Consider the following 57,671-nt stretch of genomic DNA (forward strand, 5'->3'; position numbering starts at 1 on the left):
CATCAGCTCATTTTTCGGAACGCTGGATGGCTATGCCAAGGATGGTATGGGGGATCATTCATCGCTAGGCACGATCATCCTGCTCGCCTTTGTTGTCGGGATTATTAGCGGCATTATCAGCTTTTATATTAGCAGCTTTCTTATGCTATGGATTGGGACGATGCTCGGGGGGACTGCCGATAGCCAAGAAATTCGTGCTGTTAATGGGTTGGCTGGATACGGACCGCAGGCCATTGTAGGGTTACTATGGATTCCATCTCTTTTTATTTTTGGCAAACAAGTATTTACAACGACAGCTACTGGTTTCTTAGTAGCAGGATGGGCTGCTCTTATCGCGATTGTTGGCTTTGTAATCGTAATATGGAGCTTTGTTATATTGGTCGTTGGTATTTCAGAAGCACATCAGTTTTCTAAAAAAAGAGCGTTGGCAACGATACTCCTGCCTGTTATTCTCATTTTCTTCATAGCTATACTTCCTGCTACAATGCTAGGTTAGTCAATGATTTACTTACTTCTCAGCATCATAATAACGGTTCCGACATGTATTTAAAAATAAAGTCATCATTAATCATCATCACAATCCATCTATGAAATGTATATCCTTTCCACTTGTGCGCAAACTACGCGTACAGGAGGTGAGGGCGATGTGTCGTCAATTATCACTCAGTACGGACTATTCGGAGCTAGAGTCAACGTTCAAGCTTGATGAATCGAGAATTGCTTATCGTCCGCGCTATAACATAAGACCAACTCAGCTTATTCCCATCATTATGGAGCAGGAAGGACGAAGAGTGCTGGATGCTTATCGTTGGGGACTGGTGCCCTTCTGGGCGCCAGACGCGATCAATGCGAATTTAACAGCGGTTGCGGAAAATTCATCATACTTTAGAATGGTGGAGCGCCGACGCTGCCTTATTCCTTGTAACGGATTGTACTATTGGCGTAAGCACGAGAAGCGAATGCATCCGGTTCGAGTCGTTTTGCAGACAGGGGGAATTTTCGGTATCGCAGGGCTTTATGAATGTTGGCGCAGTCCACAAGGCGAAGATCATTACAATTGTACAATCGTGATGTCTCGCGCAAATCGGACGGTATCAGAATTTGATTCCCGGATGCCAGCTATACTGGATCGTGATGAGATGGAAGCTTGGCTTCAACCGAGTTCCTTGGAACTAGATTACTTGAATCGATTGTTAAAGCCAATTGATGATGAACGGTTGCATCTTTACCCAGTATCACCGCTTATTCAATATGAGCACCATGATGATAGTCGTTGCATAGAAGAGATGGATTTAAAGCGTGCATGGATAAAAGCTTAGATTTAATGCATGGAGAGGTTTATCTATCTAAATGTAGAACAGAACATATGCAGAGTATACCGAATAACAAACGAACAAAGAAAAGCAGGCCCTTCCTCTATGGGAGAGCCTGCTTTCTATTTTCAACATCTGAAATGAAGATTAACGTCTTGCTCTTATTTTCATTCCGAACCATAACAGTAACGTACAGAAAAGGGCAATAGTTATGCTAATAAGTACGATCCGAATAATCGGCTGATTCGATGATGTGTCATCGGAAGTGCCAATCATTCTGGTGCCCATTGCACTTGAGCCGCCGTCACGATCCGAATGCTCATTTTGAATCTGGTATTGTTTCAAAGCCTTAATTATAGGTGCAGACTGTATAGCTTCATCATTAGGGACTCCAAACGATTGAAGGTCTTGATTAGGCGAGGCAATGGCAACGAGCTCTTGTTGGGTTTCGCCCAGCTTGACGATATATTTGTCGGACTTATCGGTAACGAGAATATAGGGATTGTTGCCTACAGCAGGGAGTTGCTGTAACGCTGACTTTACATAGCTGGAATCACCGCCAAAGGATTCGAGCTGATAGCCAGAAGAAGTCTTGCTTACTCGCAAAAAGGACATGGCCTGTTGATCGCTGTATACGATAAATTCCCATTGTTCAGTAGGACGAATGACATCTTGAAATGTGTTGGATGTAGAAAGGCTAAGTTGTTGGGGGTCAATTAGATACACGGGGAATCCTTCACCGATAGTTATATTCTGTACCTCTCGCGCAGTTGAATAACCGTATCCATGCGGGTCTTTGCTAACGGCTTCAATAAACAATGGACGGGCCTCATTTTCTATATAGCTTTGTACCTCTGCTGGAATCGACTGTGATTTAAATGCGTCCACCGTGTGAATGAAGGGCGTGCCTATGAATAGGGACACAAATGTGATGAACGTCAGTGTCATTGCGGATGTAATTGTTCTTCTCATCATTTTCCTCCACCTCCTATTTAAACTTGTAAAGATCTTTTAAGCCCCACCGCCAAGTCTGATTATAGGAACTTCCTCCTTTGAATTCGGTATAGCGCATCGATGTTTTTCGGCCGACAAGAGGATCCATATAGTTGATCATGTCATTACCCCCGACCGAATCGTAACCATAAATAACGACGACATGTCCACCTCCAGTGCTCCATTGCCAAGACACATAGACAGGCCGGCTGTTATTGTCAATTTGCGTTTTTATATCGGAATAGGTAAGAGCTCCATCATACAGCCAGCTCGATATTCCAAATTGGACAAGTCCGTTTTGTGTTTCTTGTGCGCTAGCGGAAACGTCCGAGCATGTAGAAGTACCTTTGACTGCTTTGGCGATATCGCATTGTGAAATATGTTTACCGTAGTATTTGAGAATACTGGCACTGGCTCCTGCCCAACACCATAAGCTCTGTTCTTGCTTGACTGCAGGATAGGAAGGGATATTTGTAGCTTGTACTTGAGCAACCATCGTAATGGTAAATACGGCGCAGAATGCAGAAATGAGAATTATCATTTTCTTCCATTTACTTGCAACCATAGAGCTCCCCCTTAATTTGGATTTAATAGGATATTTAAGTGATACATTACTATTAACGAGCATAAGGAAACAGATGTTTCACGTTCTTCTAAAAAAATCCAAACATTTTACATGAACTTATGAAATTAACCTCAATTTCTCACTGTTTTCTAATCTTACTCTCACGGCCTTCTTTGTTTCGATCTTTAAAGTAAGGATTAAGAGAACGACAAAGGGAATTATTGGGGAGGAAAATAAAATGAAGATTGTTATGATACCGTCTGGTTTTAAAGAATGTTTAGATGCTGAGGAAGTTGCAATTGCAATGCAGGAAGGTGTTTGTCGATTTAATCCGTTAGCAGATATCGCAGTGATTCCAATGATCGATGGTGGCGAAGGGTTCGCAAAGACGATTATTAACATAAAAAAAGGCACGTTGATTCATAAAAAAGTAATCGGTCCAGTAGGAAAGATTGTTAACAGTCATTTTGGTGTATATACCGATGAATGTGGTAAAAAGACCGCTGTTATTGAAATGGCTGCGGTAGCGGGTTTGAAGCTTGTGCCGCGCAATCAACGCAATCCGTTGTGGACGACGACTTATGGGGTTGGGCAGTTGATTTCAGCTGCAATGGACTTGGAAGTGGACAATATTTTGATCGGATGCGGAGACTCAGGAACTTCAGATGGCGGTGCTGGAATGGCTCAAGCGTTAGGCCTTCGCTTCCTTGATAAGAACGGAGCAGAGATGGTCGTACGTGGAGGCGGAGACTTGAGGCGGGTGGCAGATATGGATTTGTCTCAATTGGATGGACGTTTGCGTAAAGTCAATATTGATGTGGCGTGCAATTGGCACAATGTACTGTGCGGCGAGAAAGGTGTGGCACGAGTATTTGGTCCGCAAAAAGGTGCAACGGAGGAAGAGGTGGAACAGTTATCATCTGCCTTTGATACGTATGCAGAACTGATTCAAGAACATCTTGATCTTGATGTACGTCAATCTCCAGGCAGCGGTGCTTCAGGTGGACTTGGTGCTGGGCTAGTTGCTTTTACAGGTGCGAGATTGCATCCGCGCTATGATGTCATTATGAAATATATTCAAATTGAAGAGACGATTGAGCAAGCAGATGTTGTGTTGACAGCGGAAGGATGCTTGGACTTCCAAACGCCAAATGGCAAGATACCATCGGAGGTTGCTCGTATTGCGAAGAAGCATGGAATTCCAGTTATTGCGATAACAGGTACAATCGGCAAAGATGCGCATGTGAACTATGATAGTGGAATTGATGCATTTATGAGTATTATTCAGAAGCCAATTTCACTGGAAAAGGCAATGAATAAAGCATCCGTTTGGATTGCAGATAGTGTGGAGGCTTCCATGCGCTATATTCGGATAGGTTATCAGATTGCGCAGCGTGAGCAGCATCAAGGAGGAATTATGTAGGATGGATCCTGAATTAACCAGACAAACTTCATCCCCGCAAGGATGGAGAGCTCGTATTGCGAAACTATCGAACAGCAGAATTTTTAGTACCATTGCTATAGCAGCATCCATTCTACTAATTGCGTTTGTAGATGGACTACCCTATGAAGCGAAAGTAACGGCCTTCTTCTTTCTCCTAGCTATGGGGTTATGGATTGGCAGTTCGCTCCCAGCAGGTTACGTTGCATTAGGTGCTGTTATTGCGATTGTCCTCTTCCGCGGGGCCGAAGCATCCTTGTTATATGAGTCGTTTGCAGAAGAGGTAGTTTGGCTTATGGTTGGGGCGTTTATCATTGGTGAGGCCGTTCGTGAATCGGGGCTTGCTTCTCGCTTTACACGTGCTGTTGTTCGCCGGGCACGCCATTCAGGACATGTCATGACATTGCTTACGTTAGCGCTTCAAGTGGTATCCTTCTTCATTCCATCCACTTCGGGACGAGCGGCGTTGTCGATGCCAATTGTGAAGGAGATTAGTGCTTTGCTGCATAGCAAGCGCGAGAAGCAAACACTTGCTATGCTTGTGCCAATTATGATCTTGATGAGTACATCGGCTACTTTGATCGGTGCAGGTGCTCATGTGATCGGTATCGGTATATTAGAGAAGACGAGTGGTCAGACGATTTCCTATGTGCAGTGGTTTATTTGGGGGGTTCCATTTGTATTGGTCATATGTGCAATCTCCTTACTTGTATTGCAAAAGCTATACGGTTCTAAAGAGCTGTTGCAACCTTTAGCTGAGCCTGCTCGTTCGATAGAGGCGGACCATGCAGTTGCCAGTAATGCCAGCAGCTTAACTGTGATGGAGAAGAAGACATTATGGATGACGGGCGGGCTGATTGTTGCTTGGATGACGGAAAGCTTGCATGGCTATGATTTAGCGTTCATTACGATGATTGGTGCGCTGTTGTTTATGACACCGCAGTGGGGTGTTCTTTCATGGAAGCAAGGGATAAAGTCTGTATCGTGGAGTTTGATTGTATTCGTTGCAGCTGCAACAGCACTAGGAAAAGGCCTTGTTGAGACCGGAGTTGTTTCTTGGATACAACAGCGTTTGTTTCGATTTCTTGATGTGCTGCAGCATGTGCCTGACTTTGTCATTTTATTAACGGTGCTAATCATTACGGTTACTTCGCATTTATATATTACCTCTCATACGACTCGAGCAGTTGTTATGATCCCTGGCCTCATTGTATTCGGGCAATCGCTCGGTTTAAACGAGACGGCGATTGTATTTCTTAGCTTGGTCGCTATGAATTATTGTGTTACATTCCCAGTTAGCTCAAAGGCGCTGCTCCTCTTTTACGAGGACGAAGAGGTTGCTTATGATGCGAAAGATTTGCTGAAACTAAGTATGATTATGCTGCCTATTTATGTTCTGGTTATGATCGTATTTTACTATACGTACTGGAACTGGACGGGGTTAAGTTTATAGAGCGTACACGGTTTGTTGAAGCTTAGGCTGGAACATTGATTGGATGAAGGAGCTTGGCTGCTATTTCGGGTGTGATATAATAGACCGATAGGAACGAATGATCGGATATTACCTGGAAGGGAGCTCTGCATATGCCTCCGAGACCATATCCCGAATGGTCGTGGTCGCCATCACGGCACAATCTTTTTCAAGAATGTAGACGCAAATACTATTATCACTATTATGCTGCACATAACGGATGGTTAGCAGAGTCTTCAGTGCTGGCTCGTAATGCCTATCGTCTTAAGCAGATGACTAATTTATATTTAGTGTTCGGTGATGCTGTTCATAAGATGGCTGAAGAAACGATCAAGCAGTATCATCATTACGGCAAGGCAATCGAGGCGAATGAGCTTGTGAGACGTATACGCAAGTTACTTAATCAGGCATACTTGGATTCTAGAGACGTCGAGACATGGAGGATGCAGCCGAAGTCGAGATTAATGCTAGAAGAAGTCTACTATTTTGGCAGCTTGCCAGACCGTCAGGTTGAACAAATTCGCAGTCGGCTGCCCATATTGGTTGATCGGCTGCTTACGAGCGATAGTATGCAAATGTTTATGCACGGGGACGGTTGTCATCTTGTCGAGATGGAGAAGCTGAATACGATTCAGCTTCGGGGTACAAAAGTATATGTGAAGCTGGACTTTATGTTCCGCAAACAGGATCGCTATATGATTGTGGACTGGAAGACGGGGCAAGAGGATGAGCGCAACGATACCCAGCTAAGACTTTATGGCTGGTACGTTCATGAGAACTATGGCATTCCTTATGAACGCATCGACATTCGCACAGAATATTTACTGAGCGGCCGTTGTCAGATTGATCAAGTGGACGAGCCAGAGATGGAGGCGCTTGTTGCTTATACGGAATCTAGCATGGCCAAGATGCAAAGCTATTTGCTAAATCCGGAATTGAACGAACCGAAGCCGCTTGAAACATTTGAAGTAACTGATGATGAACGCCGCTGCCGCCGCTGCGCATTCCGTGAAATTTGTGAAGGGGCCAAGCCGCAGTCGTATGAAGATTGATGATATAGCCGAGGGAGCTGAAGCGGTTGGATTTGCATATAGATCCTAATGGTGAGAGTGGTCGATCGGACCGTGAGTTGAAGCGGGGAGAGGAACCGTCTCGAGCGCGTTTGCCATTATCATGGTTTCGTCAAGGCGCATTACCGCTCGCTCCACAACTGCTTGGACGTACACTTGTCCGCGTGACAGATGAAGGTGTCATCCGGGCGCGTATTGTGGAAACGGAAAGTTATGTTGCTCCACACGATAAGGGTTGTCACGCTTATAACAACCGCCGTACGAAAAGAACGGAGACGATGTTTCAGAGGGCTGGACATGCGTATGTGTACCTTATTTATGGCATGTACCATTGTTTAAATGTCGTTGCTGCTGAGGAAGGACAGGCAGAGGCGGTGCTTATTCGTGCTGTTGCGCCATTAACGGAGCACGATGAGTCGATTATGAAGAGATACCGTTCACATCGCTCCAACAAAGTCGTTACCTTGAGCAATGGACCTGGCAAGCTATGCCGAGCCATGCATATCGATAAGAGCTTTGATGGTTATGATATGATTGCAGGGGAAGCGATGTGGCTCGAAGCTGGTAGGGCTGTATTGCCAGAGCATATTGTATGTGCGACGAGAATCAATATTCCTTATGCGGAGGAATATGCCAATGTCTTATGGCGATTTTATGTAGAAGATGATCCGTATGTTTCCGTGAAAGACAAGCAGGCTGTGCCTTTATCTGTTCATGAGCGGATGATTGAGACGTTTGGCTTAGAGGATTTCAGTTGGAATTAAGTTCAGCTAGTGTTGATATGCTAAGAAAATAGACAGCTTATATGAACATTAGGGGCTGACTGATGTAGGCGTAAAGCTTACAATATACATAGGAATACATTTGAATACCAGTAAGTCATTTGCTAGAATGGCTACAACATATATCAAAAATGATCGGATATCGGACAATAAAGGAGGGTTTCAGATGGCAGCCAATCAAAAAATAAAAGATGCAGCACAAACGGACACTCAATCAAATAATGAAGTATGTGAGATCGTATGCTATGATGCTGAAAAGATTAGTGCCTTGAAGCATACTGTCGATGATAAAGAAGCACAAGGAATGGCGCAGTTATTCAAAGCGCTGTCTGATCCGACGCGGATGAAAATGGCGATGTACTTGGATAAAGGAGATGAGCTGTGTGTATGCGATATGGCGATTTTGACCGGGCATACGATTGCCACTACGTCGCACCATCTCCGCTTGATGCGCTCCCTCGGGATTGCGAAGTCACGCAAAGAAGGAAAAAATGTATTTTACTCTCTGCATGACCATCACATAAGACTGCTCGTACGCATGACATTGGAGCATATGCGCGAAGAGCATTGCCATGCTGAGTAATGTAATAAGCGGCCTCCATGCTGTTTGTTACTAACCATATGAATCGTCCATTTGTATACAACGGGCTGCCTTTCTGTAGATGATCTTATAACCGTCTACTTGATAAGGCAGCCTTTTTGTTCTACTGCTATTCCTTGGGCAATGCAAGATCCCCTGGTTTGATGTGGCCTGATTTGCGCAGCAGCAAGTATATCGGATACGATATAGCTGCGGGCAAGAGGATATAGGTGATAAGCATGGCTGGAATAATGTAAGCCGGGTTATATATTTGAAGCAGCATAATCGGTGCGATGAATGAGCTAAGTCCCATACCAGCGATCTGGCTTGGCGCCTCAATATGGAAGAGGAGCGCGGATACAGGGCCCATTACTGCACTGGCAACAACAGATGGAATAATAATTTTTAGGTTCTTTGTAATGTTAGGCAGCTGAACTTTTGGTGTGCAGATCGCTTGCGCTAATATGCCCCCGATATCATTTTCCTTCGCGGAAATAAGAGCGAATGCGATAAAGGGTGCTGCACATCCAGCTAAAGCAGCGCCTCCAGCTACCCCCTCTAGATTAAGTGCAATAGCGAGTGCAGCAGAGGAGGCTGGTGACAGGAGAAGCAGGCCCCATACGACTGCCAATACAATTGAGCAAATGAGGAGATTAATTTCCGCTGCTGCCTTAATGAAACCGCCTACCGTATTTAAAATAGGTGTAATTACAGCGCTCAGCCATAGTCCTAGCAATCCTGCTAGAACAATGGAAGCTAGTGGGACAAGCATCATATCAACAGGCGTTCGTCCAGTTAGTCTTTTGCCAATATACACGGCTGCAGTAGCTGCCAAGAGCGCGCCAATAGGTTCACCGGTTGCGATCGTTACTCCTACCGGAGTGATTTGAATAGCCCCTGCACCGACCGCTGCGGCAATCATGGCGGAGAATACGACCAATCCCGTCGAGCCTAGCATGAAGGCAATTCCTGCTCCGATTGCTGGCGACATGAGCATTTTAGCCACGAAACCAATCTTCACAAGAGCTGACCAGCCAGCAAGCTTGCCTACATTTTCAACAAGCAATCCAATTCCTAGCGTGACAAATATGCCTTGTGCAATTCCGTTAGAGGCTTTAAAAACGCGAGTCATTACATATTCACGTCGTTGGCTCATCGTTACGACTCCAATCCGATGGAACTCATGTATTGTTTTAAAAGGTTAACGGAATGGTCGAATTTCTGCTGCTCCTCAGTTGAAAGATGCAGTTGAACGACTTCGCGAATACCTGCTCGGCCAATAACGGCTGGAACGCCTGCTGTTACTCCTGTATAGCCGTACTCTCCATCAAGTACAGTGGATACGGGGATAATTTTCTGGTCATCATTGAAAATGGATCGGATGATATAGACGGCTGCATTAGCAATTCCATAATAGGTTGTGCCTTTGCGGTTGTAGATTTCCCAGCCCGCCTTCTTTGTTTTCTCGACCAAATCATCGAGATCGAGGTTTGAGAAGCGAGCGGGATTGTCCGCGATAACATGCTGCAATGGCTTGCCGCCGATCGTTGCATGTGACCATGCAGCGAACTGTGAATCGCCATGCTCGCCCAGTGTGTATACGTGAATACTGCGCGGATCTGTCTGTATCGTTTCGGACAGCAGCGTCTTCAAGCGAGAGGAATCAATCGTTGTTCCCGTTCCAATTACTCTGCTTCTTGGTAGTCCGCTTAATGTCCAAGTGTAGTGTGTAATGATGTCAACAGGGTTAGAAGCGATAACAAATAAACCTTGAAAGCCAGATTTCATTACTTCCGGGACAATGGATTCTGTTATCTTTGCGCTGGCACCAAGTGTGTCGAGCCGTGTTTGGCCAGCCTTGGGTGGGCCTCCGGCTGTAATCACGACAACATCTGCATCGGCACATAGTTCGTATCCGCCAGCTTGTACGTAAGTACGCCATGGAGTAAAATCTGTGCAATGCGTTAAATCCATTGCTTCGCCAACAGCCCGTTCGCGATTAATATCAATTAATGCGATCTCATCACAAACACCTTGATTGACCAAGCAATAGGCAATGCTGGAGCCGACAAGTCCTGTTCCGATAATCGCTACTTTGCGTTTGTCACTTGCCAAGAGATAATCCCCTTTCTCCTTATTCGAGGTGAATCATGGCTAGGTGGTTGCATACGGCTTTACACATGCAGTACCGTTGCCTTCGGGACTAGTATGTGCCAGTTCTCCACGAATAAGGAATGAGAATAAATGGGGATAATCGCTTGAAACAGAAAAAAGAAAAAGTAAAAGAAAGAGTGCAATCTCTACTTGCTTAATGTTTTTACCCTATAACGGCTTGATGGCTTCTATGCGTATACGTACATAATCAAGGATCCATCGCTCTTTTAGCGGATCAAATAGCTTAGGATGACAGATGCGTTCGATTTGTTCTTTATACGCCAAGTGTTTGTCAGGACTTATGTTTTGAAAATAGACATTTGCAAATGTATCTAACCAGACGGAGAACGCTGATGTATCCTTTTGCAATGGTGTGGGGCGTTCGAATAGAACAGCACGGCGAACATGGAATCCTTGTTGCTCTAATTGGCTGCTGTACATTCCGATGGAGGGGAAGTACCAAGGATTGTTTACTTTCGTGCCTTGCCTGCCTGCTTGCAGTACCGTATGAATAGCGGTTTGTACCGTTGCAATATTACCGATACCGCCGAATTCAGCCACGAATCGTCCTCCTGGACGGAGGACATTCCATACGGAAGCAATCACATCAGCAGGACGTGTCATCCAATGAAGAGCTGCATTAGAGAAGACGGCATCGACAGGGGGTTCTGAGGTGAAATGATGACCATCTACGATGTTAAAACGTAACTGAGGATACTTCGTTAGAGCTTGAGCAATCATCTCAGGTGAATAATCGATGCCTGAGACGACAGCTCCTGCTTGTGCGATGTGGTTAGTTAGGTCGCCTGTTCCACATCCTATATCGATAATTCGCTCTTCGGACTGGGGCTGCAACCATTCGATCACGTCTTGCCCGTGCATGGATACGTAGTCATGCCAATTATCGTACTGCGAAGCGTTCCAATTTACGATGGTCATGCCAGATTCACTACCTTTCCTAATTAGGGTGTGATCAGCATAGCGTAAGATTATTTATTAATCCAATATATAACAACGATTAATTTCATAGGTAGTAACTATAAGTGCCGCTGCTGGCTGATCTTAAATGAATGGGTTTGTTGTCCGCGCTTGGAGGACAACAAAGATGACAAAATATATTCAAAATTAAGTGGCAATCTCGACAGTATTGCAGAGGAAAATAAAGAAAGAAATAGAATTATGTTAGAATATCGATTAAATTAAAACAAGGAAGTTAATGCCTATGTGGCGAATAGTAACAATCAAATTGAGAGGTGACCAAACATGTCAAAACAATCACGCAAAAAAGGAAACAAAAAAATTAGCAAGATAGCTCTTATTGCCTTTCCTATCGTTTTAGTCCTGCTAATCGTATTAGTTGGTTATTTGGACAAGACAGGTAAAGAACAAGCACAACAAGAAAAGGAAACAAAAGTTGTTCAGTTCGATTTGTCGAATCAGCCGGTTATCGGTTCTAAAGATGCAAAGGTAACGCTTGTAGAGTTTGGTGATTATAAGTGCGGCTCTTGTGTGAACTGGAAGCAGCATGTGTATCCTGAATTGAAGAAAGACTTTATTGATACGGGTAAAGTGAAGCTTTCCTACAGCAACATGACGTTCCAGCCAGGTAATACTCGTTTGGCGGCACTAGCAGGGGAAGCTGTATTTGCACAAAACAATGATTCTTTCTGGAAGTTCCATGAAGCTCTTTACAATGATCAAGTAAAGAACTTACCAGAAGCGTTTACTGTAGAATACTTGCTGGATATTGCTAAGAAAGCTGCACCAGAATTGGATCTGAAGAAGCTTGAGGATGATATTCGTAATGAGACCTATGCAGAACAATTAGCGCATGATGATCGTGTAAGCAAAGAGGCACAGGTTAACTCAACACCTACAGTGTTTATCAATGGTAAGCTGCACATGACAGAGCAACCGTTGAACTATGAAGAGCTTAAGGCAGCTATTGAAAAAGCATTAGCAGCTTCCTAATATAGCAGTGAAGTTCATGTAGCTGCTCGTAAGGGGAATTGAATAAACCCATAAAGGAGGCGTCGTAATGTCTTTTTTCCGCCGCTATGGTCTGTATATGGCTTGGATAGTAGCGCTTGTTGCTACCGCTGGCAGTCTGTATATGAGTGAGATATTACTATGGGAACCTTGTAAATTGTGCTGGCTCCAGCGTATTTTCATGTACCCGCTTGTTCTGCTGCTCGGTATTGCGGCATACCGCAACGATCATTCCATTGTCGTTTACGCGCTGCCATTTCCGATTATTGGCGGGAGCATTTCCATCTATCATTACTTGCTGCAAAAAGTGGAGAGCTTTGCGGCAACAATGGGACCGTGCAAAGTTGGAATTCCTTGTAATTTTGATTATTTGGAAGGCTGGCTGACGATACCGATGCTTGCTTTGATTGCTTTTGTTTTAATCATCTTATTGCTTGTAGTTGGCAGAAAACCTGAGTAATGGCAAGGGATTCAGCTGTACGAGGATATATAATCGCTAATCTTTTGGGGGAGATATAGAGATGAAACTCGGTTTAAGAGCTAAGATGGTATTAGGAATATTGATTGTATCTTGTATTACATATGGGACGAGCGGTTTCTTTATATTTGTGATCAAGCCTTATATTGCGCCAAATATGAATGACCTGCTCTATACCTCTATCATATTCCTGCTAGGCATATTTTGGACATGCCTACTCGGCTGGCTGGCTGCGCAAGTGATTGTGAAGCCACTCATGCAATTGACGAAGGCGGCTTATAAAGCTTCTAGGGGGGAGCTTAATGTTAGTTTGCCGACCTATACCCATCAAGATGAGATTCAAGTGCTTGTAGATGCATTCGGCAAGATGACGGATAATCTCAATAACATTGTCCATGAAATAAAGAACAGTGCGAACGTTACGACTACGAGCACCGTTTCGCTTAGTCAAGCCATGGCTCATGCTGCTGGTCAAATTGAGCATATCGCAGTGACAACTGAGCATATGCATGAAGGTGCGGAGCGACAAGCAGTATGGGCGACGAAGACTTCAGAGACGATTCAGGAGATTCATGAATCAGCTGTTGCAGTTCAGAAGCGCGCTGCTGATACCCAGCAGATGACCCAGCAAATGTTGAGCACATTGTCTCAAAGTGAGCATATGCTTTCTTCTATCATTGACGGAATGCTTCAGGCTGCAGCATCAGGGAAGCAATCGATTCAAACGGTGAAGCGATTGAATGAACAAGCTGAGCAAATCGGCACAATATCCTATACCGTTCGAGAGATTGCAGATCAAACGCATTTGCTCGCGCTAAACGCATCCATCGAAGCCGCACGTGCGGGGGAACATGGTGCTGGCTTTGCGGTTATCGCATCGGAAGTACGCAAGTTGGCAGAGCAGTCGGCAGATGCGGTGAATGATATCAACGAGCGTATCGTTCAGATGCAAGCTCAAATGAAAGAAGCAGTAAACTTGATTACGTCCCAAGTGGAGACCGTAAACAAAGAAGCTGACAAGAAAGACGAGGCAGCATTAGCATTAACAAACATCGCGACGGTGACGAAGCAAGCTTCAGCGGCTGTGCATGAAATTGCAGAGGCCGTGCATGAACAGACGGCTCGCTTCTCCAACACGTTGGAACAAACCGAGCAGATGACAAGCATTTCAATGGAGATGGCTGCGGGTTCAAGGCAGGTGGCTAGCGCTACACAGGAGCAAAATGCATTCATGGAAGAGATGGCTGCATCGGCTGACCTGCTGCGTGATCAAGCGGATCGTCTTCAGGATCAAATTGCTGTCTTCAAAGATTAAAGTGGATTAACGTTGTTGAAGCTAAGTTATTGAAATTGAAACATGAGCAAGCAGATGTTATCGTGCATCATTCATAAGTGATCATTATAAACACTGAATATAAGCAACGAAAGGAAGGAGCCACAATGCGGCTCCCAACTTTATGAAGGCCCCTTTTATAAAAGGGGCCTTTTTCTACGTAGTCATGAAGCGAATTTTAATTTGGTAAATCGGAAATAGGAAGTTTGGCAATTGGACAAAAGTGCAGCTATTTCAAGAAGAAATCCGCATTTGGAGACATTTTAGGACAAACATGCAGTTGTTTTTCCCGATTATGCGCGAAATTAGGCAAAGATGAAAAAATAACTGCACTTTTGCAGATAATGCCTTAATAAGCGTGTCTGTACATGAAAATAAATGCATTTTTGTCTCGGATTCCACCAGACATCGAAGTGAATTCCGATATCCTTTAAGCAAAGTTAGGTTCTAGTACAGTTGTTTCCCCGGCTTCTTCTGCTGCTTCTACTGCGTCCTCCTCTGGTAGCGCAGGGGCAACAGAAACAGCAAAAACAGCAAGGGGCTCACTCGTATCAAGTTGTAGATCATTTTTCTTATTGTCAGTAGAAGCAGCAATGACTGCCGTAGGTTGATCAGGTGGTGCAGATTGAACAGAGTGAACAGGGTGAACAAATGGAACAGATTGAGCGGCAAGAGTAGAATTGAACTCGCTAAGTTCTGCAGAATAAATGGACTCTGCTTGCTGACTTGGCAGCCCCACATATCGCGTCACGAAGTTGATGACGGCATTCCGATACAATTCTCGCTCACGACAGTGAGATACGCCGTGGGTTGCTTTATCCACGAGTAACAATTCTTTTGGTTCTGGTTTCACTGCATATAAATCTTCACTCATTTTAGTGGGGACAAAAATATCGGCTGCCCCGTGTATGAATAAGATTGGCAGTTTCGATTGTGCTATGGCACGAATAGGACTAACATCATTCATCTCAAAGGCTGCCTTACGTTTCAGTAAGCGATCAATTAATGGCATTAACGGCCAAGCAGGTGCGCGATTGAGCTTCACTACTTGATGGCGTATAAGCTGGGTTAAATCTGAGTATGGACAATCGGCCACAATAAATCGAACTTGCGGACGATGGATGGTAACGTATTCAAGAGCAGTGCCGCCTCCAAGTGATTGCCCGTGGAGGCCGATAATGCTGTCATCTCCATTGCGTCTTACCACCCAATCTACCCAAGCCTGTACATCGTATTTTTCCATATAGCCGAATGTTGCGTATTTTCCTTCGCTATTGCCATGACTGCGCTGATCAATCAATAAAGCGTTAAATCCGACCTGAGCAAACATATCGATAAATTGAGAAGACCATGGTAATGCGCCTGTATAGCCATGTACGAAAATCATCGTTCGTTTGGAATGGGGATAGAGCTCAATATAAGTGCCGTATAATTGCAGCCCATCATGACTTTGGATGCGCACTTCTTCTTTTTGAAGGTCGTTGAACTGCTGGCGTGAAAATATTTGGTATTCTTCCAGTAAATCTAGGCAATTGTCATACGAAGAGCGCTTCATACGCGTCATTTGATGTACAGCAATTCGGGGCATGCAACAAAGCGACAGCAGTACAAATGCACCAAATCCCGATAGCAGTAGTAACCACAACATGGCATCGCCTCTTTTGGTTGAGACCGAGGTCATTCAGGTTGTTGCCTTTCTTTTTGACCCCTTGTCCTTATTGTTTGTTCCTTGTTTGTTCCATATAGGTTGTTCTGAAAAGCTTCAAATTACACGTTTATAAGACAAGGAACTGGTGCAAAAAAATAGGGGTAGGTGTCGCAATTGGTCAAAAAGGTTTATAATGTAACACAGGTTAAGTCCCTGCGGTCGGTAGGGGCTTTATACTGATTATTATTCGACACCGTTTAGCGTGTAGCGAAGGGATTGGAACTGGAATGTGTGGTATTGCTGGGTTATTACAATTAAACGGCCAACTGCCGTCTGAACATATGATCCGCGATATGATGGCTGTTATTCATCATCGCGGCCCAGATGACGGGAAACTATGGGTCGGCGATCGCGTCGGACTTGGATTCCGTCGTCTATCCATTATTGATGTGGCTGAAGGAGCTCAGCCATTGAGCAATGAAGATGACTCGATATGGCTCATTTTTAATGGAGAAATCTACAACTACATGGAATTGCGCGAAGATTTAATTGCTCGCGGACACCAATTCAAAACACATACAGATACAGAAGTTATTGTTCATTTGTACGAAGAGTACGGAGAAGATTGTGTGCACCATCTGCGCGGTATGTTCGGCATCGCGATTTGGGATCGTAACAAGCAGCAGCTCTTCATTGCGCGTGATCATTTTGGTATTAAGCCTGTTTATTATTATCGCAATGAAGATGTTTTTGCTTTCGGTTCGGAAATTAAGAGCATTTTGACGGTGCCAGGCGTACCTCGCAAGCTGAACATGAATAGTTTCTACAATTACTTAACGTTCCAATATGTACCGGACCCGGATACGATGTATGAAGGCATTCATAAGCTGCCTCCAGCACATTCGATTACGATCCCATTCCAAGGCGAGCCAAAGCTTCGCAAATATTGGGATCCGATGTTCGATCCAGTGGACCGCCCATTGGCTCAAGTATTGGATGAGATTCGCCATGTAATGAAAGACTCTGTTGAGCATCATCTTCATAGTGAAGTTCAGCGCGGTTGTTTCTTGTCCAGTGGTATCGATTCCACGATTACTTCAACAATGATGCGTTCAGTGGAGCCAATCAAGACGTTCAGCGTTGGTTTCGAAGGGCCGAACAATGAAACGATTATTTCCCGTGATACAGCGCGTCAAATTGATACGGAGCATTTTGAGCGCATGATTACACAGGAAATGTACTTTGATGCTGTACCTCGTGCGATCTGGCACTTGGACGAGCCTGTTGCAGATCCTTCTGCCATCGCATTGTATGAAGTAGCGCGCTTGGCAAAAGAGCATGTAACGGTTGTGCTTTCAGGTGAAGGTGCAGATGAGCTGTTCGGTGGATACCGTATTTATCGCGAGCCGCATTCCTTGCGTTACTTAGATTGGATGCCAGACGGCATGAAGGGCTCTGTGAACGCAATGCTGCGCAAGCTGCCGAACTTCTACGGCAAGAACTACTTGATGCGCGGTACGACGCCATTGGAGCAGCGCTTCCTTGGAAATGCAAATATTTTCTCGGATGATGCGAAACCGGAACTTCTGCGTGTAACGGCTGAGCAGTTGGCTTCCTTTACGAAGCCGTTTGATAAAGCGGGCGAATATTATGCGCGTACAAAGCATCTCGATCCTGTATCTCGTATGCAGTATATCGATATGAATCTATGGATGCCAGGTGATATTTTGGCGAAGGCGGACAAGCTGACGATGGCTCACTCGCTTGAGCTGCGCGTTCCATTCTTGGACCGCAAAGTATTTGATGTGGCACGTACGATTCCGATGAAATATCGTATTGCAGAAGGAACGACAAAGTATGCACTGCGTCAAGCGATGAATGGAATCGTTCCAGATTCTATTCTGAATCGCCCTAAGCTTGGTTTCCCTGTACCAATGCGTGATTGGTTACGCACAGACCGTGCGGGCATCATGTGGGAGCAGATTTCTGCGAGCGGCATCGATCCAATCGTAAACTTGACTCAAGTGGAAGATATGTTCCGCCGCCATCAAGCTGGCCAAGGCGACTACTCTCGTAAAATATGGACGTTGTATGTGTTTGCCTTGTGGCATAACACGTACATCAAAAATAGCAATATCGCATTCTCAGCGAATCATAGCTAAGATTAGCGTGGATAAACGCTGTTTTTTTGAGAAATAATGAGCTGCTAATGCGCTGCTGCTACTTGCAGCAGTGCAACGAATAAAAGGTACCCTCTGTCTTCCTTGTTGCGAAGTCGAAAGGGTACCTTTTCCTTTTGTATATCGTTATCGTTTATATACATACCAAGTAATTGCGATTCATGTAAATGAATTGTAAATGAATGAAGTACAAGCACAAAGCACGAAGTACGAAGTACAGCAGTTTGTAGCTTACACTCACTCGTCTAGTTTCATATTACAATTCTGCACTTTTGCTTTTGTTACCGTGAGGCTCAATTCGTCCATTTCCAATAAGCAGCGTCAAGAGAATCCCCAATGCAGCAATGCCAAAAGCCCATATATAAACAGAGGAGAACGAGGTTGCCCATGCGCTTTTCACTGTCGTCAACAGAGCTGAATGCAATTCAGTGCCACCTGATATCGTGTCCGGCGATGTGATAAGTGCATATAAATCATCAGAATGTGTACCCGTTTGTTCTAGGGCTGTTTGTAATGGAGGCTCAGAGTTGTTGATAGCATCCGTCATATTACGTTTAATAGCTTCGTTCATAATGACATTAAACAGCGCGGTTCCGATAGCTCCACCAATCGAACGGAAGAAGGTTGAAGTGGAAGTTACAGTGCCTAGCTGGTCTTTTGAAAATGAATTTTGAACGATGACCGTAATCGCTGGCATGACCAATCCAATCCCAAGCCCGAGCACAATCATAGCGATGCTTGCTTGCGAAATCGTTGTTGTAACACCCATCATACTCATGAAGTAGAAGCCGAGAACACATGTCGTCATGCCTATCGAGAGCAGTGTGCGATAACGAATTTTCAATAATAGTCGAGTTCCGATAATGCTAGTTATAATCATCGCAATCATCAGCGGTGTCATCGTTGATCCTGCTTCCACTGGGGATACGCCGACAATACCTTGCATGAATAGTGGGACGAACATAATAGCGCCGAACAAGCTAAGTCCAATCAGAAAGGATAATGCTGTGCATATTTGAAACACGCGATTTTTGAACAAAGATAAACTAATAATGGGCTGTACAGCACGCTTTTCAATACATATAAATCCAAGCAAGAAGATGAGCGAGGCGCCGAATAACAGCAGCGTCATCCATGAATTCCAAGGGTACTGCTCACGATCAAGTGACAGACCTAGTAAGAAGAGAACGAGACAGGGGACGAATGTAACGATGCCAAGCCAATCAATGGGCTGCCGCTCAACAAGTGGTCGGTTCTTATCGACGGTTGCCATTCCAATAAAGATAAATATCGTAGAGAGGATACCAAACGGAATGTTCATCCAAAATATCCAGTGCCAACTCGCATAGTCTACGATAATTCCCCCGAGCAGTGGGCCAAGTATTGAGCTAAGCGCATATACAGCACCTACTGCGCCTTGCCACTTAGCTCTATCGGCCGGCGAGAAAATATCGCCGATCATAATTTGAGTCAACGGCATAATCATGCCGCCCCCAATTCCTTGCAGACCGCGATAAGCAATGAGCTGCTCCATCGTCTCCGCGTTGGCGCAAAGAACAGAACTTATAAGGAAGATGAGCCATCCAATCGCATAGATGCTTCGTCGTCCCACAATATCAGATAGTTTTCCTGCGATAGGAATAACAGCCGTAGATCCGATCATATAAGCAGTTGTTATCCATGACATGATCGACAAGCCGTTTAAGTCGCTCATGATGGAGGGAAGTGCCGTACCGACGATCGTCTGTTCCAGTGCGCCAAAGAACATGCCAAGCAGGAGGCCTGCCAATACAAATCCCCGGTTAGGATTGGGATGTGCAGCGTTTGAAAGAATGCTGTTCATTTTTTCGATTCACCTCATTCATCTTCGACGTGTGCTTCAAGTTGGCTGAATGAATTTGACTGACAAGTCACGCCTTAATATTAGGGATAATATACATAATAATGACCGTATAGTCAAAAGGTTTTTCATCATACATATTTAAGGAGTGGATGGTTGTGTGGTATGTTGTAAACGGACGATAGAGATTCATGTTTATATCGTTTCGACTACCTAGTCAATGTCCATGTACGATTGTTATTCGTAAGGAGGCGAGCTGATGGAAGCGAAGAAGCAAAGCATCATGGAAGAAGCGTTGGCGCTGTTCGCCGAAAAAGGGTATCATCAGACGTCCATTCAAGAAATAGCTGACCGAACAGGTATTGCGAAAGGCTCGGTATACTCCTTCTTCCGATCAAAGGAAGAGCTTATGATGACGATATTTGAGCATTACCATCAACAAATTTATGGAGCCTTGCAGCACATCTTGCAAGAGCCATTACCCTCCAGAGAGAAACTGGAGCGACTTATTATGCAGTCTTTGGATCAATTTAGTCGGTTCAAGCTGTTTGTTTCCTTCCAACGTAAAGAGGTTCATCTTCAACAAAAGAAGGAACTGCGGGAGCTTATTTTGTCTTACCGCGCGAAGAAGCTTTATGCGCTTCGCCAGGTAATTGCAGAAGTATATGGATTAGAAGCGCAGCCATATTGGCTTGATCTCGCCACAACGTTAAACGGTGTTATTGCTGAGTTCATAAACTATGTTGCTTTCGATGATAAACTGCTGGATTACCGTAAGGTGGCTGCTTATATCATTCAAGTGATGGATGGTGCGGCTGAAAGAATCATGCGTGATACACCTGTACCTGTACTGAACGAAGCGATGATGGACGATATTATGCGTGTCGGTCGGACAGGCTTCTCGAAGCACCAAGAACAGATGTGGGAGGCGGCTGCTGCATTGAAGCAGGCGATCGAACAATCTTCTACAACAGCCGAGATCATTCATGATGAAGTGAGGCAGGCATTTTCTTTCTTAGAGAGTGAAATGCTGCAAGGACGTGGGACGAGTATACAGGCTCGGAGCGTGACGATGTTCCTGCAAGCGCAGCAGCAGACTACTATTAAAGAGGCTGCTGGGCGGTTATTGGAGTTATTGTTGGCTGAGCGCGATCGGTCGAGCGGAGGGTGAACGATACAATGAGCGGTAGACAAGCAGTGCCGTCTATAAGGGGGAAGCCGGGATGGCTTAGACGCTTGGATCCCCTGACGAAGGGGATCTGGCTTCTCTGCACCGGCCTGGCGGTGATGCTGACGTTGTCGCTCACCGCGCAGCTGCTCTGGTTCCTGTCTGTGCTGCTGATAGCAGGAACCGGAGCAGGTTGGCGCCTGAAGCAATGGCGCCTTTTCGCCCTGTGGGCGATAGGCTTCGGCCTTCCGCTGCTGTTGTTCCAGTGGCTCATGCTCCCCGCAGGGGGAGAGGAGCCACTGTGGCAGCCATTCGGCAGCGGCGGGCCTACGCTAACAGCGTCTGCGCTGGAACTGTCAGCAGCGCTGACGCTGCGATCGATGACGTTATTTGCGTCATCGATCGTGTATGCGACGACGACTGAGCCAAGGGATGTCGTCGTCGCCTTAACACAGCAGCTGCGCATGCCGGATAAGCTGGCATACGCAGCTGCTGTGGCACTCCGCTTCGTGCCGCTGCTCTTGGCCGAAGCGGAGCAAATACGCCGCGTTGAGCGGCTGCGCCGGCTGACGCCTGTGCGCGGAGTAGGTGGGCGCTTGCAGAGCGCCCGCCAGATGGCCCTAGCCATCGTGCGCTCCGCGCTTCGCCATGTGCAGGATGTCTCGACCGCGATGGAGGCGAAGCGCTTCGGCTCGGCTCAGGCACGTACCCACTGGCGACGCATTGCGATCTCCCCAGTGGGCTGCTTACTCGCGGCGGCTTCGATAGGTGCCGCCGCCGCAACGTTAGGATGGTACTAATCATAGATACAGAAAGAAGGGCATCTTATGAAATCTTCATGGAAGCAGGCATTTAGTAATCTTACCGTAAGAGAGTGGATGCTGATGGCTTTATTAGCCGCAGCGAATGGAGTAGTGACCTCCCTCTTGTCTCATGTAAACAAACTTCTACACGGCTGGGGCGGACCGATACTAACATCGACCATTGTTGGCGTCTATATGGTATATGGACTGTTGGCGATGTATATCATTCGTAAGCCTGGTGCTGCGGCAGGTACGTATGCAATTGGAGCTTTGCTCCAGATTATGGTCGGCACATCTTATGGCATCTGGTCTTCGATCGCAGCGGCTGCTTGCTATGCAATAATTGTTGAGCCATTGTTCTTTATTTATCGCTATAAGCGCTTTGGTTGGCTTGCTATGCTATTTGCAGGTACTGCAATGGTGCCGCTTTGGTTCGTTGTGGCAGCATTTATGTTTGGTTATATCGAATACTCAACTACGGTACTCATTGTATCTCTATTTGTTCGTTGTGTGAGCGGTATGCTATTGTGTGGAGCTTTGACGAAATGGTTGGGAGACCGCTTAGCGCCAACACGCTATGTGCGTCCTTATGCGCTTGGTCAGCAGTACAATAATGCTGCTTAATAATCAATGAGCATGAGCAGGGCAGCAAAAGGAGTCCATTTACGATGAATAAGCCGTTGTTGCGACTATCACAAGTCAGCTTCAGCTACCCGGATGCACCCTGTTTATTGAAAGAGTTAGATCTGACCATCGAACAGGGGAGTTTCACGGTCATATTGGGAGAGAGCGGCAGCGGGAAATCCACATTAAGCCGCATTATGGCTCAAGTGATGCCAGAACATGAGGGAAAATTGGATGGCAACGTATATGTGAGCCATGAAACCGATGGATGTAGAGAGGGAGACGATAAGAGGCGAAATCATAGGGCCTCTTCGCTCGAAGCACTCCCTTCCTCTCCCTCTCTCCTTGTTGGACATATGGGTGGCGAGCTATCTTCCTTTGTCATTGGAGTCGTAGAAGATGAATTGGCGTTCGGTCCAGCTAACCTTGGCGTTGACACTTTAGAGATTGAACAGCGTATGGAAAGAGAACTCAAGCGCATTAACATGCTAGATTACCGCTTGTCTGCTGTGGAGCAGCTGTCTGGAGGACAGCAGCAGCAGATTGCTGCAAGCAGCGTTTGGACGATGGAACCGGAGCTGCTTGTCATGGACGATGCATGGAGTCATCTAGATAGAGACGCGAAGCTGATATTTGCGGATGCACTCTTGCAGTGGCTGGAGGAGTCTTCTCTTCATACGCTTGTCATGATCCTGCCAAGAGTGGAGCAGAGGGATCGAGCTCATCCCCTATGGTTGCGAGCCAACTGGCTCCAATTGAAGCAAGGGCAATTGCATCCAACGAAACCGTTTGATCTTGCAAGTTCAATCTCCAAGCTCCATGTATGCGAAGAAGAACGTAATGATAAGAAGAACAGAAATATCGATGAACAGCTGCAAGTGCCGGCTATTAAGCTTGAAGATGCAGGAACAAGCTATCCGGACTTGTCCTTTGGTATTCAGGCAGATGGTGAGTTAATGCCGAGGGAAGCTGTGCTGCTGCAAGGAGAGAACGGATCAGGTAAGACAACGCTGCTGCACCTGATTACACAGTCACTACCTTTACAGCATGGTGCAGCCAGCGTAGCAGGATATTCCTTGTCGAAGCTGAAGCCGCATGAATTGGCTCGGCTTATCGGTTATGTGCCGCAGTCCAGCTACGCTATGTTTTTATACGATACTGTGCAGCATGAGCTTGAGTTCGCGTACGATAGCGCTATCGCAATTGGAAGAGAGCCTTATAAGTTTCTGGGTTCAGCAAAGCCAATAAACGAAAATGAGGGTAAGATGGAGAAGGTTGATCCTATGATGCAGTGCAATCAAGGCAGCCAAGAACGATTGCGCACCAGATGGGTTCAACAGCAGCTTGAGCTGCTTGGCTTGACGCAGCGAGCAGGGGAGAATCCACAAGAACTTCCTGCTGCAGATAGACGTATGTTGAATGTGATTATGGCAACCGTTCATCGTCCTTATTTGCTTGTTTTGGATGAACCGACTGCAGGATTGGATGAATGCTCTGCCTCTGCACTTATTCATTATTGTGAGGCGCTGCGACGGCAAGGCACAGCACTTATCGTGGCAACTCATGACGAGTTGTGGGATCGTTTTGCACAGGGGCGATCGAACTGGCATATATGGAGGATGGACAATGGGAATCTCCATAGTAGTAAACATGAGAATGTAGCAAGTGATAAGAAAAAATGCTGATCTAGATTGGGATATAAACGGATCCAACAACAACCGACACGATGAGGGTGTCGGTTTTTTATTTATAATAGGTAGGAAAAGTCATTTTTGTGTCGAATTTATTTATGTAATGCCTTCATGGTGAGGGATGTTATTCCAATTTAATGCCTTTCTCCGTGACTTGTACATCTATTCGTAGTGTCGTGCAGATAGCGGCAGAACTAACTCATGTATGTCTGTTCAATATGTAAAGGAGTAATTTTGCTATGCCGCGTTCTTTGCTACCTTTTAGCTCGTGGCGTGCGGGGCTCATTTGTGCGGTTCTCATCGCATTCGCGGCCCTTTTCACGCAGTATGGCATTCAATATGCATATGGCGCAGAGTTTATGATTTGCAGCGCCTTTTTACTTATTATCCTCGTATTGTTCGGTTCCCAATGGGCGGCTGGCTCCGCATTAATTGTTAGTCTTGGTTTATATTTTTTGGGTTTTGGATCAGTAACCCTATTGTTAATTGGCTTAGAGCTTATCTTGGTTGGATATTTATATGAGCGTAAGAGGGAATTGCTCTTATTATGGAGTGGATTGTATTGGCTTTGTATAGGAGCCCCCTTTGCCGCCTTATTCTTTTATTTGTCAACGGATATACTCAGTGCGGAAGTACTGCTTCAATATTTCATGTTTGCTATGAACGGTCTGCTTAATGCTTTTCTCGCAGACATCATCGTTACCTATGTTCCATGGTCACGCGTCATTCCTAAGACCCGCAAGAAGTCGGTTTATTTGAGCCAACTTTTAACTCATCTTTGCATCGCAGCTATATTTATTCCGTTTATGATTAACATGGTACTAGACAGCAAACAAATGCGCAGCGAGATTGAAACCGATTCTTTCTATTTTTTAGATACGCAGACGCGTCTCATTTCGGATTGGTTATATGAGATGAATCTCAGCAAGCGCCAAAGTTTAGCCTTAAGTCACATGATTCAAGTGGGCAAGGTTGAACGAATGATAGAGGACTATTCCCATAACAGCCTATTAAAAGTTTCTCTCTATGACAGCAATAATGTACTCATTGCATCTACGGATGAACATTGGTTCCAGATGACGGATATGAGTAAAAATGAAGGGAAAATTGAGAAAGACGCTCTTTCCATTAATGGCTTTAACCTGAATCATAATGATGCACAACATTATTTCAGATGGCTTCCGTCTACACATGACTATGATTATGAGACTCGACGATGGAGCGATGGCTATTACGTAATGGAGAGACAGTTGAAGGAGCATCCTGTAAATAAAGTTGTGGTGTTGCTGCCCATCTCGCACTATTTAGAAGAAACGATTGAGCTTTATTTGCAAAAATATATAACGTTATTCATTCTTTGTTCGCTTGCAGCAGGTATGTCCATAATAGCCAATCGCTATATCGTTCGTTCGCTTAGCAATCTTACCGCGATCACAACGGGAATGCCCAATAAGCTTCTAACTCATAAAATTCCGTGGCCAGATAGCAATATCGGAGAAATCCGATCACTTGTGCATAACTTCCGAATGATGTCCGACCGCCTTGCGGAAATGATTCGTGAGATGAATCGGATGAACGAGAAGCTGGTAGATCAGACTACGATGCTGGAAACTTCCGAGGAGAAACTTCAACATCTGGCCTATTATGACACACTGACACAGCTGCCGAATCGACATTATTTTACGGTCAATCTTGAGAAAGCGCTAAAGGCTGCTGAGCAGAAATCTTCTTCGCTCGCACTGATGTTTATCGATCTGGATCGATTTAAGCACATTAATGATTCGCTAGGTCATAACATTGGTGACTCGTTGCTGGTGCGGGTTGGGCAACGACTAACTTGTTGTCTGAGCAATATTGCAGGCGCACATATTTGTGCACGTCTTGGAGGAGATGAATTTGTCGTCATTATGGAGGACAGTTGCCGCCAAGATGCTACAGTTGCGGCGCACCAGATCTTAACTCAGTTCCGGGAAAGTTTTTTTGTATCTTCCTATGAGCTGTACATATCGGCATCGATTGGCATCGCTATGTATCCTGATGATGGTACGGAGTTTACTTCGTTGTTGAAGCATGCTGACACGGCTATGTACGCTGCTAAAGACCGGGGAGGGCAGACGTACATGTTCTATGATCAGCTTCATCCAGAGCAGTTGCCGGAAAGGCATATGCTGGAGAGTGATCTGCGCAAAGCACTGGATCGTGACCAATTGCATCTTAACTACCAGCCGATTGTAGATGTTGAGGGAGTTGTTACTGCTGCTGAAGTGCTTCTGCGTTGGAATCATCCTGAACGCGGATTTGTATCTCCGTCCAAATTTATTCCCTTGGCAGAAGAATCAGGACTCATTATTCCTATTGGTGAATGGGTACTGCGTACTGCCTGTCTGCAACATCTAGAATGGACGAGCAAGCAAGTTCTTCCACACTTTAAGTTGTCCGTTAATGTTTCACTGCGTCAATTTCTTAACCATGATTTTCTGGCAAGTGTTGACCGCATTTTAGAACAAACAGGCTTTGATCCTGAAAGCTTGATTCTTGAGATTACTGAAGGTTATGTTCACAAGCATGTAGAACAAGCTATATTCGTACTAAAGCAGCTAGACAAGCGCGGAATTCAAATAGCTGTGGATGACTTTGGGACAGGGTATTCTTCCTTAAGTCGTTTGAAAACACTGCCAATCCACATATTAAAAATTGATCGTTCCTTCGTTCGACATTTGCAAAGCGATGGCACAAATGTATCGATCGTGCAAGCCGTCATCCAGATGGGACAAAGCATGAACCTTAAAGTCATGGCAGAAGGAGTGGAGACAGTGGAGGAGCTTATGCAGCTAAAGGCGCTTGGCTGTACGCAAATTCAAGGATACCTTATAACACCGCCGCTTCCAGCAAAGGAGTTCGTCGCACAATTTCATCAATTTGCGATGGTGGAACATACATTGGGAGCTGCTCGACCTGGAGGTTGATCGGACATGGAACAAGTTCGATTATCATATAGATATTTGCTTAATGCGTTAATCCTATGTTTCTTTGTATCGCTACTATTTGGCTGTACTCGTACAGAACAGGTATCAACTTGGCCGAAAGAGCATAAAGCACAGGGAAATGAACCAATCCCACAAGAGATTACAATATGGGCATATAGTGAAAACTATAATAAGCTGGTTGAAAGATTCGAGAAGGATAATCAAGGGGTAAAGGTCCATATTAAGCGTGTTGATTATCATGACCATGTGAATTTGTATAGAGAAGCATTAGTCAACGGCACCGCCCCTGATATTATGGAAGTCGATCATTTGGTTCTTGGTGAATTCAGTGTAATTGATGGCCTGGTGGACTTGAAAGGTGAGGGGTTCTTAGAGGATAGGTTAAAAAATACAATGTCGATTCCGCTAATGAAAGCGGCAAATTCGCTAGATAATAAGCGGCTATTTGCACTTCCGATCTCAACTTCACCTTTGTTGACATACTATCGCAAAGACATTATGGAGAAGTACGGTTATCCATCTGAACCAGAAGAGCTTGCGAAGTATATGGAGAGCGAGGAACGTTTGCTTGCTATGGCAACAAGGCTGAGGCAAGAAGGAATCTATATCATGCAGGACGACTTGAGCCCTTTGGATTGGGCGGAGTCGGCAGTTTCTTTGTTCGACAATAAATATATGTTTAACCGTAATAACGTTCGTATCGCACGCGCTTTTGAGTTGTCACAGCAATTAAAAGAAATGGAACTAGCGCTTAACGTTCCTTTACGTACGAAGGCAGGACAAGAAGCGATTCGCTCAGGTCAACAAGCAATGGTGTTCCTTGGGACGTGGGGCGAGAGACGTCTGGAAAAGATAGCGCCGGATACGAAGGGATTGTGGCGGGCAACTAGATTGCCCTTGTGTACGTATGGATTTTCAGACGGCACGTATTTCATGATGCCTAAGATGTCGAATAATAAGAAGCTAGCTTGGGAATTTATGAAATATGCTTATGAAAATATGGACCAGGATGGATTGGTGGCTGCACATCTTCCATCTCGACTTCAGCTGTTGGAACGGAATAGCACGAGCGCATTTCTAGGGGGACAGCATGCTAATGAGCTATACGTGAAGTTGACCAATCATATCGTGGAGTATCGACCAAGTCCGTTTGATGTAGATATGGAAGAGAAGTATCGATCAAAGAGGCAGCAAGCGCTAGATAATAATGAAAAACCTTATGAGACTCTTTCATCTATTGAATATGCGATCAATGCAGAGGTAAGGCAGTCGCGCAAGATTTTATTGGATATGATGAGCGTGAGACGATAAATACTTTTATGAAAAAGAGCCATGCTTCGTAAAGGAAGCAGGCTCTTTAGTTCTATTCATTTTTAGCATAGTGGATGAGCGCAAGCCGTTCTGCTTGTAAGCCTAACTTTTTGAGAAGAGTAATTGCTTGGTCTTTTTCCTTCATCGACAATCCACTCAATGCTCTGCGAAGCATATGGGCTTGACGGGGAACAATAAGCTTCATACTTTTCCATCCACTTTCACTTAATTCTGCATAAATAACACGACGATCTTTTGTACAAGGATGACGTTTCACATATCCGTTGCGTTCAAGCTTATCAATGACATACGTGATGTTTCCACTTTGGAGCAGCAGCTTAGCACCAATTTGCTGAATAGGCTGGGGTCCTTTATGGTAAAGCATTTCCAGTACAGCAAAATCAGTCGGGTTGAAGCCTTCCTGTTTACAGCCTGCAGCAGTGTGATCGGAGATGCTCTTGAATGCTTTGGAGAAAACGCGAAATAGATGCAGTGACGCTTCTGTCTCTCTGTCCATGCGCTCATGCATAGGAATCCCACCTTACTTATAGATGTACCTATTCATCTTAATGGGTGAATAGGATAAAGGACATGTCATTTATCACATAATGGAAAATGTTGAGTGTATAAGGTTGCTTGCATGTATTGTGATACAAGCTAAGTATTCAATCGAAACAGCCTAGAGGAGGTACTGAAGATGGAAGAACAGATGATTGCCTGTTTGGTGAACGAAAATAAAGATTTGTATTGGGGAAGCTGGCCAAAGCCGAAGTGTGGCTCTGGCGAATTGCTTATACGTGTCGAAGCTACCGCATTGAACCGGGCAGATCTGCTGCAAAAACGTGGTTTATATTCCCCACCCAAAGGCGCTTCCCCAATCATCGGCTTAGAGATGGCGGGTGTGATAGAAGAAGTGGGCGCAGATGCGAATGGTTGGGAAGTAGGCGATCGAGTATGTGCACTGCTGCCAGGGGGCGGTTATGCCCAATATGCTGCGATTCCCGCGGAGTTGGCTGTGCGGATCTCCGACAAGCTTACATTTGTTGAAGCGGCAGCTATCCCTGAAGTGTTTTTAACAGCGTACCTCAATATGTTCGAGCTAGGTAGATTGAAGGCAGGCGAGCATGTTTTAATTCATGCCGCGGCAAGCGGTGTAGGGACTGCAGCTGTCCAACTGGCGAAAGCAGCTGGAGCATTTGTAATTGCAACAGTTGGTACAGATGAAAAAGTGGACGCGATTGAACGCCTAAATGCAGACGTCGTCATTAACTACCGGAACCAATCGTTTGAAGATGCTGTCATGGAATATACAAATGGAAATGGCGTCGATATGATCATGGACCCCGTAGGTGCTTCTTATTGGAAGTCTAATATGGAAGTATTGGCAATGGATGGGCGTCTCATATTATTTGGCGTATTGGGTGGTTCGAAGGTGGAGAAGGTAGACTTGCTGCCGGCTATGATGCGTCGCATTCATATTATTACGAGCACGTTAAGGGGTCTGCCCCTTGAACGTAAGGCGGCACTTACTGCGTCATTTGTTGACTGGGCCATGCCGTTAATTGAGAAAGGTGAAATCGAGCCTGTCATCGATTCCGTGTGGGAAGCTGAAGAAATAAATGAAGCGCATGCGCGTATGGAACGTAATGAAAATATAGGGAAGATGGTGGTTCTTGTTCCCTAATTTAACTGTGGGAGGAAGAACGCAATGACAGTGCTTCAAGTTGACTTAATAGAGGCAGGGTATGAAGCGGGTGATAGCAAAATATCCGAGATCAGATTTGATGTTCAGCCTGGTGAGTTAGTTGGACTTATCGGCCCCAACGGTGCTGGGAAAAGTACGACGATCAAATCAATTTTGGGCATTATGCAGCATGTAAAGGGAAACATTCAGATTGGGGATGGCAGTGGTTCTTATGCATATGTCCCAGAGCAGCCTGAATATTACGATACGATGACGCTGTGGGAGCATTTGGAGCTGGCAGGTGCATCTCATGAATTAAGTGATGTGGAACTAAGAGAGCGGGCCATGCCGCTTATTGAGGAGTTTGGCATGAGTGATGTTATCCATCACTTGCCAGGCAGCTTCTCAAAGGGGATGAGGCAGAAAATGATGCTTATTATTGCTTTTTTGCTTCGACCGCCTCTTTATATCGTAGATGAACCATTCGTAGGCTTGGATCCCAGAGCAACGCGAATATGGCTGGATAAGTTGAAAAGCGAACGAGAGCGTGGAGCGGGTGTGTTGATGAGTACGCATGTATTAGATACCGCAGAGCGCATTTGTGATCGATTCGTCCTTATTCAACAGGGAGCTGTCGTTGCACATGGGACATTAGAAGACATTCGTCATCGTGCGGGAATGCCTAATGGCAGCTTGATGGATTGTTTTGAGGTGCTGACATGAAGACAGCTAGAGGGCTGGCTATACGAAGATGGAAGACCTATTCGCGATACCAATGGGACTCAATCAAGCTGGTTATTCCTGATTGGATAGTCGCGCTGTATATCGTAGTACCTGCTCTAATATTTGGTGTTGCTGCCTATTGGTCTTGGTGGAATGAACCGCTTTCTGCGTCAGCGCTTCAACTGCCTTTATTCGTATGGTTGATTCCACTGCTGAGCCTGGTGTTTATGGGGGAGCTTCGTGTATGGGTAGAAGCGGCGGATAAGCTCTTTTTGTTTCAGCGGCAAGATTGGATACGTACACTTGTGCGTTTCGGCATGATGGAATTCGTCCTTAGAAAGCTGACGATTATTATTTTTTCTATGGTTGTTCTCTTGCCTTGGCTCGTACGAGGATATGCTATGCCCCTCTCGATGATTGTGATGACAGCATTATGCACGTTGTCCCTGTCTTGGCTTCAGGCTTTGGCGGAACACTGGCTGCGGGCGCATCTGCACGGATGGAAATATGTTTTAGGAAAAGTGATGCAAATTATCGTAATAACTTTGATGTTTGGATTACTTATTTGGTTTGTACAGATGGATGCATCGGGGTTGTTTGCTCTTGCGGGCATGCTGGTCGTACTTCTGTTGTCTATGCCTCTCGTGCGCTGGCGCTTGAGAGAAAGAGCTAGCTTTGAGAAGGATGCAGCAGCAGAATCCAAGCAGAAGGGAAGTCTGGCGCAGGTTGTATTGTCCCAAGCTGTGGAGAAGACTGGACGTAGAAACCGCAAGCGTCCATGGTTGTTCCGAAAATCTGGCTATTGGAAGCGGCTGAAGCACAATAGTGATGACAAGTTGGGTCCATTAGCAGTAAAGACGTTATGGCGAAACAAAGCCTCGCTGTTCTTTTTCATACAGCTTGTAGGTGTTGGTGCTACAGCTATCGTGGTGACAGGATTGAATGAACCCGTTATGCTTTTTGGAGTCATTCCGTTTCTTGTTGTTCTCGTTAGTATTTGGCTGCATATGTACTGGAAAAACCTTGTTACAGGCGAGTACTGGCATTTATTTCAGTTCCGTAAAGAAGTGCTGCGGAAGGCGGCTGAACATTTTGTTACAGTAAATGCTGCACTAGGCGGTCTAATGTGGGGGATAACGACAGGTGTTGTCATAGGTTCGGGCAACCTGTTGATCGTATGTATAGCCGCTGTTCTAGGTATTGTTGTTTTGCCATTAGTTGGACGTGCTTTCTTATCGTTGCGTGGCTGGAGCTTTGAACGTCCTGGAGCTAAGGCTTCCGTATAATCTTGTTACTGCTGGGAATAGTAAGGGACGAAACTAGCAGACAGGAGGCATCTACGATGCATCAGGCTGTAATACGATTTCGATTTGGAACTAGCGGTGAAACGCAATTAGCACAAGATACATTGTCAGAGCTGGGATATGATGCGGTGATAGAGCCTAGCGGTGATTGCCTTCATATTCACATCGAGCGACAAGACTTAACTTCAGCGTTAGAAATTGCTGAAGCGCATGGTGGACAGTTAATTGAGGAAGCCCCTCTTACCGAGACGGCTGTTATGAACAGTGCTTACGGAATCGATTGTATTCCGATTCCTGCGCATATCGTGAATGAGGACTGGGTGGATCGTGAAAGTTATAGCACGATTGATCCGACGGGTGATGATTTATCGCATCGCGATGAAGAGGCAGCGGGTTGGAACGATGAGCATACGAATCAATTCCAAGGCGGCATTCACTTGTAGCATGTAACGTTAATCGAGTCCTACCAGTAATTAAACGTGATTAAACTTCTCCTCGCAGCAGCTCATAGTAAATGTAGTATCCACATTAGTTTGCTTGCTTCTAGCGAGGAGAAGCTGTTTATTTGATTTATTGCTGATGCAGTTGTCCAGCATGCATTCCTGCCGTATATCCGGTAGCGAATGCGGCTGTAATATTATAGCCACCTGTATAGCCGTGTATATCTAGGATTTCTCCACAGAAGAACAGCCCCGACTTCATACGCGATTGCATCGATTTAGGATCAATTTCCTTTAAATTAACCCCACCGCCAGTGACGAATGCTTCTTCGATTGATTTGGTACCACTTATTTTAATCGGGAATGCTTTGATTAGCTGACAGAGCTTTAGCCAAGGTTGCTTGGGTATATTGTCATAGGTAACAGACTCATCCAATCCAGCCATTTTACATAAGACAGGCAGCATACGCTCTGGGATAGCTTGCTTCAAAATATTTTTTATTGCTTTCTTAGGCTCTAAACGACACAGTTTCATCAGATAACTAGCAAGCTGCTCTTCTGACTCATTTGGCTTCAGATCAATTGTGAGCAGCAAGGTAGATAAACCTGTGCGTTTCAGCTCCTTAACGACATACTGACTACAGCGCAGTACGGCTGGGCCTGATAAGCCAAAGTGCGTAAATATCATATCTCCTTCATGCTGAACGAGCTTTTTATTGCGATCATTCCATACAGTCAATTCAATATCACGAAGGGATAGTCCTTGCAGAGAGCCTTCTCGAATAAAGGAAGCATTCGAGGTGAGCGGGACTTCCGTTGGAAACAGCTCTGTTATCGTATGACCTGCTGCTTCTGCCCATGCATATCCATCCCCAGTAGAACCTGTTTGAGGAACAGACTTTCCTCCACTTGCTATAATAACGGACTTTGTATGAATATATGTGCCGTCACGCAACTGAACACCGCTTACACCTGTCTCGTCATAGCGAACATGGTCCACAGGAGACATCGTCCGAATTGTAACACCAAGCTTGCGTACTTCGCCTATTAAGGCGTCGACAACTGTTTTAGCTTTGTCCGAGACAGGGAACATTCTTCCGTTGTCCTCTTCCTTAAGCTTGATGCCGAGATTTTCGAAAAATGCGATAATAAGCTCCGGATTAAAATGATTCCATGCGCTGTATAGGAATCGCCCATTACCAGGCACATAGCGAATAAATTCCTCGCGCGATTTATTATTTGTAACGTTGCAGCGACCTCCGCCACTAATGGCGAGTTTACGACCTAGCTTGTCTCCTTTATCAACAAGTACGACTTGAGCACCTTGTTGTGCTGCTGCGATAGAAGCCATTAGTCCAGAAGGTCCTCCACCGATTACTACTACATCTGCTTGCATAGCCATCTCCTTATGCGTAAACGATCCTTTTTCCCTATTGTACCCTTCCTTTTGTTGATTGAACAAGGTAGTGGTTGGTATAGGCATTTGTTGAAGGTTGGTGCAGATTGCAGTATTTTGTTAAAAAATATCTAAAAATTTCAACATTATCGTTGTATAACGACAGCATTTTATGTTTTAATCAGGGAAAAAATCAACGATAACTATTGGAGTTGATAACGATAACCATGTTCGCTGCATTCAAAGACACATTGTACATCGCATTCAAAGACACATTGCTACAGGTGTTGATCGCTTATTTTCCGGCTTTCACCTACCACATTTGCTTAATGCGGCCAGAGCGTATAGGAAGAGCGCATGTATATCTCTTTCTGTTTTCAGCGTTGTCGTTACTTTTTTGTATGTTGTTCTCATTTATGTATTTCCCCGAGACGAATCTTCCTTTCGATTTTCGCCTTATCCCGTTCATGATTGGTTTCCTATATGGAGGTTATCGGGTAGGAATCATGTTAACGGCGATGTATATCGTTGTTATGGTCATGATGCACGCTTGGCATGATCATTACACTTGGTGGTCTGACTCTCTGTTATATGTTGCTCCTCTTTTATTCTTACTCTTGAATTACTTCCAACAATCAAGTGCTCCTAGGCGAATACTCCTGCTCATGGGTGTCGCATCACTAGGGATGCTGCTTCATTTCATTATGTACTCACTAAGTTTATGGAATCATCATATTCAGATGCAGACACATATTTTATTGTTTATGGGCATGTATGCAACCGTATTTTTGTGTGCATCGTGCGCCATTATTTACATGATGGAATATGTCCGTGAGAAGGCATTTCTTCAGCAGGGTTATCAAATGGTATGGCGTCAATATCGCCAAGAGGCGCAGAAGATGCATCAACTGATTGATGAGACTCCATTAGCTGTACTTGCTGTAGATGCTCATGCGAGAATTACGGCCGTTAACCAAATGATGCTGCGCATGCTGCAGCAGTACAATCCACGGCTGACCAATGTGGATATTATCGGACGCTGCTACTATTCATTTTCTGAAGAATATGAACTGCTGTCCAAAGATGATTTCATGCTTGCTCGTGTCTTAAGCGGTGAGCCGCCGCAATCCGAGGTGATCCAGCATTTTAATCGTAAATACCTCGTACGGACTGCCTCGATGCGTAATCAGGAAACTGGCGAAATTGTGGGTGCTGTCGGAATGGCTCATGATATTACAGAGCTGTCTCAGCTGAGAGCCGAGATGGGGAATATGGAGCGCCTGAGTCTTGTAGGGCAAATGGCAGCTAGTATTACACATGAGATCCGCAATCCGATGGCTGTTGTACGAGGCTTTATTCAATTGATGCAGCGTAAGAGCCCAGAGCATTTAAATGATTATTATGCGATCGTAATGGAAGAACTGGATCGTGCAAATATGATTATTAACGACTTTTTATCACTAGCGCAGAATCGAATCGTGGAAAAGGAATTCATGCATTTGCATGATATTATCTCCAACATCAGCCCCTTACTATGGGCAGATGCCAATATGCGAGGGCAAGAGATTCATTTGCAACTTGCGGATGATGTACCCAAACTATTAATTAATTCGAAGGAAATGAAGCAACTACTGTTGAACTTGGCCCGTAATGGAATGGAATCGATGGAGCAAAAAGGCTTGTTAACGATAGAGACGAGAGTGAATGAAGGTGCTGTAGAGCTACTCGTTCATGACAACGGACCAGGTATTTCTGTTGCGGTTCAAGAGCGAATGTTCGAACCTTTCTATACAACGAAGGCGAAGGGGACAGGCTTGGGACTGCCTTTATGCTTGAGTATCGTAGAACGGCATGGAGGTGTTATACGTATTGAGTCGGAGGTTGGCTGTGGAACGACATTTATCGTATCTTTCCAAGTTGAAGCGAATGCAGCGTATGAGAAATCGATCAGTGTTGTGCCTTCGCCAAGCATAAATGATTGTTCTGGTGAAACCTCTCGCATTAGTTAATTTCCTTTTTGCGGTTATGAGTGATGCAAAGTTGCAAAGTTTAAAATTATCACCTGTTTATCGGATGAGTAGATGTTCTTATGTTATGATATGTAAAAGAATTGAGAAGTGAATCTATTGCTGGAGGTCGGTTGTGGGAGCGATACAACTAGGTTCATTAACGTTACAAATTGATTTATTTATTTTGCTGACTGCCTTGGGATTAGCAGGCGCAGTTATGCTTTTACGCCTAAGACTAGAGGGTATGAAGCTCCGTAGCTATGGGGACTGGATGTTAACGATATTGCTCGTTGTGATTCTAAATGAAAAGTTCGGGTATTTATGGGACGCGCCTTCGATACTATGGCAGCAGCCTAAGGCAATGCTCTTTTTGCAAGGTACTTCGTGGAATGGGAATGTGCTAATGATTATTGGACTGGCAGCTTGGACTGTGCATTATGCTCGTAAACAGCAAATCAGGCTTCAAGTTCTTGCTGATCTTATTGCACATGGTGCCTTGTTTGCTGTAGCCGTATATGGGTTTATTTATGCTTATGCAGGCATGATACCTGATGGATATACACCACTTCCTGTGCCTTCTACATTAGCGGCGGCACTTCCACCAGTTGAATCGATATGGTGTGTTCTGCTATTAGCTGGCTTGTGGCTGCGCAGGAGTCCTTTAGGTACAGGAGCAGATGCGCGCTTGACGCTGCTTGTAAGTGGTGTGTTAGGTATGCTGATTAGCTTTACATCCGTACCAGCGGAGACGATGTTGGGGTTGACTACAAAGCAGTGGGTGCTTCTTGGCTTACTCATGCTAGGCTATTGGATGATGAAAATAGAGGAACAGCGTGCTGAGGAGGATAAGTCTGTTGCAGAAGGCACATAATACGTGTGACTATGCAGGAGAAAGGAGGCTTATCCCATGTCTGAAGATTCAAAAGCCCAGCAACAGCAGGATAAGGAAAATCAGGCGCGGAAGTCACGTGCCGGAGGAAATGTTGGTATTGATAAAAAGTTGAACGGACCAAATCGTCCTTCTACTTAGAAAACTTAGAATTGAAGTTAGCTTCCATGAACATCGGAGTCGCATAGGCGATAGTGGCGTTTTTAACATTAGAATGATGCTTGATCATGCATGGCTAGATTAGGTGTATGAAGAGTATTTGTGGATTGTTCGGATTTTGTTGCATTTCGCAATGATGCTTCGTTACAATAGAGTCGATACAGAACGGGAGTGCGTTCTATCGGAATCTATTATTTATGTAGGAGTGAATGTGAGATGTCAATGTCATTTGAGCAATATATGCGTGATATGGTAACACCAATGCGTACGGAGCTTACTTCGATGGGTATCGAAGAGCTTACAACAGCAGAGCAAGTAGAAGAAAAGCTTCCAGACGCGAAGGGAACGGCGCTTGTCGTTATCAACTCTGTATGCGGCTGTGCAGCAGGTCAATGCCGTCCAGGTGTGCGTAAAGCATTGGAGCATGAGGTTACACCTGACCACTTGTTCACTGTATTTGCAGGGCAAGATAAAGAAGCGACAGCAAAGGCACGTGAGTACTTTGCACCGTATCCTCCATCTTCACCATCGATTGCGTTGATGAAGGATGGGGAATTGGTTCATTTTATTGAGCGTCTTAGTATTGAGAACCGTTCTGCTGAAGATATTGCTGCAGAACTGACAGCAGCATTCGATAAGCACTGTCGTTAAGGCACCAACATACCCCGCGCACTCGATGCGCGGGGATTTTTGCACAAGGAAGGAGATAGGACAGATGAGTTTACAGGAAGAGATCGTCAAGCGATTCGGGGTACAGCAGCACATTGATGAAGCAGCAGAAGTTCGCAAGCGCGTAGATTTTCTTAAGCAATATGTGAAGCAGTCAGGTACATCTGGTCTGTTGATTGCGATTAGCGGTGGGATTGATAGTGCGGTTGCAGTAGGACTTTGTAAGCAGGCGACGGATGAGTTGAAGGCAGAAACAGGTCAGCCGTATATGACGCTAGGCGTGTTCCAGCCTTATGGCCAACAGGAAGATATTGAAGACAGCTATGCGGTAGCCAAAGCATTTAGCTTGGAGCATACGGTGGAGACGAATATCGAAGAGGCGGTTAATGAAATTGCCTTGGAATCCGAGCATGCGTTGAAGCAAATCGGACAGTATCGTCATCTTAGCATTCCTGGCAAAGGCAACGTGAAGGCACGCGTACGCATGGTAACGCAGTATGCATTGGCATTTGACTTGAACTTACTCGTCGTTGGTACCGATCATGCATCTGAGGCACTGACAGGTTTTTATACAAAATGGGGTGACGGCGCGGTCGATATTACACCGCTTTCCTCATTGAATAAGCGTCAAGTTCGCCAGCTGGCACGTCATTTGGGTGTTCCAGAGAGCGTATTGGACAAGGCTCCAACAGCAGGGCTGTGGGCTGGTCAAACGGATGAAAAGGAACTAGGGATTTCCTACGAGCATAACAGCGACTATTTGGAAGGCAAAGAAGTTCCTGCCGATGTTCAAGAGAAAATTGAACGTCAGTATAATAAAACTGAACATAAGCGTGCTATGATTCCGGGTATTTAATTACATATCGCTTGGATAATAGGTACAGAAGGTAGTATGTAATCAGGGGATCTACTGACTACTGATTTGTTCAAATTGCCTACAGCGTAAGTTAGAAAACAAAAACATCCCATTCCACTTATAGAGTGAGACGGGATGTTTTTTTTATTGTGGAGTACTGGCGAAATGATGTTACGAAGCATCAGACTTGGGCTGAGCAGTCGCCAAGGAAGCCGAATGAGTTCGAGCGCTCTTCGCTATAGACACGATGAAAGTCCACAAAGGCAAGCTCCAAAGGAATATTGCATACGGAATATACTGATGAACGGGGACATTTACGATGGTCGCGCATAACACCGCGAGCATATTCCAAGGAATCATAGCAGCAAATACGAGTGCAGTATCGGATATGACCCGAGACAGATGTTCTTGCTGAAAGCGCTGTGACCATATCGGCAGCACGTTGCGTCCCGACATCATAATCGGAAGTGTCTGTGTACAAGAGACCGCACTTAATCCAAGCCCGAATAAGCCTATGCGTACAGTTGCTTGCGGCATGGAAGAGTTATGACCAATTAATGCACTCATATACGGTTCTAGCGATCGGGTTTGCTCAAGTATACCGTTGAATGATCCAGCTAACGCAATTAACAGCACGAGCTCGACCATATTTAATAGCCCTTTCGTATGCAATGCAGGTAGCGCTATGTTCGTGTAACCGTGCAGCATACTTTGCAGCCAAGCTAAGGGGCTGACATCTTGCAGCAAGGAACCGACTAAGATTGCAACTGCGATGGAGAGCATAAATGCGTGTCGCGTCTTCATACGGAATAAGATAGCAGCAATGAGCACGACAGCTGGCATAACGAGCCAGGGGCTGAATACAAAATGTTCTCGATAGATGTCCAGTTGTAAAGCGGATTGAGGTACCTGCCAATTTCCTATGTAGTCGATAATGATAAAGAAAATGGTTGCTGAACCTAATGCCAATCCTGTCGTAGGCATCAAATATCGATACTGCGCACGTACGGTCGTCCCCGTCGAATCCGCAACGAGCCGATGTGCACTGGAAAATGGAGAGGTACGATCCCCGACAAAAGCACCTGATACAAGGGCGCCAGCCATAATGGGTAATGGTACACCGGTTAGAGAAGCTACCCCCATCATTGGAATTCCGACTGCACTTAATGTTCCTGTAGAGGTACCAAGCATCATGGAAAATAGTGCAGCAAACCAGAACGTGAGCGTCGTCATATAACTAGGATGAATCCATTGAATACCTTGCTCAATCAAATAGGGAATCGTACCGCTCATTGTCCATGTTGGAATAATCAAGCCAACCATGACCAAAATCCAGATGACTTCTTGTGTACGGGAAGCCCCATCTTTAATGGCATTAATCATGGTTCGACGGTCCGTTCCTTGGCGGATCGAGAATATCGTCAACGCAAGGAAGCCAATTGCAAAGCCTAAAATAAGAGGCAAGCCAATGAGATAGGAAGTCGTTAATCCTGAAATCGTCGTAAAGACGACGATGCATAGCTGTTGTTTGGATAACATGATGTCATAAACCTCTCGCGATATGATTAGTATATTCTCTCCTTACTTATGACGGAGCTGCAATTGTTTCTTTAACCATGCTGCGCTATGCTCAATGGCTTCATTTAGCTGGCGAGTTGTGCCCTGAAAGGGGTGCACGGCCTGAAAGGTATGTCCTGCCTCGTCAATAATGACCCACTCGGCCTCTTTATATTGCTGCTGCAATCGTGATGAACCTTCGCAGAATCCTGGCAGATCGTTAGAGCCTTGAACCATGATAAGAGGAAACTGGGCAGTAGAAATACGCTCAATAATTTGATACCTCTCTGCATTTCGTTCTAAGTCCTCTAACACTACTGCATCTAAAGGCAGAGCTTCCCCTGTACGAGCATTAATCACTTGTGAGCGACCTGTTGTACGAAGGTTTTCTTTCTGTTCGGTAGAAAATAGATCGACATTTGTGACCCCGTTCCATGTGAGGATGCCTGCAATATGCTCGGAATAATCAAGCGCATATAACAATGCAGTTGCACCGCCGCGGCTGTGTCCCAGAATAAATATAGGTTTGTTAGATGTGTCATTAGCTTGGATAAGCATGCGTGAATCAAAAGAGGGAATGCGAATCGGGTCGGATAAAGCTAGGCTGGCATACAATTGTTCTTTCCACTGCAAAAATGCTTCCGAATGGACAAGTGCCATAACAGACGCCAAATCCTCCTGTTCACGCTCGTATGTATTAACGGCGAAGCGTTCTGGTTCACTGAATGAGCCCATGTCAGCACCTACACCATTATGTGAGAAGTTAAAGCGAATGACATTCAGATTCGTTAGAATAGCTAGTTGTTCGGCAGCAAAAGGGAAGAATCCCCAATCTTTGAAACCTTTAAATCCGTGGCAGATGAGAAGTGTGCCTTGTCCTGCGTTCGCTCTTCCTGGAGGCAAATGAAGTGTTCCTCGAACGACCCGGCTCCCGTAAAGCTTTTCTTTACGATTACCCATATCAGACTCACTTAGCATATTCAAATTAAAATGATAGCTCAAAGCGCTTCCTCCTTATCTTCAACGGTTCGATTCGGTTTTACAGGTGATTGTATCATAGCCTGCGAGCTGTTGTATGCAAAACTTTATCATTAATTGGTTACAAAAATGAGAAAAATTTGACAATTCAAGGGTGTTGGTTTATTGTGTATTAAGTGTACTATTTATAGTAATACACTTGCAAAATCTACGATCAATTTATGATTGAGATAAGAATACCGTTAGCGGATTAAATGAAGATAGATGTAGACGATACACCATCTCGTAACATACGGATCAATCAAATTCTCGGTTGAGATGGAGTAGAAAGGAGGTCGTACATGATACAGCTGCAACAACGAGGCTCTTCTCCTATCTATGAGCAGATTGTAGAGCAGATGAAAGAGCTAATCGCTAAAGATGTGTTGAAGGCTGGAGACAAAGTGCCTTCGGTAAGAGAGCTGTCCTCGACGTTGTTAATTAACCCAAATACGGTCAGCAAAGCATATCAGGAGCTTGAACGTCAGGGTGTGATACAGACGATAAGAGGGAAAGGAACATTCGTATTAGAGCCATCGGCTCCTAGAATGGCGGCAGAGCGTATCGAAGTACTTCGGCAGGAACTGCAGCGATTGACGGTGGAAGCGAAACATTTAGGTATTACGAAAGCACAATTTCGAGAAATGGTAGACGACGCAAGTCATATGCTTGGGGAGGGTTATCATGCTGCGGATTGAAACGATTGAGAAACGTATCGATAATAGGCAGGTGCTCAGTGGAGCTTCCTTTGAGGTAGAGCCTGGCCAAATCGTAGGGTTGCTCGGTAGAAATGGAACAGGAAAGACGACGATGCTGCGCACGATAGTGGGCATATATACTCCTGATAGTGGAAAAGTAACGTTGGATGGTATTGATGTTTATGCAAAGCCAGAAGTGAAGCGAGATCTCGTATTTATACCAGATGCACCCACTGCGTTGGAAGGCTATAAGCTCGGGGAATGCGGTAGGATGTTCGCGCGAATTTATCCGAACTTTGATATGGGCTTTTTCCAAGATACACTGAGGCAATTTGGCTTGGCAGAAGGACAGAAGGTGCGCAAGTTGTCTAAGGGGATGAAAATGCTGTTCAGCACGACGTTAGGTCTAGCGACGAGAGCACGATATATATTGCTCGATGAACCGACGAATGGTGTTGATGTCATCGCTAAAAAGCAGTTGCTTACGCTCATGATGGAATCGTTGACACCAGAAAGCGGAATTGTTATTTCTACGCATATGCTGAATGAGTTAGATCGAATTGCGGACAAAATTGTGCTGCTGCGGGATGGGAAAACCGATGAGCAGTGGGCGTTGGAGCAGTTGCGTCAGCATGTACGCAAACTGCAAATTGTATTTACCGATGGTGCATCCGATCAGCTTCTGGATCAACCTTGTGTACATACTTTGCAACAGATTGGGCCTGTGCATACGGTGTTAATGGAATCTGAGGATTTGTATGCTTTGTTGAAGGATAACAGCAAGCTGCTTATCGACGAATTGCCGTTAACGCTGGAAGATTGGTTCACTTGGAAGTCGGGAGGTGATGGCGATGCTGCGTAATCTATTTGATCGGGGATTGTGGTGGAAGGAATTTAGACAAGCAAGGCTCATGTTAATCGTGATGCTTGTTGTTGGATTTTTCGCGCTTCCTTATACGCATATTCGATATTGGTTCATGATGGAGTCTGGGCAAATATATGGGGAATTCATGTACATTATTGAAGCATTGCAGGAAACTCCAGCAGGCTTGTGGGTTGTGCGGAATTTATTATCAAGCTTTTTATCTACCATGATAGTAATGAGTCTAGTTTTAGCTATATTTCAGCTTGGTCTTGAACGACATGCTCATAGACAGGAGTTTAGTTTTTCACTACCGTATTCTCGTAGTCAAATCTATATAACGAAGTTATTGATTGGTATAACGATTATAGTTATTCCCATATTGATAAATGTATTGCTCGATATCGTCATGTTATTCGCTTTGGATTTCAGCTTTATGATGATGTGGGAAGAATATGCTAAGTATATCGTCAAGCTTCTGCTGTTGGTGATTTCCGCTTATACGATTGGGATGTTTGTCGGTACTATTAGTGGTTCGTTAGTAGCGCATATTGTATTTATATTCGTTGTTATTTATTATCCTGAGTTTATAAAATGGAGTTTTAGAACGGTATCTCATCTTTATGATATTTCGATATTAAAGAATTATAATGATTATCCGTTAACTACTTATTTTTTTGATATGAGATATAACAGTTATATTTCACTCTACGTGCTGCTGGCAGCCATTGTACTGGGGATAATCCACTATTCTCTAAATCGTGCTGAGCACAACGGAAAATGGGTTGTTGTTCCGATATGGGAGAAAATTTTAATCATCGGCTTTACGATAAGCAGCGGATTGTTTTTCGGTGTTTATGTACAGTTTCAACATTACAGCGGCCAAATTGGCTATGGCATCGGATTTGTTCTTGGGCTGGTTCTTGGCTATGTGATGATTAAATTGCTTAACCGCCTGCGGCTTCGATTCTAAATAGCCTGTTTCGTTACTTTTTTAGCTGTGTGGAGAATATGGCGTGGGTTGAGCTGTCCTATGAAATAGGAGCGGTCATATAAATAGAAGAAGAGCGCCCCGTCCTGAGAGTACTAAGGACAGGGTGCTTCTTTGTTGTGTGCGAAGGGTTCCGTTTATGGATCGGTAACGGAACCCTTCGTGCTGTTGAATTCGACGTGTGGATGTCTATGACAACACGCGACGAAGGACGCGCACGGTGCGCGCGACGATGTCGCGCACCTCTTCTGGCGTGACGCAGAGCGGCAGCCAGAAGTAGAGCGTGTCCCCAAGCGGGCGGAGAATGAGACCTTCTTCGAAGCCCGCTTGGTAGATGGCAGCCCCGATGCGCTGCTCGGGGTGGAAAGGCTCGCGGCGTTCGGCATCGGCATACAGGTCGAACGCTGCGACAAGACCGAGTTGGCGCACATCAGCCACGTGCGGCAGTTCGGTCAAGCCAGAGTCGCGCAGGGCAGCTGCCAGCGCGACGGCGGAGGCTTGCGCTCGTTCGAGGACTTGCTCCTCCTCGAACAAGCGCAAGCTTTCAATTGCCACGGCGCAAGCGACCGGGTTACCGGTGAAGCTGTGGCCGTGGAAGAACGTCTTCTGCGTATGATAGTCATCATAGAACGCAGCATAAATCTCATCTGTGCACAAGGTTACGGCCAGCGGCATGACGCCAGCTGTAAGCCCTTTGCTCAAGCACATGATGTCAGGACTAACCCCAGCGTGCTCGCAGGCAAACATCTTACCTGTACGGCCGAAGCCCGTAGCCACCTCGTCAGCGATGAGGTGGACATTATGCTGCGTACATAGCTCCCGCAGTCCCTGCATGTACGCAGCCGGCGTCATAATCATGCCGCCTGCGCCCATAAGCATCGGCTCCACGACGATACCAGCGATCGTGTCGCCTTCACGTTCAAACAGCTCGCGCACCGCGGCTAACGCCGACTCCGCTACTTCGCGCTCGCTCTCCAGCCTTGCTGCGGCAGCTTCGCTTTCATCCATCACGCCTGCACCCCGAGCCTGCCTCAAATCCGCAGCCGGAACGCGGTGCGCATGAAATAGCAGCGGCTTGAACAGCGCATGATACAGCTCCACGCCGCCCACACTCACGGCGCCCAATGTATCGCCATGATAGCTTCCGTCGAGATAGACGAATTTCGTCTTCGACGTCTTCCCGATCTGCTGCCAATATTGAAATGACATTTTCAGCGCCACTTCAACAGCCGTCGAGCCATTGTCCGAGTAGAACACCTTATCAAGGCCCTCCGGGGTAATCTCGACCAACTTTTCCGCCAGCTCAATGCCTGGCGCGTGGGTCAGGCCACTAAACATAATATGGTCAAAAGCATCCAGCTGGCGTTGAATAGCTGCTTTGATCCTCGGATGTCCGTGCCCGTGCACATTGCACCACCATGAGGACACGGTATCATAATAGCGGCGCCCATCCGCATCGATTAAGAAGATGCCTTCAGCGCGCTCGATTAAAAGGTGGTCTCTATGTTCATAGTCTTTCATTTGTGTGAATGGGTGCCACACGTACTGCTTGTCCTTACTGAGCAGCTCCTGTTTCAGCTTCGAATCCATAAGTACCTCCCAATGGAGTATCTAGTTCATGTACACAAATATATGTTAACTATATTTTAATATAAATAGGTTAACGTATAATAGTTATTTGTACAAATGTTGCAATAAGTAGCAGCGATAGAATAACTCTTGGTAAGCAAGAAGAGTTTGAATCTGAGTGAGGATATGTATGGAGCAAGCTAGGATATAACTTAACTCATAATGGAACTAATCAAGCTAGAATCTACTATTACCCCTAAAAGGCTTACCGCTCCGAAAGATGAGGTTGAGGAGAGTAAGCCTTTTTGCTTTTATGCGCTATGAAAAAGCACAGAGCCATAGGGTAACAATAGACAATCTTGCTGTCTCCACAGCAAGTAATCTATCAGTCTTATTTATATGGGTCTATTTAAAATTGCGACGATAACGAAGAATGCGGTAATACATCGTATGGTCAGATATTTTACTAAATGGCTTCACATCAGGTTTCGTGTTTACTTCGATAATCCATGGACGGAGTTTCTGATCAAGACCGATGTCGAATCCAAGCTCTTGTAGGAAAGGATATTTGCGGGAGAGGACACGGGCACTGAGAAGGCAGAGCTGGCGAATCTCGGCTTCTATCCTATTGTAGGTCTCTATCGATCTACCATTGCGTGTAATGACAAATGGAACGGGTGTAATATCAGCACCTTGGCTACCGTTCGTAACTGCTTTGCGCGGCTGTGCAATTCTAGCAACCATGCCTGTAAAGTGCCACTTCCAACTTCGATCAACCTGGGTTACAGCTCTAATATCTAGTATTCGACCATTATAGCGCAGCAAATCAACTCCTTGCTGCACGACATGGACATGATTACGGGTGTAAGGCCTGAGCTCTCTTACGAGTTGACGCCAAGTAAGTCGTGAGTGGATTCGATCGCCCCGTTGGACGGAGAACGAAGTACCTTTGGAATTGTTTTGCTGTACACGCATAACTCCTCTGCCTTGTTGACCATGGTCAGGCTTCACATATACCATGCCATGACGCCTAAGGAGCTTATCCAGTGTAGAAGCTCGGTAAAGCATCGTTTGCGGAATAGCGCGGCGTACTCGTTTGTTGCGGACGAGAACGGCTGTTTTTACCCACTTGCTTGGTACACGCCTCTTTTTACTAGCCATTGTCTATGCACCACCTCTTTTTAATATAAGCTATGCCTGTCATGTTGAGGAGGATTGGGCAGACGGGCTCGAAAGTTCTGCATAGTATAGTATGAACAATCTTGAAAGTAGGGTTGCCATAATGGTAGAGATAAACGCCCCGCATATTGCAGCAAAGCTGCAGGAAGTAAAACAGCTTTACCCTTGGTATACGACTCTGCTGGAGGGAGCGTGTATCGATAGTTGGCCTAAAATACCTTTGCTCACACATGATAGGCTGCTTCCTTATTTCGACGAGACAGAGTTAGTGCAAGAACCCAATTGGAATATTTATCGGACATCGGGTACGAGCGGAAAAAGGAGAAAAGCGATTGGCTATGATGCTGCTGATGAGGAGGCGTATGTCGAGCACAAGGTGCAGCTGTTCGGTAAGCTGCTGGAAGGCAGAGGGATAACAAGGGCCCTAAGTGATATGGGAACGGGCCATGCGGCTGCTACTGCACAGGAAATATTCGAGAAGCTTGATATGGCATGCTGGACGATTCCGTTCCAACAACCTGTCGAAGAGCATCTTGCTTGCATTGCAGAGCATCGTCCGCAAGTGCTGTATACGATGCCTTCCATCTTGGATCGTCTCGTCAAGGCGGCACCTGCTGGCTTTGATTGGGGGATTCAGGTTGTCATTCTAGTAGGGGAAGTAGCAGCTCCTGCATGGCGGCAAAGGATGGCGGATGTATTTGGGATTGCTGCTGCTGATGTCAAAGATACGTACGGCAGCATCGAGGTTGGCACGATGGCTTATCATGATGCAAGTATTGGACGCTATGTCATGATGGAGGGCATTGCAGCAGAAGGCGTATCTCCTGCGGAAGTAGGGCTACCCGATATACATTTGCCAGAAGGAGAACAAGTTCTCGTCTTAACCTCATTCGTTCGCAGAAGATTCCCCGTTTTGCGTTATGTGACTTATGATATCGTCCGCGATCTCCGTTCAGAATGGATAGATGGGCGGCAAGTTACAACATTTGAGGCGATTGTCAAACGGATTGGGCCTGAGCTGAAGCATGGGGAGAAAATTAGCCTGTACGATATTGAAGATGCCGTGTTCAAGCATGTGAAGCAGGCAGATGTGCGTGTCATTGTAGAGCATAACCAACTGCATGTGTATATCGATAGTCCACAGCCTATCGACAACGCTCTTTATCAGAAGATTCGCTCTAGCTTGCATGATGCGATCCCAGAGATTGGGCAAATGATTGATTCTGGTATTTTAGAGGACATGAATGTACATCTCGTCAATTTGCAAGATCCGAATGCGGCGCCAAGCCTGAACCATCAAGCGGTAAAGCAGAAGAAGTTGTACGTTCAAGAGTGAGTGTTGCAGTCAAATAGAAGGGTGTGGTAAGTGTGAGCGCTCATGCGCATATAATGACGGTCATTGGTAATACGCCAGTGGTTAAGCTGCAGCGCTTGTTCAAACATGCTTCATTCGATACGTATGCGAAGTTGGAAATGCTCAACCCTGGAGGAAGCATAAAGGATCGTCCTGCTAAAGTCATGCTGCAAGAAGCTTTGCGTGAAGGCAAGCTGCGACCAGGTTCAGTCGTTGTCGAATCAAGTTCAGGTAATCTGGCAATCGGATTGGCGCAAATTTGCAACTTGATTGGGTGTACTTTCATTTGCGTCGTTGATCCGCGTACGACGTTAACGAACATACGTATTTTACGTGCATATGGTGCTCGTATCGATCTCGTTCGAGATCCGGACCCTGCTACTGGTGAGTATTTGCCTGCTCGTTTAACTAGGGTGCGGCACTGGCTGCGCAAGATTCCGAATGCATTCTGGCCGAATCAATACGGGAACACGAATAACCCCTTGTCTCATCAGCAAACGACGATGGCGGAGATTGCCGCGGATTTACCACAGATCGACTACTTATTTTGCGGGGTAAGCACTTGTGGGACGATACGTGGCTGTATCGAATATATTCGTGCCAATAGACTTGCAACAAAGGTTATTGCTGTTGATGCACTTGGCAGTTCCATATTTGGCAGCAACAAGCCGAAGCAGCGTCGTTTGCTGCCAGGACTCGGTGCGGCTGTACGACCGGCACTATGCCCTGATGAAGGGATCGATGACATTATCGAGGTCGACGACCTAGAGTGCATTATTGGTTGTAGACGATTAGCACGCTTGGAGTCGGTACTTGTCGGAGGATCTTCCGGGGGGATGATCGCTGCTTTGGAGAAGTACCAAGAACGGATATCCCCAGGATCAACCTGCGCGTTGATACTCCCTGATAGAGGGGAGCGATATTTGGAGACCATTTATGACGATCAATGGATCGCCAAATCTTTCGGCAAGGAAGCATTGGATCAAGTTCGTGCACGGCAAGCAAGTGAGGGCGGGGTGGCGATCACGTGAAGTATGTAACGGAAGACGATCTGCGGCAGATTGGCATTCCATGGGCACCATTAAGTGATGTAATAGCAGAAGTTTCCCTCGCTTATGGCGAGGGGGACTATGCACAGCCTATTAAGCCTTACTTGAAATTTGGAAATGAGAGCAATCGAATCATTGCCATGCCTGCGTATATTAGCAGGCCGATTCGTGCAGCAGGGATGAAGTGGATTGCGAGTTATCCCGAAAATGTGAATAAAGGTCTACCACGAGCAAACAGCGTCACCATTTTAAATGATCCGGATACGGGAATCCCTAACTATATCGTTAATGGCAGCCTGATAAGTACGATACGGACAACTGCCGTTAGTGCTGCTCTGCTGCGCAAGTTGCTGCAAGAACGTAAAGGGGATGAGCTGCAAGTTGCTGTCATTGGAATGGGACCAATTGGCCAACATCATGTAAATATGTTAACGAGTTTATTCCATGAACGAATTGCAGAGATACGGGTCTATGATAAACGAGAGATAACTTTCCAACTACCAGTTGCTAATGATGTGCCTGTAAAAGCCGTTGCTACATGGCAGGAAGCATACCTAGGCGCCGATATCGTATTTACTTGTACAGCTTCCAGTGCTCGATATATTAATACTCCATCCAAAGAAGGCAGCATTCTTATGCACGTATCCCTACGCGACTATTTACCAGAAGCTAAGGCAAACAGCGGCATAGTCGTTGTAGATAGTTGGGATGAAATATGTCGGGCAGACACAGACATAGAACGGAAGCATCTCGACGAAGGATTGCAGGAAGATCACGCGGTTACACTTTCCGATGTGATAGCTGGTAAGGTAACAATCGATGCAGTATGGAACGAACGAATATGGTTTAATCCGATGGGCTTGGCCGTATTTGATGTAGCAGTAGCTGCTTGGTATACAAGGCAAGCCGATGAGCTTGGTATAGGTCTTCAATTGGATTGACGTTAATCATTTAAAAGCCCCTTTTCAGGGTTGTCCTTTATGTACGTACTGCCGCTAACAGTCATTGTTGGTCGAGCGAGTGGAAGGAGGGTGCCTGAAGGGGGCAATTTAGTTAAGAGAGAGGGCTGATGAGGCAGCCCTCTTCTTTTACATATCTTTGAATCGTTACGGTATGTCGACTGCAGTAATTTTCTTAATAGAGATATAGTATATTGTTCCGCCTACGAGTAGAAGGACGGTACCATTTTCAATCCCTAGAAATCTACCAACACGCTCTACAGAATCAAAGTGTACGCTAATCGTAGTACCAAGAGAGATTCTTCTTAGGATAGCTAACGGACCTTTCAGGCCATCACCCTGACCGCCATAACTTCCGTAGTTGCCGCCGTAATTACCGCCATATCCGCAGTTGTTATAATACGACATCTTGCTTCCTCCTTTTATTTGAGAAGATACTGTAATATATGAGAGAGTTGCCAGATCGGACTAGATTAATAGAGGAGGAGAAATGCTGATTTTACTATAATGCGAGATTGGCATACGAGCTGTCTTTTCTATTTGCAAAGAATGCCCCTTCATAAGATAATGAGTGCACATTGTAATTGATTCGTTTAAGAAGGAAAGGTGGGATAGGATGATACTCGGTCTTGGTCATGATATTTTAGAAATTGATCGTATTGGTCGTTTATTGGATGGAAAGAGCAGAGAACGCTTCTTGCAGCGCATATTGACGCCGCGAGAGCTCACGCTTCTTCAACAATATGAGTCGAGGTCCTTGGAATGGGTAGCAGGACGCTTTGCCGCCAAAGAAGCGGTTGTAAAAGCATTTGGCTGCGGAATCGGCCCTATCCTTGGCTTTCAAGATATTGAGGTCATTCCTGCAGAATCAGGCAAACCTTATGTAGAGCTCAGTCGATCAGGATGGGAGCGATTAGGGCTTGAAGCTGAGCATACGCGCATTCATATCAGCATTTCCCATCAGCCGAATATTGCATCAGTCGTGTGTATCGTTGAGCAGTAACTCAAGGTGGATGTAAGTTAACTTTGTACGGATATGAATATAGAAAATAACCTCCGTTCTCACTGTTGCAGTAGAGCCGGAGGTTATTGTTGTTATCTTATTTTAACTCTTTCAAAGTCACGAGTTGGAACGCGTCTGTATAGTCTTTAATTTTAACGAGTTCTTCATCCATACTCTTTTTGGTATGCATGACAGTCATTTGCTTCATTGTGCCTTTTATCGTTTCGAATGTACTATCTTTCACCACGACATATGCATTCGTGTAGCGTCTGGAATCCCCAATGACAGAGTTTCCTTCATAGCTTAAGTCCAAGCCAGCTATCTGGATATGCTTGTCTTCGGGTTTAGCGAATAGTAATCCACTTTCATTTCGAATCGTTGGCATTCCTTTTAGAACGCTTAGCTGCGTATCATTTTTAACTTCTTTCCACAGCTCCATCCGAATAAGTTCACGAGCCGTTGTTTCGGATAGGACAAGCACTTCTTTATCGTTAGTGCCGATTTTTTTGATGTTATATATGTTTTGAAATTTTATATCGTCTTTATACGTATCTGCTACCTGTTTAAGCTTAGCTTCTTCTCCATATAGAATAAGTCCATTTGCCTGATTTATGCAGCCGGTCAATACAGCCATCATCATAACTACGAGCATTGTTATTGCAGCTTTCTTCATGTTGTAAATCCTCCGTGATAAGTTATTGATATATTGTCGTTGCATCTGTTGACTACTATACCAAGGGAGGATCACGGGAACTATCGAATGAGATGACAGGAAGCTTACAGATTTGAAAGAATCACGACATGGATGCTAAAAAGGCCATGTTCATCTCCATAGCAGAAGACTACATGACCTTAAGCTTGATATGTAAAAGTGCTTGTGTGTAGGGTTATCGAATTATTTTGCCTGTTCTTTTTTGGTAGCGAGCCAAGATGCCACTTTCTCAGCATCTTCGTCACTTACACGTGATCCTTGGGCAGGCATTCTGCCTTTTCCTTCTTTAATAACGGTTACGATCTGATCTTTTGATAAGCGGTCGCCAACGGTTGTTAGATTCGTTTCAGGTCCCATCTTACCGCTTAAGTCGGCAGCGTGACATGATAAACAAGAATTTTTGTATACTTCTACTGCGTCTGCTGGACCTTCGAGTTGGGCACTTTGTTGCTGCTGCGAACCACCGCCGCAGGCAGTCAAACTTATTGTGATCAAAAGTAGAAACGAAGACATAAGCCATGTTTTTTTTCTTGACTGTAATCTCTGGATTGGTTGCTTCAGCTGCGAGGTCTCTTTTTCGTTATGTATCCTCATTTTGTTATCTCATCCTCTCTATGTGTGACGATTACCATGTATGCTTCATGGAGTTAAGTTGAATAAGTATAGTCGTTCATTGGTTTGTCTTATATTTCCTTATGCTATCAGTATAGTAAGGAGCGATAGAGGTAGGCAAGCATGTTATCCGATTGTTGGCAGAACGTTCACAATACAAGCTGCTGATGTATAATGGACTTTTGGATATTTAGAATAGTAGATGATTAACAGCAATAAATAGTTGGTATAGTCATGACTAGAAATAGAAAGTAAAAATAGAGGATTGAGAACTGAGGATGGGGGAGACTTTTATGGAGGAGCAACAACGATATTTTAGCCGCGAACTGCTTCGTTGGTATTTGGACAACCGTCGGGACTTGCCATGGCGCCGTCAACATAATGCTTACTATACATGGGTGTCGGAAATTATGCTGCAGCAGACACGAGTCAGCACCGTCATTCCTTATTTCGAAAGATTTATCGCGAAGTTCCCTACACCTACTGCATTGGCTGAAGCTCCGGAAGAAGAGGTGCTCAAGGCTTGGGAAGGTCTCGGCTATTATTCAAGAGCACGCAACTTGCAGGCTGGAGCACGTGAGGTGAAGGAAAAGTACAGTGGGGTTGTGCCTGATGACAAAACGGCTGTTGCTTCCTTAAAGGGCGTAGGTCCATACACGACAGGCGCGATTATGAGTATCGCGTTCAATCGTTCTGAGCCGGCTGTAGATGGTAATGTCATGCGTGTGTTGTCGCGCTACTTCCGTCTGCATGATGATATTGCTAAACCTGCTACGCGTGTTCATATTGAGCATATCGCGCGTGATCTGATTCCAGATGGCCATGCCTCTGACTTCAATCAGGCGATTATGGAATTGGGTGCGCTTGTCTGCACACCGAAGTCGCCAGCTTGCTTGCTATGCCCCGTCATGGAGCATTGTGCAGGCCGCTTGGCAGGAGAAGAGACGCTGCTGCCGATTAAGACGAAGGCAAAGCCTCCGAAGCCAGAGCTGCGCTATGCTGCTCTTATTGAAGGTACTGGCGTGAACGAAGGCAAGCTGCTTATGCGTCAGCGTCCTGAGAGCGGGTTGCTGGCTCGCATGTGGGAAATGCCTCACATCCTAGTGCCAAAGCAAATGAGCGTAGCGGGACTTCCTGACGATGAAGCTCAGGACATGCTGCGCGGCGCATTGCATCAGGAAGGGCTTGCCGTGCTGCCGATCGAGCGCTTTATGGATGCTGAGCATACGTTCAGCCATATCCACTGGCAGATGCGGGTATTCCGCTGCAGCATAGCGGAAGATGCAGCAGTGCCAGAAGGTTATGCCTTTATTGGGCCTGATGATCGGGAGCAATATGCATTCCCGAACTTATTTGTTCGCTTATTGGATGCTTATTTTTCAGAGCGGGAAGCTTAATAAATTGTTTTTTCATTTATGCAGCGCATGATAAGTATTTCTAACTTGCTATTGTGAAGCTGAGCAGTATAATAGAATTAATTATACAAATCTTGGACGGCAGGCAGCCGGACGTTGACCTTATATAGGTGCGTCCGGTTGTTTTTTGTTCTATAGGACTTAAGTCTTAGAGAGTGTGAGCCGATATAAGAATTAACCGCCTATATTTTTCCTTTTAAACTTACTCCAACCAGATCAGTCCTCTAGGTGTTATTCCATATTAATTCTACTTGATGCATGCAAGATTACGTTCTTGATGTGAGTACATTCTTCCAACATCCGTGTCCCTATACATCTTGCCCGCATTGTACTCCATTTTCATTTTCAAACCTATTAACTAGATTGGGAATCAATCGAACAACTACGAGGAGGATCTATTTAATGAAAAAGAAAGCGTTTGTTGCAATGACGGCATTATCGGTATTTTTGGGTGGCAGTATACCAGTAAGTCTATCATCGGCTGCCTCCGTTTCGACTGTTAATGGTACTGTAGCTGCCACATTTAGTGATGTAGCAGGGCATTGGGCGGAAGGAGCAATCTACGAGGCGGTTAAGAGAGGCTATGTAACCGGATATCCTACAGGAAAGTTTCTACCCAACGCTAAAGTATCTCGTGCTGAGTTTGTGAAAATGGCGGTATCTGCTTTGAATCTACCGGTTGAATCTACATCGAATGGTTTGTGGTATGTGAAGTATGTAGATGCTGCTAAGACGTCAGGTATTTTTGTAGAAGGGGATTTCGTAGGTTCGGATTGGAATAAGCCATTGAGCCGTGAAGAAATGTCCAAAGTGGCGGTTAGAGCGCTTGAGATGAAAGCTGAAGATAAACAATGGATGTACATGGCCACTAAAAATGGAATGATTTCAGGCACAGCTCCAGGAGTTCTATCACCAGATGGAAGCACGACGCGCGCTCAAGCAATTTCGGTCATAGAACGGATGTTGTCTGTTAAGAACGGCAAAAAGCTAGCGGTTGATAAATATGCGGTTTCAGCAGCGGAATTGTACTGGCATGATACGAACATCATGACGATGCTGCCGAGATACTTCCATGATTCATTCAATGGGAAACCATTTGATAATAAAGCAATGGTAAGTCAGTCTCCTGATGGAAAAGCAACATGTAAGGTTACTCAACTTATAGCCATTGATCTTGGTGATCCTAAAGATCCTAACAGAAAGTTAATCGAAAGTAAGGAATATGCTTGGGTTGGTAACGGGAAATATCACAAATTAAAGGACTCGGACGGATATGCTGTGATGGGTATAAGTGAGACAAAAATAACAGGGAAATTAAATGTAGAAAGATTATTTCCATGTCAAATTGCGTTCCAAAATGATGATTGGTATGAGATGCCAGAGAATGTGAAAAATCCAAAAAAGCCTGATAGAACGTATGGAATAATGCCTTGGAATGCTAAGTATGAGCAGTTTCAATCGTTTGTAAATGTTTCGAAACTATCGAGTGGCACTGTATCATTCGCAACAGGCACACTTTTTCCCAAAGGAGACTTCGTTTCTGACAAAGCTTTCCGATTTATTTTTGGGGGAATGGGCAATTGGCAGGGCAGTTATATTCCCATCTATCATGGGAAACTCAATAAAAACTATCATCAGTAGGTGATGAAATGGCAAAAAGAATTGTATCAATCGCTATGGTGGTAAGCTTGCTTATCGCCATAACGAACATACTTGGAATCAATATGACAGTATCTGCTGCCGTACCAAGTGGTTACGAGTCAATTGGAAATGTAACTTTTTATGGTGGTATCGGTAAAGTTGATTCCTCGAAAAATCACTATATCCCATTAAGTAAATTACACTACACGACTGTTACTGTTCCGAAGAAAAATAACGTGGCTGCGTCAGCTGTCGCCATTTACGATAATCACGGGAAACTTGTTAAGAACTTAACTAAGGTTAATGACACAACTTGGAATCTTGGCGACATTACAGGAAATAAGGTTCAACTTACTGCAAAAGCTAATGGTCAATATCAAGGATATTTTGCATGGTTCCGATCCCCCTCTGGCGATTACTGGATGTATGACTATAAAAATGAACGATATTTTTTGAAATCAAACAATGATCCTTTCCCACCTTCTAGAGGCGAATGGACATTTGGTACAGCTGGTAATGGTATACCGACATTTGGTTGGAAATATGGAACTAATACCAGTATAGTATGGTCAGAAAGAAGAATCACTGCAGGTTCCAGATTAACCGATAAATTCACTTCTCCTTCATTGCCTGGCATTGAATTTGAGATGAATCAAGTCGCCAAGGTAATTGTGAACGAGAGCGATTTAGAGTATTGGAAATGCCCGGCAAACTGTATGCAGGAATCGAAAGTACATGGTGTACGAAATGTAGTTGTAAACGATTCAGATAAAACGAATGTGGTAATTGATTTTGAGTTTCAAGGAACATTTGATAACTCGCCTCCTGGTGGGGAAGTTATTAGCGATGGCAAGAATGGGCTAGTTCGTGCATGGTTTAATGGATGGAACGTAACTTTTCACGGTGAAATTTATAAATATCCCGAAATGAAAGTGTATGCTGCATATAGCGAAGTACCTAAAGGATCAGGGCAGTGTGAGAACAGCATAGGAAGTCCATCGCAAGGAACTTCGATGAATAGAAATGATATGGACCCTAATGCGACGGGAATTATTCGCGCAGATAGCAGGGATGCTGAGCAATTTGATGTTTCAAAAGGTATCCCGACTTCCGAATCTCTCTTTACCAACGCATTTGCAGATAATTACCTTTTCAAACAAGACTGGATTCAAATGAAAGGCAAGGTAACCTACAATTGTAAAGCGGAAGTCAAGTATGTAAGAGAGTGGACAGTGCCAGGACCTCCTATTTGTACAAAAGCAGGATGTGTTCCAGGACCACCCGTTCATGCGGGGGACTCGCAAAACGTAACATACTCATTTTCTTTTACTCGCGATTATTCATATTGGCAAATTAAAAATCTCGAAGTATATAAGATCAATCGTGCTGATATGCTCAATTATGCTCTACCTGGTGGGAGGGTTACCATGATGCCAACAGGCTACACTCCACCTTCGCTAGATTCAGAGCATGATTCTTCCGTACATAGTCACGTAAGGCCAGTAGATACACCAGATATAAGCTATTCACCTCCGGTTTTAAAGGGTGGATTAAATAGGCCGCCTTCTATTCCGGACGATACATCCCGATTGAAAGGTATGGCTGAGTCAGCTACACCTCAGAGCCAAGTGAATAACGATACAGTGATCTTTAATGGAGCTACCATCATGGATGGGGCAGAAGCTACTAAGGATGGTCCTACTCCAACAAACATTCCGCAGCCTACAACCATCGGCCGGGATGTGCTCTACAGACCTAACCATATAATTAGCAGTCAGCTAATGAACAAGGCAAACACAATTAGCTCAGGGACAATCTATTATGATTTGCTGCCCAACAACGTAAATGGTGGAGCAAATACGAATTTCCCAATCAACAGCATCAACCCAGTCACCGTTCATACTCCAACTGTAAACTACTCAAATGCAACGGATGACGCTGCACATAATCAAAAGACTAGGCCTAACCTCAATAGAAGAGCGTTTATTCTTGATCGACCATTTACAATACATATTCCGACTTCGGGGCAGCACCGCAACATATTAGGCTATGGCAACCGAGACTATGCCAAATACATAAAAGAAAAACAAGTTAGATTTGAGTTCGATGTATATAGTGCAGATAAATCCACCTTTTATCCGAAGAACACATGGATTAGCATTCCTGTAAGAGATCCAGCAACCACCTTCTATTTGCCGGTGTGGGTAGATGAAGGGGACTATACGATCCATTTCAGGTCCTATGCTGAAAATGCTCCTTCCGATACGCTTACTCAACAAGACGCCAATTTTGAAGTAAACAACCATATAGCTACAGATACAGTACCTGTAGAAGTCATTGGACGCATGTATGATTTCCGTATTACCGATATTGTGGATATGAACTGGGAGCTTGCTTTCCGACCGCAGAAAAAAAGCAAGGAACATACCGGACGTTATTATTGGGTTGGGATGCGTGATATCGATGGAAACCCGAGGGGGAACCAATCGCGCTACACGCTACC

52 protein-coding genes (2 of these 52 cut by a window edge) are annotated in these 57,671 nt (G+C 45.1%); 36 read left to right on the forward strand and 16 right to left on the reverse strand.

The genetic code is table 11. The annotated features are described in order from the left end of the window. A protein-coding gene (locus NQ117_RS15840) for a Yip1 family protein (protein WP_258278988.1) crosses the window boundary here: on the forward strand, nucleotides 1-496 show its 3' portion. The gene continues 137 nt to the left of window position 1, outside the view; 496 of the gene's 633 nt are visible here — the last part of the coding sequence; its start codon lies beyond the left edge, outside the window; it ends in the stop codon at nucleotides 494-496. 148 nt (nucleotides 497-644) lie between these two features. Further along, nucleotides 645-1,319: an SOS response-associated peptidase gene (locus tag NQ117_RS15845; protein WP_258278989.1), complete on the forward strand. Its 675-nt coding sequence runs from the start codon at nucleotides 645-647 to the stop codon at nucleotides 1,317-1,319. Between the two features lie 141 nt (nucleotides 1,320-1,460). Here the strand turns inward: NQ117_RS15845 and NQ117_RS15850 are convergent, their stop codons facing one another. Continuing rightward, nucleotides 1,461-2,288, reverse strand: coding sequence for a hypothetical protein (locus NQ117_RS15850; protein WP_258278990.1), 828 nt, complete (start codon nucleotides 2,286-2,288; stop codon nucleotides 1,461-1,463). Nucleotides 2,289-2,301: 13 nt separating this feature from the next. Continuing rightward, a complete protein-coding gene (locus tag NQ117_RS15855) occupies nucleotides 2,302-2,871 on the reverse strand; it encodes a papain-like cysteine protease family protein (RefSeq protein WP_258278991.1) in 570 nt (189 codons plus the stop codon). Between the two features lie 238 nt (nucleotides 2,872-3,109). Here NQ117_RS15855 and NQ117_RS15860 point away from each other — a divergent pair, with 238 nt between their 5' ends. The 5 genes from NQ117_RS15860 (at nucleotide 3,110) to NQ117_RS15880 (ending at nucleotide 8,218) form a co-directional block, all read left to right on the forward strand. After that, entirely contained in the window at nucleotides 3,110-4,294 is a 1,185-nt protein-coding gene (locus NQ117_RS15860) for a glycerate kinase family protein (protein ID WP_258278992.1), read from the forward strand. Between the two features lies 1 nt (nucleotide 4,295). Further along, nucleotides 4,296-5,765: an SLC13 family permease gene (locus NQ117_RS15865; protein WP_258278993.1), complete on the forward strand. Its 1,470-nt coding sequence runs from the start codon at nucleotides 4,296-4,298 to the stop codon at nucleotides 5,763-5,765. Between the two features lie 131 nt (nucleotides 5,766-5,896). Next, complete coding sequence (locus NQ117_RS15870; RefSeq protein WP_258278994.1) at nucleotides 5,897-6,835, forward strand: PD-(D/E)XK nuclease family protein; 939 nt, start codon at nucleotides 5,897-5,899, stop codon at nucleotides 6,833-6,835. Between the two features lie 26 nt (nucleotides 6,836-6,861). Beyond that, the gene (locus tag NQ117_RS15875; RefSeq protein WP_309137885.1) at nucleotides 6,862-7,617 is read left to right on the forward strand and encodes a DNA-3-methyladenine glycosylase; all 756 of its coding nucleotides are present in this window, start codon (nucleotides 6,862-6,864) and stop codon (nucleotides 7,615-7,617) included. A gap of 184 nt (nucleotides 7,618-7,801) precedes the next feature. Continuing rightward, nucleotides 7,802-8,218 carry an ArsR/SmtB family transcription factor gene (locus NQ117_RS15880; RefSeq protein ID WP_258278995.1) on the forward strand — a complete coding sequence of 139 codons (417 nt, stop codon included), beginning with the start codon at nucleotides 7,802-7,804 and terminating at the stop codon, nucleotides 8,216-8,218. A gap of 127 nt (nucleotides 8,219-8,345) precedes the next feature. Here the strand turns inward: NQ117_RS15880 and NQ117_RS15885 are convergent, their stop codons facing one another. The 3 genes from NQ117_RS15885 to NQ117_RS15895 all read right to left on the reverse strand — a co-directional run bounded on the left by NQ117_RS15885 (nucleotide 8,346) and on the right by NQ117_RS15895 (nucleotide 11,308). Beyond that, entirely contained in the window at nucleotides 8,346-9,371 is a 1,026-nt protein-coding gene (locus NQ117_RS15885) for a PTS sugar transporter subunit IIC (RefSeq protein WP_258278996.1), read from the reverse strand. 2 nt (nucleotides 9,372-9,373) lie between these two features. Beyond that, nucleotides 9,374-10,330: an L-lactate dehydrogenase gene (locus NQ117_RS15890; protein WP_258278997.1), complete on the reverse strand. Its 957-nt coding sequence runs from the start codon at nucleotides 10,328-10,330 to the stop codon at nucleotides 9,374-9,376. 207 nt (nucleotides 10,331-10,537) lie between these two features. Next, a complete protein-coding gene (locus NQ117_RS15895) occupies nucleotides 10,538-11,308 on the reverse strand; it encodes a class I SAM-dependent methyltransferase (protein WP_258278998.1) in 771 nt (256 codons plus the stop codon). Nucleotides 11,309-11,632: 324 nt separating this feature from the next. On the opposite strand from NQ117_RS15895, the gene NQ117_RS15900 reads away from it, so the two are divergent. The 3 genes from NQ117_RS15900 to NQ117_RS15910 all read left to right on the forward strand — a co-directional run bounded on the left by NQ117_RS15900 (nucleotide 11,633) and on the right by NQ117_RS15910 (nucleotide 14,151). Beyond that, on the forward strand, nucleotides 11,633-12,340 hold the full coding sequence (locus NQ117_RS15900; RefSeq protein WP_258278999.1) for a DsbA family protein: 708 nt from the start codon (nucleotides 11,633-11,635) through the stop codon (nucleotides 12,338-12,340). Between the two features lie 67 nt (nucleotides 12,341-12,407). Further along, complete coding sequence (locus NQ117_RS15905) at nucleotides 12,408-12,818, forward strand: disulfide oxidoreductase (RefSeq protein WP_258279000.1); 411 nt, start codon at nucleotides 12,408-12,410, stop codon at nucleotides 12,816-12,818. 61 nt (nucleotides 12,819-12,879) lie between these two features. Further along, the gene (locus tag NQ117_RS15910) at nucleotides 12,880-14,151 is read left to right on the forward strand and encodes a methyl-accepting chemotaxis protein (RefSeq protein ID WP_258279001.1); all 1,272 of its coding nucleotides are present in this window, start codon (nucleotides 12,880-12,882) and stop codon (nucleotides 14,149-14,151) included. A gap of 448 nt (nucleotides 14,152-14,599) precedes the next feature. Here NQ117_RS15910 and NQ117_RS15915 read toward each other — a convergent pair whose 3' ends face one another. Beyond that, nucleotides 14,600-15,817: an alpha/beta hydrolase gene (locus tag NQ117_RS15915; RefSeq protein WP_258279002.1), complete on the reverse strand. Its 1,218-nt coding sequence runs from the start codon at nucleotides 15,815-15,817 to the stop codon at nucleotides 14,600-14,602. A gap of 287 nt (nucleotides 15,818-16,104) precedes the next feature. Here NQ117_RS15915 and asnB point away from each other — a divergent pair, with 287 nt between their 5' ends. Next, nucleotides 16,105-17,979, forward strand: coding sequence for an asparagine synthase (glutamine-hydrolyzing) (asnB, locus tag NQ117_RS15920; RefSeq protein WP_258279003.1), 1,875 nt, complete (start codon nucleotides 16,105-16,107; stop codon nucleotides 17,977-17,979). A gap of 274 nt (nucleotides 17,980-18,253) precedes the next feature. Here asnB and NQ117_RS15925 read toward each other — a convergent pair whose 3' ends face one another. Then, entirely contained in the window at nucleotides 18,254-19,840 is a 1,587-nt protein-coding gene (locus tag NQ117_RS15925) for an MDR family MFS transporter (protein ID WP_258279004.1), read from the reverse strand. Between the two features lie 256 nt (nucleotides 19,841-20,096). Between NQ117_RS15925 and NQ117_RS15930 the strand changes: the two genes are divergently transcribed. The 6 genes from NQ117_RS15930 to NQ117_RS15955 all read left to right on the forward strand — a co-directional run bounded on the left by NQ117_RS15930 (nucleotide 20,097) and on the right by NQ117_RS15955 (nucleotide 28,421). Beyond that, nucleotides 20,097-21,008 carry a TetR/AcrR family transcriptional regulator gene (locus NQ117_RS15930; RefSeq protein ID WP_258279005.1) on the forward strand — a complete coding sequence of 304 codons (912 nt, stop codon included), beginning with the start codon at nucleotides 20,097-20,099 and terminating at the stop codon, nucleotides 21,006-21,008. Between the two features lie 65 nt (nucleotides 21,009-21,073). Further along, on the forward strand, nucleotides 21,074-21,805 hold the full coding sequence (locus NQ117_RS15935; RefSeq protein ID WP_258279006.1) for an energy-coupling factor transporter transmembrane component T: 732 nt from the start codon (nucleotides 21,074-21,076) through the stop codon (nucleotides 21,803-21,805). A gap of 27 nt (nucleotides 21,806-21,832) precedes the next feature. Beyond that, entirely contained in the window at nucleotides 21,833-22,432 is a 600-nt protein-coding gene (locus tag NQ117_RS15940) for an ECF transporter S component (RefSeq protein ID WP_258279007.1), read from the forward strand. A gap of 44 nt (nucleotides 22,433-22,476) precedes the next feature. Further along, on the forward strand, nucleotides 22,477-24,117 hold the full coding sequence (locus NQ117_RS15945) for an ATP-binding cassette domain-containing protein (RefSeq protein WP_258279008.1): 1,641 nt from the start codon (nucleotides 22,477-22,479) through the stop codon (nucleotides 24,115-24,117). A gap of 245 nt (nucleotides 24,118-24,362) precedes the next feature. Then, nucleotides 24,363-27,089, forward strand: a complete 2,727-nt coding sequence (locus tag NQ117_RS15950) for an EAL domain-containing protein (protein WP_258279009.1) — start codon at nucleotides 24,363-24,365, stop codon at nucleotides 27,087-27,089. A 6-nt stretch (nucleotides 27,090-27,095) separates the two neighbouring features. Continuing rightward, nucleotides 27,096-28,421: an ABC transporter substrate-binding protein gene (locus tag NQ117_RS15955; protein ID WP_258279010.1), complete on the forward strand. Its 1,326-nt coding sequence runs from the start codon at nucleotides 27,096-27,098 to the stop codon at nucleotides 28,419-28,421. Nucleotides 28,422-28,473: 52 nt separating this feature from the next. Here NQ117_RS15955 and NQ117_RS15960 read toward each other — a convergent pair whose 3' ends face one another. Beyond that, nucleotides 28,474-28,950, reverse strand: a complete 477-nt coding sequence (locus NQ117_RS15960) for a MarR family winged helix-turn-helix transcriptional regulator (RefSeq protein ID WP_258279011.1) — start codon at nucleotides 28,948-28,950, stop codon at nucleotides 28,474-28,476. 168 nt (nucleotides 28,951-29,118) lie between these two features. Between NQ117_RS15960 and NQ117_RS15965 the strand changes: the two genes are divergently transcribed. Genes NQ117_RS15965 through NQ117_RS15980 form a run of 4 tightly spaced genes read left to right on the forward strand, consistent with a single transcriptional unit; the run spans nucleotide 29,119 to nucleotide 32,575 of the window. Beyond that, nucleotides 29,119-30,105: an NAD(P)H-quinone oxidoreductase gene (locus NQ117_RS15965; RefSeq protein WP_258279012.1), complete on the forward strand. Its 987-nt coding sequence runs from the start codon at nucleotides 29,119-29,121 to the stop codon at nucleotides 30,103-30,105. A gap of 24 nt (nucleotides 30,106-30,129) precedes the next feature. Beyond that, complete coding sequence (locus tag NQ117_RS15970; protein ID WP_258279013.1) at nucleotides 30,130-30,828, forward strand: ABC transporter ATP-binding protein; 699 nt, start codon at nucleotides 30,130-30,132, stop codon at nucleotides 30,826-30,828. Then, entirely contained in the window at nucleotides 30,825-32,114 is a 1,290-nt protein-coding gene (locus tag NQ117_RS15975) for an ABC transporter permease (RefSeq protein ID WP_258279014.1), read from the forward strand. Before NQ117_RS15970 ends, NQ117_RS15975 begins: the two co-directional genes overlap by 4 nt. Before the next feature lie 56 nt (nucleotides 32,115-32,170). Then, nucleotides 32,171-32,575: a DNA/RNA helicase gene (locus tag NQ117_RS15980; protein WP_258279015.1), complete on the forward strand. Its 405-nt coding sequence runs from the start codon at nucleotides 32,171-32,173 to the stop codon at nucleotides 32,573-32,575. 127 nt (nucleotides 32,576-32,702) lie between these two features. On the opposite strand, the gene NQ117_RS15985 is transcribed toward NQ117_RS15980, so the two are convergent. Continuing rightward, complete coding sequence (locus NQ117_RS15985) at nucleotides 32,703-33,968, reverse strand: BaiN/RdsA family NAD(P)/FAD-dependent oxidoreductase (RefSeq protein ID WP_258279016.1); 1,266 nt, start codon at nucleotides 33,966-33,968, stop codon at nucleotides 32,703-32,705. Nucleotides 33,969-34,474: 506 nt separating this feature from the next. Between NQ117_RS15985 and NQ117_RS15990 the strand changes: the two genes are divergently transcribed. The 5 genes from NQ117_RS15990 to nadE all read left to right on the forward strand — a co-directional run bounded on the left by NQ117_RS15990 (nucleotide 34,475) and on the right by nadE (nucleotide 38,550). Further along, a complete protein-coding gene (locus NQ117_RS15990; protein ID WP_258279017.1) occupies nucleotides 34,475-35,977 on the forward strand; it encodes a two-component system sensor histidine kinase NtrB in 1,503 nt (500 codons plus the stop codon). 133 nt (nucleotides 35,978-36,110) lie between these two features. After that, nucleotides 36,111-36,848 (forward strand): prolipoprotein diacylglyceryl transferase, encoded by a 738-nt coding sequence (locus tag NQ117_RS15995; protein WP_258279018.1) that lies wholly within the window; start codon nucleotides 36,111-36,113, stop codon nucleotides 36,846-36,848. A gap of 36 nt (nucleotides 36,849-36,884) precedes the next feature. Beyond that, complete coding sequence (locus tag NQ117_RS16000) at nucleotides 36,885-37,007, forward strand: spore protein (RefSeq protein ID WP_192026839.1); 123 nt, start codon at nucleotides 36,885-36,887, stop codon at nucleotides 37,005-37,007. A 234-nt stretch (nucleotides 37,008-37,241) separates the two neighbouring features. Next, a complete protein-coding gene (locus NQ117_RS16005; RefSeq protein WP_258279019.1) occupies nucleotides 37,242-37,676 on the forward strand; it encodes a BrxA/BrxB family bacilliredoxin in 435 nt (144 codons plus the stop codon). Nucleotides 37,677-37,740: 64 nt separating this feature from the next. Continuing rightward, nucleotides 37,741-38,550: an ammonia-dependent NAD(+) synthetase gene (gene nadE, locus NQ117_RS16010; RefSeq protein WP_258279020.1), complete on the forward strand. Its 810-nt coding sequence runs from the start codon at nucleotides 37,741-37,743 to the stop codon at nucleotides 38,548-38,550. Between the two features lie 171 nt (nucleotides 38,551-38,721). On the opposite strand, the gene NQ117_RS16015 is transcribed toward nadE, so the two are convergent. Together NQ117_RS16015 and NQ117_RS16020 are read right to left on the reverse strand one after the other, a co-directional pair. Continuing rightward, nucleotides 38,722-40,089 carry a Na+/H+ antiporter NhaC family protein gene (locus NQ117_RS16015; protein ID WP_258279021.1) on the reverse strand — a complete coding sequence of 456 codons (1,368 nt, stop codon included), beginning with the start codon at nucleotides 40,087-40,089 and terminating at the stop codon, nucleotides 38,722-38,724. 42 nt (nucleotides 40,090-40,131) lie between these two features. Next, a complete protein-coding gene (locus NQ117_RS16020; RefSeq protein ID WP_258279022.1) occupies nucleotides 40,132-41,109 on the reverse strand; it encodes an alpha/beta hydrolase family protein in 978 nt (325 codons plus the stop codon). Between the two features lie 317 nt (nucleotides 41,110-41,426). Between NQ117_RS16020 and NQ117_RS16025 the strand changes: the two genes are divergently transcribed. From NQ117_RS16025 to NQ117_RS16035, 3 genes are read left to right on the forward strand one after another with little or no spacing between them, the layout of a single operon-like run. Further along, entirely contained in the window at nucleotides 41,427-41,822 is a 396-nt protein-coding gene (locus NQ117_RS16025; RefSeq protein WP_258279023.1) for a GntR family transcriptional regulator, read from the forward strand. Beyond that, entirely contained in the window at nucleotides 41,809-42,684 is an 876-nt protein-coding gene (locus tag NQ117_RS16030; protein WP_258279024.1) for an ABC transporter ATP-binding protein, read from the forward strand. Before NQ117_RS16025 ends, NQ117_RS16030 begins: the two co-directional genes overlap by 14 nt. Continuing rightward, the gene (locus NQ117_RS16035; RefSeq protein WP_258279025.1) at nucleotides 42,674-43,657 is read left to right on the forward strand and encodes a hypothetical protein; all 984 of its coding nucleotides are present in this window, start codon (nucleotides 42,674-42,676) and stop codon (nucleotides 43,655-43,657) included. Before NQ117_RS16030 ends, NQ117_RS16035 begins: the two co-directional genes overlap by 11 nt. A 207-nt stretch (nucleotides 43,658-43,864) precedes the next feature. On the opposite strand, the gene bioA is transcribed toward NQ117_RS16035, so the two are convergent. Both bioA and NQ117_RS16045 read right to left on the reverse strand, forming a co-directional pair. After that, entirely contained in the window at nucleotides 43,865-45,265 is a 1,401-nt protein-coding gene (gene bioA, locus NQ117_RS16040; protein ID WP_258279026.1) for an adenosylmethionine--8-amino-7-oxononanoate transaminase, read from the reverse strand. Between the two features lie 384 nt (nucleotides 45,266-45,649). Continuing rightward, nucleotides 45,650-46,405 (reverse strand): YheC/YheD family protein, encoded by a 756-nt coding sequence (locus NQ117_RS16045; protein WP_258279027.1) that lies wholly within the window; start codon nucleotides 46,403-46,405, stop codon nucleotides 45,650-45,652. 121 nt (nucleotides 46,406-46,526) lie between these two features. Here NQ117_RS16045 and NQ117_RS16050 point away from each other — a divergent pair, with 121 nt between their 5' ends. From NQ117_RS16050 to NQ117_RS16060, 3 genes are read left to right on the forward strand one after another with little or no spacing between them, the layout of a single operon-like run. Continuing rightward, entirely contained in the window at nucleotides 46,527-47,759 is a 1,233-nt protein-coding gene (locus NQ117_RS16050; RefSeq protein ID WP_258279028.1) for a phenylacetate--CoA ligase family protein, read from the forward strand. Nucleotides 47,760-47,791: 32 nt separating this feature from the next. Next, the gene (gene sbnA / locus NQ117_RS16055; protein ID WP_258279029.1) at nucleotides 47,792-48,808 is read left to right on the forward strand and encodes a 2,3-diaminopropionate biosynthesis protein SbnA; all 1,017 of its coding nucleotides are present in this window, start codon (nucleotides 47,792-47,794) and stop codon (nucleotides 48,806-48,808) included. Continuing rightward, nucleotides 48,805-49,767: a 2,3-diaminopropionate biosynthesis protein SbnB gene (locus NQ117_RS16060; RefSeq protein WP_258279030.1), complete on the forward strand. Its 963-nt coding sequence runs from the start codon at nucleotides 48,805-48,807 to the stop codon at nucleotides 49,765-49,767. Before sbnA ends, NQ117_RS16060 begins: the two co-directional genes overlap by 4 nt. 165 nt (nucleotides 49,768-49,932) lie before the next feature. Here the strand turns inward: NQ117_RS16060 and NQ117_RS16065 are convergent, their stop codons facing one another. Then, nucleotides 49,933-50,193, reverse strand: a complete 261-nt coding sequence (locus NQ117_RS16065; protein ID WP_258279031.1) for a hypothetical protein — start codon at nucleotides 50,191-50,193, stop codon at nucleotides 49,933-49,935. A 208-nt stretch (nucleotides 50,194-50,401) separates the two neighbouring features. On the opposite strand from NQ117_RS16065, the gene acpS reads away from it, so the two are divergent. Further along, a complete protein-coding gene (gene acpS / locus NQ117_RS16070; protein WP_258279032.1) occupies nucleotides 50,402-50,788 on the forward strand; it encodes a holo-ACP synthase in 387 nt (128 codons plus the stop codon). Between the two features lie 97 nt (nucleotides 50,789-50,885). Here acpS and NQ117_RS16075 read toward each other — a convergent pair whose 3' ends face one another. Together NQ117_RS16075 and NQ117_RS16080 are read right to left on the reverse strand one after the other, a co-directional pair. Further along, nucleotides 50,886-51,461, reverse strand: coding sequence for a lipoprotein BA_5634 family protein (locus NQ117_RS16075; protein WP_258279033.1), 576 nt, complete (start codon nucleotides 51,459-51,461; stop codon nucleotides 50,886-50,888). Between the two features lie 222 nt (nucleotides 51,462-51,683). Further along, nucleotides 51,684-52,094 carry a c-type cytochrome gene (locus tag NQ117_RS16080; RefSeq protein WP_258279034.1) on the reverse strand — a complete coding sequence of 137 codons (411 nt, stop codon included), beginning with the start codon at nucleotides 52,092-52,094 and terminating at the stop codon, nucleotides 51,684-51,686. A 311-nt stretch (nucleotides 52,095-52,405) separates the two neighbouring features. Here NQ117_RS16080 and mutY point away from each other — a divergent pair, with 311 nt between their 5' ends. The 3 genes from mutY to NQ117_RS16095 all read left to right on the forward strand — a co-directional run. After that, complete coding sequence (mutY, locus tag NQ117_RS16085) at nucleotides 52,406-53,509, forward strand: A/G-specific adenine glycosylase (RefSeq protein WP_258279035.1); 1,104 nt, start codon at nucleotides 52,406-52,408, stop codon at nucleotides 53,507-53,509. Between the two features lie 420 nt (nucleotides 53,510-53,929). After that, nucleotides 53,930-55,168 (forward strand): S-layer homology domain-containing protein, encoded by a 1,239-nt coding sequence (locus NQ117_RS16090; protein ID WP_258279036.1) that lies wholly within the window; start codon nucleotides 53,930-53,932, stop codon nucleotides 55,166-55,168. 8 nt (nucleotides 55,169-55,176) lie between these two features. Further along, a protein-coding gene (locus tag NQ117_RS16095) for a DUF5704 domain-containing protein (RefSeq protein WP_258279037.1) crosses the window boundary here: on the forward strand, nucleotides 55,177-57,671 show its 5' portion. 847 nt of this gene lie beyond the right edge of the window; 2,495 of the gene's 3,342 nt are visible here — the first part of the coding sequence; it begins with the start codon at nucleotides 55,177-55,179; its stop codon lies beyond the right edge, outside the window.

Source organism: Paenibacillus sp. SC116 (genome assembly GCF_024733555.1).
Lineage (GTDB): Bacteria > Bacillota > Bacilli > Paenibacillales > Paenibacillaceae > Paenibacillus_B.

What these genes read in the sequence shown, in the direction of transcription:
- NQ117_RS15845 (WP_258278989.1), top strand. Translation starts at nt 645, where the DNA reads ATGTGTCGTCAATTATCACTCAGTACGGACTATTCGGAGCTAGAGTCA.
- NQ117_RS15850 (WP_258278990.1), bottom strand. Translation starts at nt 2,288, where the DNA reads ATGATGAGAAGAACAATTACATCCGCAATGACACTGACGTTCATCACA.
- NQ117_RS15855 (WP_258278991.1), bottom strand. Translation starts at nt 2,871, where the DNA reads ATGGTTGCAAGTAAATGGAAGAAAATGATAATTCTCATTTCTGCATTC.
- NQ117_RS15860 (WP_258278992.1), top strand. Translation starts at nt 3,110, where the DNA reads ATGAAGATTGTTATGATACCGTCTGGTTTTAAAGAATGTTTAGATGCT.
- NQ117_RS15865 (WP_258278993.1), top strand. Translation starts at nt 4,296, where the DNA reads ATGGATCCTGAATTAACCAGACAAACTTCATCCCCGCAAGGATGGAGA.
- NQ117_RS15870 (WP_258278994.1), top strand. Translation starts at nt 5,897, where the DNA reads ATGCCTCCGAGACCATATCCCGAATGGTCGTGGTCGCCATCACGGCAC.
- NQ117_RS15880 (WP_258278995.1), top strand. Translation starts at nt 7,802, where the DNA reads ATGGCAGCCAATCAAAAAATAAAAGATGCAGCACAAACGGACACTCAA.
- NQ117_RS15885 (WP_258278996.1), bottom strand. Translation starts at nt 9,371, where the DNA reads ATGAGCCAACGACGTGAATATGTAATGACTCGCGTTTTTAAAGCCTCT.
- NQ117_RS15895 (WP_258278998.1), bottom strand. Translation starts at nt 11,308, where the DNA reads ATGACCATCGTAAATTGGAACGCTTCGCAGTACGATAATTGGCATGAC.
- NQ117_RS15900 (WP_258278999.1), top strand. Translation starts at nt 11,633, where the DNA reads ATGTCAAAACAATCACGCAAAAAAGGAAACAAAAAAATTAGCAAGATA.
- NQ117_RS15905 (WP_258279000.1), top strand. Translation starts at nt 12,408, where the DNA reads ATGTCTTTTTTCCGCCGCTATGGTCTGTATATGGCTTGGATAGTAGCG.
- NQ117_RS15910 (WP_258279001.1), top strand. Translation starts at nt 12,880, where the DNA reads ATGAAACTCGGTTTAAGAGCTAAGATGGTATTAGGAATATTGATTGTA.
- NQ117_RS15915 (WP_258279002.1), bottom strand. Translation starts at nt 15,817, where the DNA reads ATGTTGTGGTTACTACTGCTATCGGGATTTGGTGCATTTGTACTGCTG.
- asnB (WP_258279003.1), top strand. Translation starts at nt 16,105, where the DNA reads ATGTGTGGTATTGCTGGGTTATTACAATTAAACGGCCAACTGCCGTCT.
- NQ117_RS15925 (WP_258279004.1), bottom strand. Translation starts at nt 19,840, where the DNA reads ATGAACAGCATTCTTTCAAACGCTGCACATCCCAATCCTAACCGGGGA.
- NQ117_RS15930 (WP_258279005.1), top strand. Translation starts at nt 20,097, where the DNA reads ATGGAAGCGAAGAAGCAAAGCATCATGGAAGAAGCGTTGGCGCTGTTC.
- NQ117_RS15940 (WP_258279007.1), top strand. Translation starts at nt 21,833, where the DNA reads ATGAAATCTTCATGGAAGCAGGCATTTAGTAATCTTACCGTAAGAGAG.
- NQ117_RS15945 (WP_258279008.1), top strand. Translation starts at nt 22,477, where the DNA reads ATGAATAAGCCGTTGTTGCGACTATCACAAGTCAGCTTCAGCTACCCG.
- NQ117_RS15950 (WP_258279009.1), top strand. Translation starts at nt 24,363, where the DNA reads ATGCCGCGTTCTTTGCTACCTTTTAGCTCGTGGCGTGCGGGGCTCATT.
- NQ117_RS15955 (WP_258279010.1), top strand. Translation starts at nt 27,096, where the DNA reads ATGGAACAAGTTCGATTATCATATAGATATTTGCTTAATGCGTTAATC.
- NQ117_RS15960 (WP_258279011.1), bottom strand. Translation starts at nt 28,950, where the DNA reads ATGCATGAGCGCATGGACAGAGAGACAGAAGCGTCACTGCATCTATTT.
- NQ117_RS15965 (WP_258279012.1), top strand. Translation starts at nt 29,119, where the DNA reads ATGGAAGAACAGATGATTGCCTGTTTGGTGAACGAAAATAAAGATTTG.
- NQ117_RS15970 (WP_258279013.1), top strand. Translation starts at nt 30,130, where the DNA reads ATGACAGTGCTTCAAGTTGACTTAATAGAGGCAGGGTATGAAGCGGGT.
- NQ117_RS15975 (WP_258279014.1), top strand. Translation starts at nt 30,825, where the DNA reads ATGAAGACAGCTAGAGGGCTGGCTATACGAAGATGGAAGACCTATTCG.
- NQ117_RS15980 (WP_258279015.1), top strand. Translation starts at nt 32,171, where the DNA reads ATGCATCAGGCTGTAATACGATTTCGATTTGGAACTAGCGGTGAAACG.
- NQ117_RS15985 (WP_258279016.1), bottom strand. Translation starts at nt 33,968, where the DNA reads ATGCAAGCAGATGTAGTAGTAATCGGTGGAGGACCTTCTGGACTAATG.
- NQ117_RS15990 (WP_258279017.1), top strand. Translation starts at nt 34,475, where the DNA reads ATGTTAACGGCGATGTATATCGTTGTTATGGTCATGATGCACGCTTGG.
- NQ117_RS16000 (WP_192026839.1), top strand. Translation starts at nt 36,885, where the DNA reads ATGTCTGAAGATTCAAAAGCCCAGCAACAGCAGGATAAGGAAAATCAG.
- NQ117_RS16005 (WP_258279019.1), top strand. Translation starts at nt 37,242, where the DNA reads ATGTCAATGTCATTTGAGCAATATATGCGTGATATGGTAACACCAATG.
- nadE (WP_258279020.1), top strand. Translation starts at nt 37,741, where the DNA reads ATGAGTTTACAGGAAGAGATCGTCAAGCGATTCGGGGTACAGCAGCAC.
- NQ117_RS16015 (WP_258279021.1), bottom strand. Translation starts at nt 40,089, where the DNA reads ATGTTATCCAAACAACAGCTATGCATCGTCGTCTTTACGACGATTTCA.
- NQ117_RS16025 (WP_258279023.1), top strand. Translation starts at nt 41,427, where the DNA reads ATGATACAGCTGCAACAACGAGGCTCTTCTCCTATCTATGAGCAGATT.
- NQ117_RS16030 (WP_258279024.1), top strand. Translation starts at nt 41,809, where the DNA reads ATGCTGCGGATTGAAACGATTGAGAAACGTATCGATAATAGGCAGGTG.
- NQ117_RS16035 (WP_258279025.1), top strand. Translation starts at nt 42,674, where the DNA reads ATGCTGCGTAATCTATTTGATCGGGGATTGTGGTGGAAGGAATTTAGA.
- bioA (WP_258279026.1), bottom strand. Translation starts at nt 45,265, where the DNA reads ATGGATTCGAAGCTGAAACAGGAGCTGCTCAGTAAGGACAAGCAGTAC.
- NQ117_RS16045 (WP_258279027.1), bottom strand. Translation starts at nt 46,405, where the DNA reads ATGGCTAGTAAAAAGAGGCGTGTACCAAGCAAGTGGGTAAAAACAGCC.
- NQ117_RS16050 (WP_258279028.1), top strand. Translation starts at nt 46,527, where the DNA reads ATGGTAGAGATAAACGCCCCGCATATTGCAGCAAAGCTGCAGGAAGTA.
- NQ117_RS16065 (WP_258279031.1), bottom strand. Translation starts at nt 50,193, where the DNA reads ATGTCGTATTATAACAACTGCGGATATGGCGGTAATTACGGCGGCAAC.
- acpS (WP_258279032.1), top strand. Translation starts at nt 50,402, where the DNA reads ATGATACTCGGTCTTGGTCATGATATTTTAGAAATTGATCGTATTGGT.
- NQ117_RS16075 (WP_258279033.1), bottom strand. Translation starts at nt 51,461, where the DNA reads ATGAAGAAAGCTGCAATAACAATGCTCGTAGTTATGATGATGGCTGTA.
- NQ117_RS16080 (WP_258279034.1), bottom strand. Translation starts at nt 52,094, where the DNA reads ATGAGGATACATAACGAAAAAGAGACCTCGCAGCTGAAGCAACCAATC.
- mutY (WP_258279035.1), top strand. Translation starts at nt 52,406, where the DNA reads ATGGAGGAGCAACAACGATATTTTAGCCGCGAACTGCTTCGTTGGTAT.
- NQ117_RS16090 (WP_258279036.1), top strand. Translation starts at nt 53,930, where the DNA reads ATGAAAAAGAAAGCGTTTGTTGCAATGACGGCATTATCGGTATTTTTG.